Annotated in this window: 58 protein-coding genes (2 of these 58 only partly in view); 37 read left to right on the top strand and 21 right to left on the bottom strand. The window is 36.8% G+C overall.

Features of this window, described 5'->3' with window-relative positions; translation table 11 throughout:
- The 10 genes from MHH95_RS11170 to MHH95_RS11215 form a co-directional block, all read left to right on the top strand.
- Positions 1 to 706 carry the 3' portion of an enoyl-CoA hydratase/isomerase family protein gene (locus tag MHH95_RS11170; RefSeq protein WP_340727612.1) on the top strand. It extends 50 nt beyond the left edge of the window, so only the last 706 of its 756 coding nucleotides appear in the window; the start codon falls outside the window, past its left edge; the stop codon is at positions 704 to 706.
- 26 nt (positions 707 to 732) lie between these two features.
- Positions 733 to 1722: a TAXI family TRAP transporter solute-binding subunit gene (locus tag MHH95_RS11175; RefSeq protein ID WP_340727613.1), complete on the top strand. Its 990-nt coding sequence runs from the start codon at positions 733 to 735 to the stop codon at positions 1720 to 1722.
- 23 nt (positions 1723 to 1745) lie between these two features.
- The gene (locus MHH95_RS11180) at positions 1746 to 3635 is read left to right on the top strand and encodes a TRAP transporter permease (RefSeq protein ID WP_340727614.1); all 1890 of its coding nucleotides are present in this window, start codon (positions 1746 to 1748) and stop codon (positions 3633 to 3635) included.
- A gap of 61 nt (positions 3636 to 3696) precedes the next feature.
- Positions 3697 to 4845, top strand: a complete 1149-nt coding sequence (locus MHH95_RS11185; RefSeq protein WP_340727615.1) for an MFS transporter — start codon at positions 3697 to 3699, stop codon at positions 4843 to 4845.
- Positions 4842 to 6191, top strand: coding sequence for an MmgE/PrpD family protein (locus MHH95_RS11190; RefSeq protein ID WP_340727616.1), 1350 nt, complete (start codon positions 4842 to 4844; stop codon positions 6189 to 6191). Before MHH95_RS11185 ends, MHH95_RS11190 begins: the two co-directional genes overlap by 4 nt.
- A gap of 28 nt (positions 6192 to 6219) precedes the next feature.
- Positions 6220 to 6993, top strand: a complete 774-nt coding sequence (locus MHH95_RS11195; RefSeq protein WP_340727617.1) for an enoyl-CoA hydratase/isomerase family protein — start codon at positions 6220 to 6222, stop codon at positions 6991 to 6993.
- A 263-nt stretch (positions 6994 to 7256) separates the two neighbouring features.
- On the top strand, positions 7257 to 8432 hold the full coding sequence (locus MHH95_RS11200; protein WP_340727618.1) for an acyl-CoA dehydrogenase family protein: 1176 nt from the start codon (positions 7257 to 7259) through the stop codon (positions 8430 to 8432).
- Positions 8429 to 10525, top strand: coding sequence for an acetate--CoA ligase family protein (locus tag MHH95_RS11205; RefSeq protein WP_340727619.1), 2097 nt, complete (start codon positions 8429 to 8431; stop codon positions 10523 to 10525). Before MHH95_RS11200 ends, MHH95_RS11205 begins: the two co-directional genes overlap by 4 nt.
- An 11-nt stretch (positions 10526 to 10536) precedes the next feature.
- Positions 10537 to 11382 (top strand): 3-hydroxyacyl-CoA dehydrogenase family protein, encoded by an 846-nt coding sequence (locus MHH95_RS11210; RefSeq protein ID WP_340727620.1) that lies wholly within the window; start codon positions 10537 to 10539, stop codon positions 11380 to 11382.
- A gap of 13 nt (positions 11383 to 11395) precedes the next feature.
- A complete protein-coding gene (locus tag MHH95_RS11215; protein WP_340727621.1) occupies positions 11396 to 12589 on the top strand; it encodes a thiolase family protein in 1194 nt (397 codons plus the stop codon).
- Between the two features lie 76 nt (positions 12590 to 12665).
- Here MHH95_RS11215 and MHH95_RS11220 read toward each other — a convergent pair whose 3' ends face one another.
- Both MHH95_RS11220 and MHH95_RS11225 read right to left on the bottom strand, forming a co-directional pair.
- Entirely contained in the window at positions 12666 to 13541 is an 876-nt protein-coding gene (locus MHH95_RS11220; RefSeq protein WP_340727622.1) for a DUF3298 domain-containing protein, read from the bottom strand.
- Between the two features lie 4 nt (positions 13542 to 13545).
- On the bottom strand, positions 13546 to 14031 hold the full coding sequence (locus MHH95_RS11225) for an RNA polymerase sigma factor (RefSeq protein WP_340727623.1): 486 nt from the start codon (positions 14029 to 14031) through the stop codon (positions 13546 to 13548).
- A gap of 241 nt (positions 14032 to 14272) precedes the next feature.
- Here MHH95_RS11225 and MHH95_RS11230 point away from each other — a divergent pair, with 241 nt between their 5' ends.
- Entirely contained in the window at positions 14273 to 14752 is a 480-nt protein-coding gene (locus MHH95_RS11230; protein WP_340727624.1) for a DUF2243 domain-containing protein, read from the top strand.
- Positions 14745 to 15569 (top strand): cytochrome c oxidase assembly protein, encoded by an 825-nt coding sequence (locus tag MHH95_RS11235; protein WP_340727625.1) that lies wholly within the window; start codon positions 14745 to 14747, stop codon positions 15567 to 15569. The genes MHH95_RS11230 and MHH95_RS11235 overlap by 8 nt, the downstream gene beginning before the upstream one ends.
- Positions 15570 to 15635: 66 nt before the next feature.
- Here MHH95_RS11235 and MHH95_RS11240 read toward each other — a convergent pair whose 3' ends face one another.
- Positions 15636 to 17165: a glycine betaine uptake BCCT transporter gene (locus tag MHH95_RS11240; RefSeq protein WP_340727626.1), complete on the bottom strand. Its 1530-nt coding sequence runs from the start codon at positions 17163 to 17165 to the stop codon at positions 15636 to 15638.
- Between the two features lie 222 nt (positions 17166 to 17387).
- Between MHH95_RS11240 and MHH95_RS11245 the strand changes: the two genes are divergently transcribed.
- From MHH95_RS11245 to MHH95_RS11260, 4 genes are read left to right on the top strand one after another with little or no spacing between them, the layout of a single operon-like run.
- Positions 17388 to 18854 carry a spore germination protein gene (locus tag MHH95_RS11245; RefSeq protein WP_340727627.1) on the top strand — a complete coding sequence of 489 codons (1467 nt, stop codon included), beginning with the start codon at positions 17388 to 17390 and terminating at the stop codon, positions 18852 to 18854.
- Entirely contained in the window at positions 18851 to 19897 is a 1047-nt protein-coding gene (locus tag MHH95_RS11250) for a GerAB/ArcD/ProY family transporter (RefSeq protein WP_340727628.1), read from the top strand. The genes MHH95_RS11245 and MHH95_RS11250 overlap by 4 nt, the downstream gene beginning before the upstream one ends.
- Complete coding sequence (locus MHH95_RS11255; protein ID WP_340727629.1) at positions 19897 to 20937, top strand: Ger(x)C family spore germination protein; 1041 nt, start codon at positions 19897 to 19899, stop codon at positions 20935 to 20937. Before MHH95_RS11250 ends, MHH95_RS11255 begins: the two co-directional genes overlap by 1 nt.
- Before the next feature lie 21 nt (positions 20938 to 20958).
- Positions 20959 to 21816: an MBL fold metallo-hydrolase gene (locus tag MHH95_RS11260; protein WP_340727630.1), complete on the top strand. Its 858-nt coding sequence runs from the start codon at positions 20959 to 20961 to the stop codon at positions 21814 to 21816.
- Between the two features lie 47 nt (positions 21817 to 21863).
- Here MHH95_RS11260 and MHH95_RS11265 read toward each other — a convergent pair whose 3' ends face one another.
- The 6 genes from MHH95_RS11265 to MHH95_RS11290 all read right to left on the bottom strand — a co-directional run bounded on the left by MHH95_RS11265 (position 21864) and on the right by MHH95_RS11290 (position 25617).
- Entirely contained in the window at positions 21864 to 22721 is an 858-nt protein-coding gene (locus tag MHH95_RS11265; RefSeq protein ID WP_340727631.1) for a manganese catalase family protein, read from the bottom strand.
- Positions 22722 to 23001: 280 nt separating this feature from the next.
- Entirely contained in the window at positions 23002 to 23250 is a 249-nt protein-coding gene (locus tag MHH95_RS11270; protein ID WP_340727632.1) for a hypothetical protein, read from the bottom strand.
- Positions 23234 to 23773, bottom strand: coding sequence for an RNA polymerase sigma factor (locus MHH95_RS11275; protein WP_340727633.1), 540 nt, complete (start codon positions 23771 to 23773; stop codon positions 23234 to 23236). The genes MHH95_RS11270 and MHH95_RS11275 overlap by 17 nt, the downstream gene beginning before the upstream one ends.
- Entirely contained in the window at positions 23757 to 24140 is a 384-nt protein-coding gene (locus MHH95_RS11280; RefSeq protein ID WP_191699296.1) for a group-specific protein, read from the bottom strand. The genes MHH95_RS11275 and MHH95_RS11280 overlap by 17 nt, the downstream gene beginning before the upstream one ends.
- 5 nt (positions 24141 to 24145) lie before the next feature.
- A complete protein-coding gene (locus tag MHH95_RS11285) occupies positions 24146 to 24904 on the bottom strand; it encodes an ABC transporter permease (protein WP_340727634.1) in 759 nt (252 codons plus the stop codon).
- Positions 24901 to 25617 carry an ABC transporter ATP-binding protein gene (locus MHH95_RS11290; protein WP_340727635.1) on the bottom strand — a complete coding sequence of 239 codons (717 nt, stop codon included), beginning with the start codon at positions 25615 to 25617 and terminating at the stop codon, positions 24901 to 24903. The genes MHH95_RS11285 and MHH95_RS11290 overlap by 4 nt, the downstream gene beginning before the upstream one ends.
- Positions 25618 to 26291: 674 nt before the next feature.
- Between MHH95_RS11290 and MHH95_RS11295 the strand changes: the two genes are divergently transcribed.
- Positions 26292 to 28289, top strand: coding sequence for a catalase (locus MHH95_RS11295; RefSeq protein WP_340727636.1), 1998 nt, complete (start codon positions 26292 to 26294; stop codon positions 28287 to 28289).
- A gap of 516 nt (positions 28290 to 28805) precedes the next feature.
- The gene (locus MHH95_RS11300) at positions 28806 to 29861 is read left to right on the top strand and encodes a YkvI family membrane protein (protein WP_340727637.1); all 1056 of its coding nucleotides are present in this window, start codon (positions 28806 to 28808) and stop codon (positions 29859 to 29861) included.
- 81 nt (positions 29862 to 29942) lie between these two features.
- Here the strand turns inward: MHH95_RS11300 and MHH95_RS11305 are convergent, their stop codons facing one another.
- Genes MHH95_RS11305 through MHH95_RS11315 form a run of 3 tightly spaced genes read right to left on the bottom strand, consistent with a single transcriptional unit; the run spans position 29943 to position 32989 of the window.
- Positions 29943 to 31502 (bottom strand): YndJ family protein, encoded by a 1560-nt coding sequence (locus tag MHH95_RS11305; protein WP_340727638.1) that lies wholly within the window; start codon positions 31500 to 31502, stop codon positions 29943 to 29945.
- Positions 31471 to 32079 carry a DUF4166 domain-containing protein gene (locus tag MHH95_RS11310; protein ID WP_340727639.1) on the bottom strand — a complete coding sequence of 203 codons (609 nt, stop codon included), beginning with the start codon at positions 32077 to 32079 and terminating at the stop codon, positions 31471 to 31473. Before MHH95_RS11310 ends, MHH95_RS11305 begins: the two co-directional genes overlap by 32 nt.
- A 1-nt stretch (position 32080) precedes the next feature.
- On the bottom strand, positions 32081 to 32989 hold the full coding sequence (locus MHH95_RS11315) for a DoxX-like family protein (protein ID WP_340727640.1): 909 nt from the start codon (positions 32987 to 32989) through the stop codon (positions 32081 to 32083).
- Between the two features lie 392 nt (positions 32990 to 33381).
- On the opposite strand from MHH95_RS11315, the gene MHH95_RS11320 reads away from it, so the two are divergent.
- From MHH95_RS11320 to MHH95_RS11335, 4 genes are read left to right on the top strand one after another with little or no spacing between them, the layout of a single operon-like run.
- Positions 33382 to 33759, top strand: coding sequence for a GntR family transcriptional regulator (locus MHH95_RS11320; protein ID WP_340727641.1), 378 nt, complete (start codon positions 33382 to 33384; stop codon positions 33757 to 33759).
- Positions 33759 to 34637 carry an ABC transporter ATP-binding protein gene (locus MHH95_RS11325; protein ID WP_340727642.1) on the top strand — a complete coding sequence of 293 codons (879 nt, stop codon included), beginning with the start codon at positions 33759 to 33761 and terminating at the stop codon, positions 34635 to 34637. The genes MHH95_RS11320 and MHH95_RS11325 overlap by 1 nt, the downstream gene beginning before the upstream one ends.
- Positions 34621 to 35229 (top strand): ABC-2 transporter permease, encoded by a 609-nt coding sequence (locus MHH95_RS11330; RefSeq protein WP_340727643.1) that lies wholly within the window; start codon positions 34621 to 34623, stop codon positions 35227 to 35229. The genes MHH95_RS11325 and MHH95_RS11330 overlap by 17 nt, the downstream gene beginning before the upstream one ends.
- 23 nt (positions 35230 to 35252) lie before the next feature.
- Positions 35253 to 35525: a YfzA family protein gene (locus MHH95_RS11335; RefSeq protein ID WP_340727644.1), complete on the top strand. Its 273-nt coding sequence runs from the start codon at positions 35253 to 35255 to the stop codon at positions 35523 to 35525.
- A gap of 173 nt (positions 35526 to 35698) precedes the next feature.
- Here MHH95_RS11335 and MHH95_RS11340 read toward each other — a convergent pair whose 3' ends face one another.
- Complete coding sequence (locus MHH95_RS11340) at positions 35699 to 36211, bottom strand: hypothetical protein (RefSeq protein ID WP_340727645.1); 513 nt, start codon at positions 36209 to 36211, stop codon at positions 35699 to 35701.
- 172 nt (positions 36212 to 36383) lie between these two features.
- The gene (locus tag MHH95_RS11345; protein WP_340727646.1) at positions 36384 to 36722 is read right to left on the bottom strand and encodes a hypothetical protein; all 339 of its coding nucleotides are present in this window, start codon (positions 36720 to 36722) and stop codon (positions 36384 to 36386) included.
- Between the two features lie 358 nt (positions 36723 to 37080).
- Here MHH95_RS11345 and MHH95_RS11350 point away from each other — a divergent pair, with 358 nt between their 5' ends.
- Genes MHH95_RS11350 through MHH95_RS11360 form a run of 3 tightly spaced genes read left to right on the top strand, consistent with a single transcriptional unit; the run spans position 37081 to position 40551 of the window.
- Complete coding sequence (locus MHH95_RS11350) at positions 37081 to 38061, top strand: TAXI family TRAP transporter solute-binding subunit (RefSeq protein WP_191699282.1); 981 nt, start codon at positions 37081 to 37083, stop codon at positions 38059 to 38061.
- A 55-nt stretch (positions 38062 to 38116) separates the two neighbouring features.
- Positions 38117 to 38533 carry a DUF1850 domain-containing protein gene (locus MHH95_RS11355; protein WP_340727647.1) on the top strand — a complete coding sequence of 139 codons (417 nt, stop codon included), beginning with the start codon at positions 38117 to 38119 and terminating at the stop codon, positions 38531 to 38533.
- Positions 38530 to 40551 carry a TRAP transporter permease gene (locus MHH95_RS11360; protein ID WP_340727648.1) on the top strand — a complete coding sequence of 674 codons (2022 nt, stop codon included), beginning with the start codon at positions 38530 to 38532 and terminating at the stop codon, positions 40549 to 40551. The genes MHH95_RS11355 and MHH95_RS11360 overlap by 4 nt, the downstream gene beginning before the upstream one ends.
- A gap of 90 nt (positions 40552 to 40641) precedes the next feature.
- On the opposite strand, the gene MHH95_RS11365 is transcribed toward MHH95_RS11360, so the two are convergent.
- Entirely contained in the window at positions 40642 to 41103 is a 462-nt protein-coding gene (locus tag MHH95_RS11365) for a DUF2691 family protein (protein WP_340727649.1), read from the bottom strand.
- Positions 41104 to 41172: 69 nt separating this feature from the next.
- Complete coding sequence (locus MHH95_RS11370; protein WP_340727650.1) at positions 41173 to 41613, bottom strand: DUF4275 family protein; 441 nt, start codon at positions 41611 to 41613, stop codon at positions 41173 to 41175.
- Between the two features lie 470 nt (positions 41614 to 42083).
- Between MHH95_RS11370 and MHH95_RS11375 the strand changes: the two genes are divergently transcribed.
- A complete protein-coding gene (locus MHH95_RS11375) occupies positions 42084 to 42716 on the top strand; it encodes a hypothetical protein (protein WP_340727651.1) in 633 nt (210 codons plus the stop codon).
- A gap of 186 nt (positions 42717 to 42902) precedes the next feature.
- Here the strand turns inward: MHH95_RS11375 and MHH95_RS11380 are convergent, their stop codons facing one another.
- Positions 42903 to 43781: a helix-turn-helix transcriptional regulator gene (locus MHH95_RS11380; protein WP_340727652.1), complete on the bottom strand. Its 879-nt coding sequence runs from the start codon at positions 43779 to 43781 to the stop codon at positions 42903 to 42905.
- 90 nt (positions 43782 to 43871) lie between these two features.
- Positions 43872 to 44885, bottom strand: coding sequence for a DUF2332 domain-containing protein (locus tag MHH95_RS11385; RefSeq protein ID WP_340727653.1), 1014 nt, complete (start codon positions 44883 to 44885; stop codon positions 43872 to 43874).
- 112 nt (positions 44886 to 44997) lie between these two features.
- Here MHH95_RS11385 and MHH95_RS11390 point away from each other — a divergent pair, with 112 nt between their 5' ends.
- The 5 genes from MHH95_RS11390 to MHH95_RS11410 all read left to right on the top strand — a co-directional run bounded on the left by MHH95_RS11390 (position 44998) and on the right by MHH95_RS11410 (position 48063).
- Positions 44998 to 45885, top strand: a complete 888-nt coding sequence (locus MHH95_RS11390) for a LysR family transcriptional regulator (RefSeq protein WP_340727654.1) — start codon at positions 44998 to 45000, stop codon at positions 45883 to 45885.
- A 480-nt stretch (positions 45886 to 46365) separates the two neighbouring features.
- The gene (locus tag MHH95_RS11395; protein WP_191703056.1) at positions 46366 to 46782 is read left to right on the top strand and encodes a DUF6188 family protein; all 417 of its coding nucleotides are present in this window, start codon (positions 46366 to 46368) and stop codon (positions 46780 to 46782) included.
- A gap of 84 nt (positions 46783 to 46866) precedes the next feature.
- On the top strand, positions 46867 to 47364 hold the full coding sequence (locus tag MHH95_RS11400; protein ID WP_191703057.1) for a hypothetical protein: 498 nt from the start codon (positions 46867 to 46869) through the stop codon (positions 47362 to 47364).
- A gap of 67 nt (positions 47365 to 47431) precedes the next feature.
- Positions 47432 to 47611, top strand: coding sequence for a hypothetical protein (locus MHH95_RS11405; protein ID WP_191703058.1), 180 nt, complete (start codon positions 47432 to 47434; stop codon positions 47609 to 47611).
- 17 nt (positions 47612 to 47628) lie between these two features.
- Positions 47629 to 48063 carry a hypothetical protein gene (locus MHH95_RS11410; RefSeq protein ID WP_191703059.1) on the top strand — a complete coding sequence of 145 codons (435 nt, stop codon included), beginning with the start codon at positions 47629 to 47631 and terminating at the stop codon, positions 48061 to 48063.
- Between the two features lie 220 nt (positions 48064 to 48283).
- Here MHH95_RS11410 and MHH95_RS11415 read toward each other — a convergent pair whose 3' ends face one another.
- The 3 genes from MHH95_RS11415 to MHH95_RS11425 form a co-directional block, all read right to left on the bottom strand.
- Complete coding sequence (locus MHH95_RS11415; protein WP_340727655.1) at positions 48284 to 49039, bottom strand: class I SAM-dependent methyltransferase; 756 nt, start codon at positions 49037 to 49039, stop codon at positions 48284 to 48286.
- A gap of 77 nt (positions 49040 to 49116) precedes the next feature.
- A complete protein-coding gene (locus tag MHH95_RS11420; protein WP_191699264.1) occupies positions 49117 to 50400 on the bottom strand; it encodes an alkaline phosphatase family protein in 1284 nt (427 codons plus the stop codon).
- Between the two features lie 4 nt (positions 50401 to 50404).
- Complete coding sequence (locus tag MHH95_RS11425) at positions 50405 to 51652, bottom strand: MFS transporter (protein WP_191699263.1); 1248 nt, start codon at positions 51650 to 51652, stop codon at positions 50405 to 50407.
- Positions 51653 to 51807: 155 nt separating this feature from the next.
- Between MHH95_RS11425 and MHH95_RS11430 the strand changes: the two genes are divergently transcribed.
- From MHH95_RS11430 to MHH95_RS11455, 6 genes are all read left to right on the top strand, one after another.
- Positions 51808 to 52980: an MDR family MFS transporter gene (locus MHH95_RS11430; RefSeq protein WP_191699262.1), complete on the top strand. Its 1173-nt coding sequence runs from the start codon at positions 51808 to 51810 to the stop codon at positions 52978 to 52980.
- Positions 52981 to 53243: 263 nt separating this feature from the next.
- Complete coding sequence (locus tag MHH95_RS11435; protein ID WP_340727656.1) at positions 53244 to 53951, top strand: CoA transferase subunit A; 708 nt, start codon at positions 53244 to 53246, stop codon at positions 53949 to 53951.
- On the top strand, positions 53948 to 54598 hold the full coding sequence (locus MHH95_RS11440) for a CoA transferase subunit B (protein ID WP_340727657.1): 651 nt from the start codon (positions 53948 to 53950) through the stop codon (positions 54596 to 54598). The genes MHH95_RS11435 and MHH95_RS11440 overlap by 4 nt, the downstream gene beginning before the upstream one ends.
- Positions 54599 to 54762: 164 nt before the next feature.
- Positions 54763 to 55380 (top strand): TetR/AcrR family transcriptional regulator, encoded by a 618-nt coding sequence (locus MHH95_RS11445; protein WP_340727658.1) that lies wholly within the window; start codon positions 54763 to 54765, stop codon positions 55378 to 55380.
- Between the two features lie 99 nt (positions 55381 to 55479).
- Positions 55480 to 56622: an acyl-CoA dehydrogenase family protein gene (locus MHH95_RS11450; RefSeq protein WP_191699258.1), complete on the top strand. Its 1143-nt coding sequence runs from the start codon at positions 55480 to 55482 to the stop codon at positions 56620 to 56622.
- Positions 56623 to 56649: 27 nt separating this feature from the next.
- Positions 56650 to 57671, top strand: partial view of an AMP-binding protein gene (locus MHH95_RS11455; RefSeq protein WP_340727659.1) — the 5' portion only. Its footprint extends 622 nt past the window's final position; 1022 of the gene's 1644 nt are visible here — the first part of the coding sequence; its start codon is at positions 56650 to 56652; the stop codon falls past the right edge of the window.

A 57671-nucleotide genomic window follows, 5' to 3' on the forward strand; every position in this document is an offset into this window, starting at 1 on the left:
TACAAAAATGAATGCGCTCTCAATGGCGTTAAAAAGGGAATTGTTAAACACTTTATATACGATACAACAGCAAGATATAAAAATTTTGGTTATAACTGGTAATGGGAAAGGTTTTTGTGCTGGTGGTGATTTAATAGCCATGCAAGAAGTTTATGATGCACTGGCTATTAAAGAAAGCATGGAAATATCAAAGCAAATTGTACAACAGCTAAGGACTTTGCCACAATTAACAATAAGTGTTGTTAACGGTTTTGCGGCAGGGGCAGGATTCAGTTTAGCGTTATCCACAGATTTTGCTATAGCAGAGGAGCAGGCAAAGTTTGTTATTGCTTTTAAAAATGTCGGGCTTATTCCAGATTTAGGTTTGCACTATCATTTGCAAAAGGCGTTAGGAAGCCGGATCGCAAAAGAGTGGGTTTATGAGGGGAAAATATTAACCGCATTAGAAGCGCAAAATTATCAGTTTGTAAACAAGGTTGTTGCTAAGAATCATGGTTTGGAACATGCGCTAAAGCTAGCAGAGGAGCTACTAGCAGGTCCAATTGAGGCCTATAAAGCTTCTAAAAGAATCTTTAATGAGTTAGAAGATGCTCAGTTAAAACAGGTGATGGAGACAGAAAATTTAGTGCAGGTAATTTTAAGGGGTGAATCAGAACATAAAGAGTGCTTAAAACAATTTTTACAAAATAAAAAGGTGAAAACATAAGGGATAACTATTAAGGGGGCGAATATATGAAATCAAAAATTTGGTTAATCGTTGTACTGCTAGGTTGTGTCATTTTAACGGCATGTGGACCATCTGCAGCTTCTACAGAAAAAGATAAAAATGGCAATTATCAAATCATTATGACTACAGCAGGGACAAGTGGAACATTTTATGCTGTTGGTGCTGCTATAGCTCAAAATCTAAATAACAACGCTGATGGTATTGATATTACTAATCAAGCTTCAGGTGGGTCAGTTGAAAATATTCGTTTGCTTGATCGTGATGAAGTGCATTTTGCAATTGTAGGAGGGGACAGTGCAGTTGGTGCTTACAATGGGACGCATGAATTTGAAGGGAACCCTAAAAATGATATGCTTCGCGGAGTCCTTAGTATGTATTCGCAACCATTATCCCTTGTCGTGTTAGAGGGTTCAGGGATTGAATCATTTAGTGATTTGAAAGGTAAGCGTGTAGCAGTAGGTGCACCAGGAAGTGGTTCGGAGTTAAAGAGTCGCGAAGTATTGGAAGTTCTTGGTTTGCCTTACGATAAAGGAGTAAAACAACAATACCTTTCTTTTGCGGATGCTGTTGAGGGAATGAAGGATAAACAAATTGATGCAGCATTTATTTGGGCAGGAGTTCCTGCACCAGCAGTTCAAGAATTAGGAAGTGCTCGAGATATTAAGTTAATTCATTTCACGCAAGAAGAAGTGGATAAAGTAGCGGAATCGAATCCATCAATTTTTGGCCACAGTATAAAAGGTGGTGCCTACAAACAAGAACCAGAGGACTTTTTAACATTGGCAATCAATACGCAAATTGTAACGCGTGCAGATGTTCCTGATGAATTAGTTTACACATTTGTAAAAGGTTTTTTTGATAATTTAGAAGAGATACAGCTTGCGCATGAGTCGTTAAATGAAATTACGATAGAAAATGCAGACAAAGAAACTGTCGAAATTCATCCAGGGGCAAAGAAATATTATGAAGACGTCAGGGCTACTGCAGAGAAATAAAATTCGAAAAAAGGGGTGGTTTTATGGAGAAAGAAGCACGTGAACCTCAAAGCGGGATGATTAAGAAAATCATCTTTAGTTTAGCTATTTTTTTATCAATATTCCATTTATATACTGGCGGTTTTGGATTGCTAACACCAATGATTCAGCGTAGTGTTCATCTATATTTGGTACTAATTTTAGTGTTTTTGTTATATCCGTTAACTTTTAAAAAGGTAGGTCGTACTTTTGATTATATTGCTATAGCATTATCTATTGCATCCGCAATATATATTTTCAGGACATATGAAACATTATTACATCGCATTGGTGATACAAGCCTCATGGATGTATTTTTTGGAGTAGTAACAATAGTACTTGTACTTGAAGCGACACGTCGAGTAACGGGATGGATTCTAGCTTTAATTGGTGTAGTATTTATCTTTTATTCGTACTTTGGAGCATATTTCCCAGGTGTATTTGAATCATCAAACATGTCAACGAATCGATTTATTTCGCTTGTATTTTTATCCAGTGAAGGGTTGTGGGGAAGTACATTAGCAATTGCAGCAACCTTTGTTGCACTCTTTGTTATTTTTGGAGCATTTTTAAATGCAACTGGTGCAGGGAAAGTATTCATCGACTTAGCTTATTTCTTTGGTGGTCGTTACCGTGGTGGACCAGCGAAGGTAGCGGTAATATCAAGTGCATTAATGGGAACAGTATCGGGGAGTCCTGTAGCAAACGTATCATCAACTGGCCAATTTACAATCCCTTTGATGAAGAAAATTGGGTATAAACCGAAAGTTGCAGCATCGATTGAAGCGGTAGCCTCAACGGGTGGTTCTATTATGCCACCTATTATGGGGGCAGGTGCATTTGTCATGGCGGAAATGACAGGTATTTCATACGGTGAAATTATTATTGCAGCAGCAATTCCAGCTATTTTGTATTATTTATCTGTCTATTTCTATGTCGATTTAGAAGCGGCAAAAGATAATTTAAAGGGCTTATCAAAGGCAGAATTACCAGATTTCAAAAAAACTTTCATGGCCGGATTCCATTTATATATAGGCTTAGGAGTACTTATATATTTGCTAGTCATCAATCAATCATCACCTATGTACTCTGCGTTCTGGTCGATTGTTGCTCTAGTCGTTTCATATGTCGTTGTGTATTTCAAACAGATAGATTGGTCATTCCTACCTAATGCGCTTGTTGATGGTGCAAAAGGGATGTTATTAACGACTGTGGCCTGTGCAACAGCGGGAATAGTTGTAGGTGTAGTTAATTTAACTGGGATTGGTGTTACATTGACGACATTAATGGTGAATATTGGCGGCACATCACTTATATTAACTCTTATTGTCACAATGATTGCTTGTATTATTATGGGGATGGGGTTACCGCCAACAGCAGCTTATATTTTACTAGGGGTATTAACAGCACCTGCATTAGTAAAGTTAGGTATTGAACCGTTATATGCGCATATGTTTGTATTCTACTTCTCTTGTTTAGCACCAATTACACCACCTGTAGCGCTGGCTTCCTTTACAGCAGCCGGGATTGCTGACAGTGATCCTCTGAAAACTAGTATTACATCGGCAAAAATTGGTTTGGTGGCGTTTATTATTCCATATATGTTCATTTTCGGACCGGCACTGCTAGCACAAGGAACAATTCTGGAAATCGGTTGGACCTTTATTATGGCATGTCTTGGTGTATTTGTTTTGGCAATAGCTTTAACAGGTTGGTATAAACGAAATTTAATATGGTATGAGCGTCTATGGGCTTTAGTCACAGCATTATTATTAATTAGTGCAGAAGTTATTACCGATTTTATCGGAATGGGTTTATTTGCTGGATTAATCGTGTTGATTTACACAACACGTAAGCAAGAGCGTATTGTACTCCAAATGAATGTATCAGAGTAAAAAGGACGGGATGAATGCATGAGAAGTATTCATCCCGTTTCCCCATATTCGGAGGCTGTATATGAATATTAAGGTTCTTTATACAATTACAATCCTGATCTTTACCACAGTTTTCGGTGTTCGCCCAATAACTTCCTTATATGCTGACTTATTAGGAGCGACAATGTGGCAAATTAGTTTAATTACACTTGCTTATTCAATCGGTCCCCTATTAATTGCAGTACATATAGGTAGATATGTTGATAGATATGGAGAAAAGGGTCCCATATTATTTGGATCATTCGGCTTACTAGTAGCAACTTCACTTCCTTTTTTTACTGAGAGTATAGTAGGTCTGATTTGTTCACAATTTTTATTAGGCTTAAGCCAAATATTTGCCATTGTTTCATTACAAAATGGAATAGGGAAGTCTGCCGATAGTGGTGGGAGAGATAAGGCAATTGGTTTATTTAGTTTATTTTCTTCTGGGGGAATGTTATTTGGCCCTTTAATTGCGGGGAATGCAGCAGATTATTGGAGTTTTACGATAGCATTTGTTGCACTTGCTGTAGCACCTTTAATATGTGTTATCCTCAGTTTGTTCTTAAAGAAGCATCATCAGCAAATAGATTCGAAGGATAATGAGGAGAAGACTCCGTTCTTGGAGATAGTTAAACAAAAGGATATTAGGAATACTCTGTTAGCTGGAATGATTATTTTATCAGCACTGGATATATTTTATGTTTACTTCCCATTATACGCAGAGTCTATAGGGTTATCTGCTTCAAAAATTGGTTTTCTATTATCTGTGATGGCTGCGGGAAATATAATTGCTCGTTTTTATATAGGATCTGTATTGAAATTATTAGGACGGGTCAATGCATTAGCATACTGTATGTTAATTGGTGCATTTGCTTATGCCTTAGTAGGTTTCACAACAAATTTTACTGTTCTATTTATTTTCGTATTAATTATAGGTTGCTGCTTAGGTATTACACAACCGATTTCAATCATTATAACGTATAATTTAGCGCCAAAAAACCAAACGGCAGAGCTATTAGGAATTCGACTTGCTTCGAATCGTTTAGCACAAACATTGTTACCTTTTATTTTTGCAAATATGAGTACTATCTGGGGTCTTGGTACAATATTTGGCTTTAAGGCATTATTAGTAGCCATTACAGCATGGAATTCAAGGAGTATTAAGGAAAGGGAGGAAGTTACGGAATGAACAAAATAAAAATCGAGGCAACGCAAGTACTTGCTGAGTTTGTTAAGACATTTAGTGAATATCAATTGTCCCAAAAGGATTATGAAAAAGTGGGACATATTCTACTAGATTATTATTGTGCGGCAATAACAGGCGCTCAAACTGAAACAAGTAAACTAGTATATAAATATTTATTGGAAGTAGAAGGTGAAGGTAATATAAATGTCATTGGCGGTAAACAAGGGCTTTCTGTAGCAAATGCAGCATTTGTAAATGGTACGAGTGCGCACTGTTTGGATTTTGATGATGGACATACACACGGGTCTATTCATCCTGCAGCACCAATTATTCCGGCTATATTGGCGGTAGCAGAAGAAATTGATGCTACATCGGAGGATGTATTACGAGCTATTATTGTTGGATATGAAGTATGTTTACGAATTGCCTCAGCAATCCATCCTAATTCCAGAAAAAGAGGATTTCATAATACACCAATTGCCGGTATTTTCGGAGCAACAGCGGCGGTTTCTTACCTCTATAAAATGGATGAGGCAGGGATTGAAAGTGCACTTGGCGTAGCCGCAAGTTTTGCAGGAGGGTTGTTTGCATTTTTAGGTACAGGTTCGGAAGTAAAACGTATTCATCCTGGGCAAGCAGCCCGTGATGGTATTCATGCAGCAAAATTATCTATGGCTGGATTAACAGGCCCTCAACAAGTACTTGAAGGTGAAAATGGATTTTTCCAAGCATTTTCAGGTGACTATAATAGTGAACGACTTGTACAGGGATTAGGGGAACAATTGGAAATTTATAAAGTCTATTTTAAACCATATCCATGTTGCCGCCATTTACATGTGGTAATTGATATCATTTATGAAATTAAAAAAAATAACAAGATTGAACTTGATCAAATTGAAGCTATCCATATTGGAGTGAATCATATAGCGGCTATGCACAATTATACGGTTTGTAATACTTTATTAGATACGCAAATGAGCATGCCTTACGCAGTTGCTTTAGCACTTGTATATGATGGCTTGAATATTGAATTATTTAATCCGTTGAACAAAACGCCACTTATTCAAGGGCTATTGCCAAAAATCAATATTTATATTGATGAGGAAATAGATAAAATGTATCCTGCATATCGGGCTGGGAAAGTTCAAATTGTAACGAGTAATCAGGAAGTATATGAACATTTCTCAGAAAATCCATTAGGGGAACCAAGGAACCCACTAAGTGAGGAACAAATGAAACATAAATTTTTATCTAATTGTACGCCAATATTAGGAGAAAAAAGAGCACACGAAGTACTAATGGGGATTTTACAGCAACCCATTCGTTTGGAAGACCTATCAAAACTGTAATAAATTTCATTGAAAGGGTGATAATTGGATGTATGAATTCTTGGAAGTTTATAAAGATGGTGCTCTTGGAATTATAAAAGTTAATCGACCAACAGTGCATAATGCTCTTAATCGAGAAACGATAACGGAGATTCACCATGCGCTTCAAAAATGGGAGCAACATGATGGTGTTCATTTAATTGTATTTAAAGGTTCGGGCAATAAATCTTTTATCGCGGGTGCGGATATTGGTCAACTTCGACAGAAAACGCTCTATCAAGGTTTAGAGGCAGATTTATCTCAACTTTGCCAAACAATCGAGAAGTGTAATAAAGTAACAATCGCTGCAGTAAATGGATATGCGTTTGGAGGGGGATTCGAACTGGCTTTAGCATGTGATATTCGAATTGCTTCAGAAAATGCAAAATTCGGCTTACCTGAATTAAATCTTGGGATTATTCCTGGTGGAGGAGGTACACAACGTTTAGTGCGATTAATTGGAAAAGGACTTGCGCTAAACTATATATTAACGGGAGATTCTATAACAGCTAAACAAGCTCTTGCGTTAGGTATTGTATCTGATATAACTAAGCCAGAGGAATTATGGGAAACAGTTTTAGCTAAATCAAGTAAAATTTTAGCAAAAGGACCATTAGCGGTTCGCTTGGCAAAAATGGTAGTGAATGAAGGTAATGACGGATCTCTAACAGCTGCGCTTACAATGGAAAGGTTAGCACAAGCTTTGCTGTTCACAACAGAAGATAAGCGAGAAGGAACAGAGGCATTTATAGAAAAGCGTACTCCTGTATATAAAGGTATGTGATCAAACGTTAAGTATTTGAACTGATTTGTTCAAATACTTAACGTTTTTAGTTTATACAAAATAATATGTTTTAAGAAAAATATAGGTAAAGGCAAAAAATGAAGTTGAGATTGCCGTACTCTTAGGTTTTGAAGTTACAGTGAGAAAAAATTTTTAAATTTAAGGGTTGTATAAAGGACTTGGCACGTTACTTGCTTTTTATTAGATAGGAGCATATAAAAAGCTCATTTAGCAGTTAAATAAAATTGAAGGAGTGAAAGGAAATGGATTTTACATTAACAAAAGAACAACAAGATTTAAAGAAATGGGCACGTGATTTAGCAAAAGAGAAGTTTTCAGAAAAAGCATACACATGGGTGAAAAATAAAGAAGTACCGTGGGAAAATGCGCGTATTTTAGCTGAGCATGGATTAATGGGGATGACTTTACCAGAAGAAGATGGTGGTCAAGGAATGACTTTAGTAGAAGCTATTATTGTGATGGAAGAGATTGCTAAAGTTTGTCCAAGTACAGCTGATATGTTCCAAGTTGGTAACTTCGGGGCAATTCGTCAATTAGCTGCATATGGATCACCGGAATTAAAAGCGCGTGTATTACCGCAAATTTTAGCAGGAGAAAAATTAATTTCAGTAGCAATGAGTGAGCCAAATGCGGGATCTGCGACAACAGATTTGGAAACGCGTGCACGGGTTGAAGGTGACAAAGTGATTGTGAACGGTTCTAAAGTGTTCAATACTCACGGACCACATAATGAATATTATGTTGTATGGGTACGTTTTGGTGAAGATGTAAAAAGTTCAGGTGCAATTTTAATTGAACGTGGCATGCCTGGTTTTGTGTTAGGCAAAACAGAAACCCATATGTCTGGAGAAGAGCATTGTGCATTGTATTTCGAAGATTGTGAAGTACCGGTAGGAAATATTCTCGTGCCGGATAATGGGTTTAAAAAACTGTTTACAATGTTCAATATTGAACGAATGGGTAATACATCTCGTTCATTAGCATTAGCACAAGCAGCATTTGATATGGCAGTAGAACATGCGAAAGAAAGACATCAGTTTGGACGTCCGTTAGCAGAGTTTCAAGGCATTCAGTGGAAAGTAGCTGAAATGAAAATGAAGTTAGAGGCTGGTCGTTTACTATTATACAAAGCAGCAACAAATGCAGATAAAGGGGCACCGAGTCCATTAGAGGCATCAATGGCTAAATGTTATATTAACACGACAGCATTTGAAGTGGCACATGAGGCTGTTCAAATTTTTGGAGGATATGGCTACTCAACAGACTATCCATTAGAATATATTTTCCGTCGAATTCGTGGCTGGATGATTGCAGGTGGAACACCGGAAATGCTGAAAAATAAAATCGCAGAGGAAGTATTTGATATGCGCTTTAGTCAGCGTCCACCAAAACCAAAGAATAGCGAGGTTCTTTCATGAAAATAACAAAAGAACTAGGTGTTCATCGATTTTTAATGGAATATGAAGGGGCAGAAATTCTACAAAAGTTTAAATTACCGGTTATAGAATCATTTCTTGCTGAAACAGAAGAGCAAGCAGTGCTAATGGCTGAAAAAATAGGTTATCCAGTTGTTTTAAAAGGTATGTCACGTGAAATCACACATAAAACAGAAGCTGGAATTGTCAAAGTAAGTATTAGCAATGAAGTGCAGTTGAGAGAAGCATACCGTCAAATTATTCACAACACGAAAGCATACGATATACAAGCATTATTAGTCGGTGTACTCGTTCAAAAAATGGCGCCTAAAGGGATTGAGTTAATTCTTGGTGTTAAGAGAGATGATGTTTTTGGCCATCAGCTTATATTAGGATATGGGGGTACACTTGTAGAAATTATGAAAGATTTTTCTATGCGTATGCTACCTGTATCCGAACAAGAAGTAGATGAAATGATAAAGGAGCTAAAGACAGCACCAATTTTATTAGGGTATCGGGGACAGTCCGGTATCGACATAGATAAATTAAAAGATATATGCCGTAATATAAACCGCTTAGTGGAACTGCAGCCGGATATTGAGGAGCTCGATTTAAACCCTATTATTTTTGCTAATAGTGAAGCGTATATTTGTGATGTTCGTATGTTAAAAAGCAGCCTAATTAGAGACCAAAAAGAAATAAATTTATTAGATGGTCTTGATAAAATGTTAAATCCAACATCGGTAGCTATAGTAGGGGCTTCAGAAGATGCGAAAAAAACAGGCGGCCGCTTACTGAAATACTTAGTCGAAAACAATTTTGAAGGAAGTGTATATCCAGTTAACCCAAAAGCAAGTGAAATTCGTGGTTATAAGGCATATCCATCAATTAAGGAAATTCCGGATACCATTGATGTTGCTTGTATAGTTGTTGCCGCAAAGTTTGTACCGAATGTTATGCGTGACTGTGTAGAACGTGGAGTAAAAAATGTCATGATTTATTCATCAGGCTTTGTGGAAGTTGGTGAGCATGGGAAAGCATTACAAAAAGAAGTACTTACCATTGCCAAGCAGGGCAACATTCGGATTTTGGGTCCAAATACTATTGGTTTAGCTAGTCCATCTAAAAATATATATACAGCATTTGGATCGGCACTTGAAACTAAAAATAAAATTGCAGGAAGTATCGGTTTTATTTCACAAAGCGGAGCAATGGGCAGTGCGTTACTTAGTCGTGCATGGGAAGACAATATTGGATTTAGTCGTTGGATCAGTGTGGCAAATGAAGCCGATTTAACAACTTCAGATTTCATTCAAGTATTAGCACAAGATGAAATGACAAAAGTAATTTCCGTTTTTATGGAAGGGTTAAAAGATGTAGAAGCATTTGAGCGCGCAACAACAGCTGCATTTAAACAACAAAAGCCTGTACTCGTATACAAAACAGGTCGTACGGATGCAGGAAAAAAAGCAGTACAATCACATACGGGATCAATGGCAGGCGATGACGCAGTCTATGAAGCTGTTTTCAGAAAGTATAATGTTCTTAGAGTTAACCAGGTCGAAGAATTAGTTGATATTGCTGCTGCATTCGAAATTCAACCGTTACCAAAAGGCAAACGAATTGGAATTATAACAGCTTCTGGTGGAGCTTGTAGTATTTTAGCCGATTTATGTTCAAATGCAGGGTTAGAGGTAGCTGAATTTACAAATAATGCGGAATTACTTCATAAACTGGTCCCAGAATTTGGTTCACCAAAAAATCCAATAGATGTAACAGCTGAAATTATTGGGAAGCCAGAAATGTTCAAGAAGATTTTAGAAGCAGTAGTTGCTGATGAAGGGATTGATGGTGTACTAGTAATGATGACTAGTAATGCTGATCCTGGAGCTGAAGTTATTGCGGAAGCTATAACTGATGTTTTTAAACAATCAACGAAGCCTATCGTACTTGGACGGTTAGGTGCAACTGCTATTGCCCCAAAAGGAATGGAATATTATCGGAAACAAAATTTCGTCGTTTACCCAAATCCAGAAAAAATTGTTCGAGTAATGAAGTATTTAGTGGATTATAGCACTATGTTACGCAAGTCATAGGGGGAGTTGAAATGATTAAATTAGCGGTAATTGGTAGCGGTTTAATGGGACGTGGCATTGCATTAGCAGCAGCACAAAATCAAATAGAAGTGAATTTATATGATATTTCAGAAACCTCTTTACAAAATGCTAAAAGTTATATGAAGGATGAATTGGAAAAGGCTGTTGTACGGAATATCATATCATCAGAAGAAATAGCATTGATACTACAACGTGTCCAAACTTATACAAATCTCGATCAGGCAGTCGCAGAAGTTGAACTTGTTATTGAAGCGATACCGGAAATAATTGATTTGAAGATTGAACTGTTTAAACAGTTAGATACATTATGTAAACCGTCTACAGTTTTAGCTACAAACACATCAACTATGAGTCCAACTGAAATTGCTGCACAAACATCACGCGCTGATCGATGTATAGCAATGCATTTTTTCAACCCTGCTCATAAAATGAAGTTAATTGAGATTGTGCGAGGTTTAGATACAAGTGATGAAACGGTTCTTTTTGCAAAAAGAGTCGGTATGCAAATGAAGAAAGAGACAGTTGAAGTAAATGAGTTTCCGGGGTTCGTTACAAGCCGTATGAATTGTCTAATTGGTAATGAAGCAATGAACATGTTAATGGAAGGCGTTGCTTCAGCAGAAGATATTGATAAAGCATTAAAGCTTGGTTTAAATCATCCTATGGGTCCGTTAGCATTAGCGGACCTAGTAGGGCTCGATACAAGATTGAAAAATATGGAGTATTTATATAAAACATTAGGTGAGAAATATCGTCCATGTCCCTTACTAATTAAATATGTAAAAGCGGGACGTCTTGGTAAAAAATCAGGTGCAGGATTTTATGTGTATGAGTAGGAGGAGAAATTAGATGAAGAATGCTGTCATTATCGATGCAGTTCGTACACCTATTGGAACAATGGGTGGAACTTTAAAAGATGTTGAAGTAGATTTGTTAGCTGCCCATGTCATTCGGGCATTAGTAGATCGAACAGGTATTAATGCTTCGGAAATCGACGAAGTAATTTTGGGACAGGCTAAGCAAAGTACGGATACCCCCAACTTAGCACGTGTAGCGCTATTAAGGGCAGAATTGCCTGTTGAAGTTGCTGGTTACACTGTACATCGTCAATGTGGATCTGGATTACAAGCCATTTTAGATGCTGTAAAACAAATTCAATGTGGCTGGAGTGATGTCGTTATTGCAGGGGGAGCAGAAAGTATGAGTACTGCTCCATACTACATACGTAATGCTCGCTATGGCTATGGAGCAGGCAATGGGCTTTTACTAGATCCTAATACAGAAAGTCAGCCGAGATCCCAGCCGCAAGAAAAATATGGTACGTTTACAATGGGCTATACGGCAGAAAATTTAGTAGATCAATATGGAATTTCACGTGAAGAGCAAGATGAATTTGCATTAAGAAGTCAACAATTGGCAACAGATGCTATTGAGAATGGTCTATTTGAATCGCAAATTATTCCATATGAAATCAAAGCACGTAAGGGGAGTCAAATTTTCGAAAGAGATGAATATCCTCGCCAAACAACACTTGATAAGCTAGGTACATTAAAACCTGTATTTAAACAAGATGGTACTGTTACGGCAGGTAATAGTAGTGGTAGAAATGACGCAGCTTCTGCTCTAATTTTGATGTCTGAAGAAAAAGCACATGTGTTAGGTTTGAAACCACGCGCAAAAATAATTGCTCAAGCAGCTGTTGGTGTGTCCCCTGAAATTATGGGGATAGGTCCTGTTCCAGCAACAAAAAAAGCGCTTGAACAAGCTGGATTAACATTAGATGATATCGGTTTAATTGAATTAAATGAAGCTTTTGCCGGTCAGGCATTGGCAGTTTTAAAAGAATGGAATATACCGCTCGAAAAAGTTAACGTTAATGGTGGTGCTATCGCTTTAGGTCATCCCTTAGGAGCAACAGGTGCTATTTTAACAACAAAGTTAATTAATGAGCTAGAGCGTCGAAAAGAACGTTATGGTTTAGTTACATTATGTATTGGTGGTGGATTAGGTATTTCAGCTATCATTGAAAATTTAAATAGATAAAATTAGTAAACAAGCAGGTGTAACCATTAAAAAAGGATGCACCTGCTTGTTAGGATTTGGAAGTGATTTTATTTTCTTATTTAATATATTTATTACTCACCAGCACATCCTGAAGTAGTTCTGTCGGAATTTCAACAGTTACAAGGCCCATAAAGCCTGGTGCTATCTCATATACATCAAAAGACATTACAAGCTTTCCTTCTTCGGTAATATAGAAGTTTTGGTCAGGGGAAATACCTTCAAAGACACCGAATGCTTCGTCATGATACTCTGTACCACCGATCCAGTACATATCAGACCCTTCTGTTTCAATCATTCTATTACGTAGTTCATCCTCTATATAGAGACTAATAATGTCTAAGTAGCGATCATCTTTAAATAGGCTCGGTAATGTTATGACCGTTTCAGCCTTTTTATCAATCGTTGTGTACTGCATAACAGTAGAAGAAGATACGACAGTGACTTCTACATAACGACCAAATGACAATAATTCATCGGTATCCGTCTCGATAACATAGCCGCTATTTACTGCCATATTACCCGCTTCCATTTCCTCTATATCCGTCTTAAACTGCTCATACAGTGCTTTGCCTTCCTTAGCATATTTTTCGTTCAATGCTTCGATATCAGCAGATGAGCCCGAAATTTGAGGTACTTGAATTTCTGCTGTATATGCATCTTTTTCCATTTCATATTTAGTAAATGTAAGTACTTGTACGACTTGACCGATAACTGGTACATCCGCCAAAGTTTTTGCCATTGCTGGATTTGTATTCAGGCCGACTGTGAATAGTACTGCCGCCGCAGCAACTGATGTTAAAAAAATAGGCAGTTTGCGTTTTCTTTTCTTAAGTGGACGCTGTAGATTTTTATCAATGATTGTCTCTAACTCTTCGGGAATAGGTACATCCTTATATTGTGCGTGTAGCTTTTTTAACTTGTCATCATTCATTGACCTAATTCTCCTCCGTTTCTAGCTCAATTTTTAATAGCTTTAATGCTTTATAAAGCCTTGATTTCGCCGTGCTTAGATGAATCGCCAATATGTGTGCGACTTCTTCTATTTTCAAATCCTCAAAATAGCGCAGCACAATGACCTCACGTAGTTGTAGAGGTAAATGATGTAATGCCTGCTGTAAATCAAGATTTTGATATGTATCTAGTTCGGATAGTTGCAGTAGGGATTCGTCTCCAATGAGTTCGATACGCCTTTGCTTCCGAAGTAAATCAATCGCCGTACGCACTAAAATCGTATAAAACCAGCTTTTCATTTGCTCACGATTTGTTAGTTTCTTAAGCGCCAGCCAGCCTTTTTGAATACTGTCCTGCACGACATCGAGCGCATCCTGCTCGCTTTTTGTATAGCTATACGCGAGTCTATATAGCGAGTTTTGGTGTGCGCGTATAAATGTAATAAATGCATCTTCTAATTCTTCCATCATTCCTTGAAGCTCCTTTTTTCTCTGTCGACAATTATAAGACGGGTGAAGGGGTAAGGAAAGTTTAAAGAAATAAAATATTTTTAAATAAATATACATTCGTAGAGCAGGGGGTGTTGTAGGAAAATAAAACAATAAGGTTTATTCCATTGAGCAAGAGGGGAATTTCTACTATCGAATATGTTGTTATGAATTTGGAGAGATTACATGTAACGAATTATACGGAAAGGGGCTCTAAAGTGATATGAAAAATAACAACAGAAAAGGAATTTCTCGCCGGAATATGTGGTCAGGTATTTTATTTGGCGTCGGTCTCATTGCCTTTGTTGATGAAACTGTATTTCACCAGTTATTAAGATGGCATCATTTCTATGATAAATCAACTACCGATATTGGCTTAATTTCCGATGGCATTTTCCATGCTTTCAGCTGGTTTGCAACAATTGCGGGTTTATTTCTTTTTGCAGATTTACGTCGTAGAAATGGCTTGATCTTTCAACGGTGGCTAGGCGGTGTGTTATTAGGGATAGGTGTATTCCAGTTGTATGACGGCATTATTCAGCATAAATGGATGAGAATTCACCAAATCCGATATGTCGACAATGTTATCGTCTACGATATTATATGGAATGTCAGTGCGCTAATCATTTTACTAATCGGTCTTTTTCTATTATTCCGCTCATCAAAAAACAGTACTTTAAAAGAGAAGACTGCAAATGAATAGTTTATATTTGCTGCATAGTCATGGCCATGCTACACATAGTCAATCATTACCAGGAATGAATCTTCAATATTTGCTGGGCATATTTTTTGTATTATTGGGCGCGGCATATATTATTGCTGTCATCATGACAAATAAGCGCTATAAACAATGGCCAATTTCTCGTACCGCTTTTTGGGTGTTGGCGATGGTGATAGCATTCATTTCAGTTGTAGGACCGTTAGCAAACAGCGCACATAACAATTTTACGGCACATATGGTGAGTCATTTACTAATAGGCATGGTTGCACCGATTTTGATGGCGATTGCCAAACCGATGACTTTATTGCTTAGAGCAGTGAATACGTCATGGGGGCGTAAAATAACTGAAATTTTAAAAAGCCGAGTCATCCATTTTGTCTCTCACCCTATAACTGCCGCAATATTAAATGTAGGTGGTCTATGGCTTTTATATACAACAGATTTATATATGCTTATGCATGAAAATGCATTTTTTGCCTTATTTGTTCATTTGCATTTCTTTATTGCTGGCTATGTATTTACAATTTCAATTATTTATTTCGATCCTGTCCATCATCAGTATTCCTACCGATTTCGGGCAGTCGTTTTGATTGCTGCAATAGCTGGTCATGATATTTTGTCAAAATATATGTATGCGAACCCGCCAGCAGGAGTTTCTCGGCAAGAGGCAGAAATGGGTAGCATGGTGATGTATTATGCAGGGGATTGGATTGAAATAGTGCTCATTATAATATTCTGCTGGCAATGGTACAAATCAGCAAAACCACGCAGAAATTCAGGTGTTGAACTTAAGGTATAAAAATAATATAAAAATAAAGCGATGAAAATTTTAGAAAGTTAAAATTTTCATCGCTTTTTTTGCACCTTATTTCTTTTGATTTGATGGCGGTTGTTTTTTAGGTCGAATGTAAAGACCTAATTTTTGCCGTTCTTCCATTAACGATTTATATAAAGAAAGCATCATCAGTAAAATGATAAATGAGAATGGAAAAGCTACAATAATGGCGGCATTTTGAAGTGCGGCTAAGCCTCCAGAAAACAGTAAGCTAGCAGCGATAGAAGCTTGTAAAACACCCCAGATTAATTTGATTCGGAATGTTGGATTCATCGAACCGAATGATGTTTGCATACCGAGCACAAATGTGGCGGAATCTGCTGATGTAATAAAGAAAAACGCAACTAATAGTAACGCAATAATCGATAAGATAAAGCCAAGTGGCATATAGTCGAAAACTCCGAATAATAGCTGTTCAGTCGGTAAGTCAATAATGCTTTGATCTTTAGAAATATAAGTTTCAATAGCGGTTGTCCCAAAAGTGGCGAACCAGAAAAGACTGACAAGCGTTGGTGCTAAAATAACACCCATCAAAAACTCGCGAATTGTACGCCCTTTTGAAATACGCGCAATAAATATACCGACGAATGGGGACCAGGACATCCACCATGCCCAATAGAAAATTGTCCATCCATCAATCCAAGCCCGGCTATCTGCATTCCCAGGTTCAGTACGTAGGCTCATATGCACGAAATTCTGCAAATAACTGCCCAATCCAGACGTGAAATCATTCATTATTTTTACTGTTGGACCAATAAATAATGTTAATAATAACAAGGCCGCCGCTAAATAGAGATTCCAGTTACTTAACAGTTGAATCCCTTTATCAAGCCCGGTAGATGCTGAGATGATAAATAATATTGTTACGATTACAATAATGATCAACTGGACTGTAAAGCTAATCGGAATATCAAATAAAAAGGAAAGCCCACCGTTAATTTGCTGTGCACCTAAACCGAGTGTTGTCGCAACACCAATGACCGTTGCAAATACAGCGATAATATCAATTATATGACCGATTGGACCCTTTGTTTTTTCACCGAAGATGGGGAATAGTGTAGCACTAATGAGACCAGGTGCACCTTTCCGGAAATTTGAATAGGCTAGTGCTAAAGCTACTACTCCATAAATTGCCCATGCTGAAATACCCCAATGGAAGAAAGTGAAGCGAAAGGAATCTTTTAATGCTTGTTGAGAGCCTTCCGGTGCTTGTGGTGAGCTAATAGCAAAATGTGATAATGGCTCGGCAGCTCCCCAGAATACTAAACCAATGCCCATACCAGCACTAAAGAGCATCGCAAACCAAGAGGCATTACTATAATCTGGTCTATCCGTCGATTTACCAAGACGAATTGCCCCAACAGGACTTAAAATTAAAAATACGCAAAAAGCAATAATAATAGCTACAACTAACAAATAATACCAGCCAAAATTAGTAGTAAGTAAATTTTGAATGTTACTCGTTATTTCCTCCAATATATTTGGCGCTAAAATTCCTATTACTACAGCTATTAAAGTAATTGTAATTGAGCTCCAAAAAACAATTCCTCTATTGCCCATGAATTTACCCCCTTTCCTGACTAATAAATGTATTACCGTATAGTAAAAAAATAAACATTTCTATCAAAATTTTAACTGGGAAATTTCTAATAACTAAAGCACTCATTTATTTTTATCAAAATAATATTTTTCTCTCTAGTATATCCACCTTTCCTAACTTTCATAAAAATGAATAAATATTTTAAAAATGTCCCATACTTTTACAAAAAAGGGGGAGTCGTTTTGTTACAAACATTGGAAATGAAGCAAGAGATAAAACGACTTAATAAGGAATTCCTCCATTCAGCAGATTTTGTAGTGAAAGAAATAAAAATAGGTCGAGATGAGGAAGCGATCTTATGTTATTATTCTTCCCTTGTAAATAAGGTTGATGTTGAACAAAACATTTTGAATCTTAGACAGTCGAATCAACTATCCGAAGAAAATCATGACATAGAGGAAAAGGGCACTGTACAAAAACAGTTAGTTAAGGATAATTCCGTAACAATTACTACCGAAAAATATAATCAACGAAAACTAGTTGACTATGTCTGTAACGGTGAGACATTAATCATCCTATTACAATCAAACCAAATGATTCGCATTAACAATCCCGAATTTGCTCATAAAACGCCTGAAGAGCCAGAAAATGAACAAATAATACGAGGTTCCCATGAAGGGTTTACTGAAAATTTTGATACAAATGTATCGCTTATTCGAAAACGTATAAAAAATAATAAACTCGTTGTTAAAGAAGTTTTACTCGGTAAGGAGACGAAAACGACTGTTTATTATTTTTATGTAGAGAATGTAGTGGATCGTGAGGCCCTTAAGACTGTAGAAAAACGTTTAGATGAAATGGATCTGAATATGTTTTATAGTATTGGGCAGCTTAGTGACCAACTAGATGATCAAGTATGGTCTCCATTTCCGCAACTTTTAAATACAGAACGACCAGACCGTGTTGTAGCGAATATATTAGAAGGCAAAATTGCGGTTATGACGGATTTGTCTCCTACAGCACTTATTGGACCTGTAACATTTTTTTCCTTTTACCAAACACCGGATGATTTTAACGCACGCGTATTAGTCGGTACATTTTATCGGTTAATGCGAATTTTTAGCTTTGTATCTGCTATTTTCTTGCCAGCATTTTATATCGCCATTGTAAGCTTTCATTTTGAGGTACTACCACTCGAACTTGGTAATAAAGTTAAGTCAGACATTAACCAAATTCCGTATCGGCCATTGATCGAGGCAATGATCATGGAAATAACGATAGAACTAATACGAGAGGCGAGTGTACGACTTCCGAAATCTATTGGTCAGACAATCGGTATTGTCGGGGGTCTAGTAATTGGGGACGCTATTGTAAGTGCAGGGCTTGTATCAAATTTGATGGTTATTGTCGTAGCATTTACAGCAATATCAAGCTTTGTAGTGCCTTCTGTTGAGCTGAATACATCGATTCGTATGCTTCGCTTTCCATTCATGTTTTTAGCTTCACTGTTCGGATTTTTCGGTATTGTTATTGGTACTTTTTTATTGGTTATTCATTTATTGAATTTGACTTCTTTAAAACGGCCTTATTTTTCACCAATTATTCCGTTTGAACCAAAAGAATTACGAAAGGTTTTTATTAGGGGACCTTTTTACAAAGCGAATAAGCAAGCAACAAGCTTTTCACCTAAAAAGGATGATAATACATGACCATTCAATTGACGAAAGTACAATTATTTTTATTAATGTTCGTTATGCAAACGGGATTTGTATATACTTCTTTTCAAAATTTAATAATCGAACATGGGAATCGTGATGCGACCATTCAATTTATCATTATCGCGATTATTTTCTTTTTCCAATTATTATTTTTTGAAAGAACATATAAATACTTTTTGCTGAACGGATTAACAAAAATACTTTATATAATTTACTGGACACTCTATATTGTCGTGTTCGTCATTTATATTACGTATGTATTAACTTCCTGGATATTTCCCAATACACCTACTATAGTACTGATCACCATATTTCTATCAGTTTGCTTTTATGCGAGTATTAGTAGACCTGAAACTGCTGTTAATATCGGTGTAGTGCTAATACCTATGCTTTTTTTGTTTTTAGTGTTTATGTTTTTGACTATTCCAAATCTCCATGGAACAAATTTACTTCCGTTATTTTATGATCGTAAAGAAACGTGGTGGATGGGATTTGTTTTTGCTACCTATGCATTTGGTGGTGCAGAAATGTTTGTAGTACTTCGGAAATATTTAGTGAGTAAAGATAAAATCCCGAAAAAAACCCTAGCTCTTTACTTTACCTTGTTAACTAGCTTTTATTTGTTATCCATTTCCTTTACATTAATGTACTTTTCAATAGAAGAGATTAAGCTGATTCCTGAGCCTGTTTTATATATTCTGCATTCTGTAGAAGTTACATTTGCCAAGAGATTGGATATATTTTTCGTGTATATTTGGCTTTCCTGGTCATTAGTCGCCATTGTGAACTACACACTTGTTCTGCGATTAGTGTATTTTGAAAAAAAGCGACTTTCTCCTAAGCTACAGCAACTCATATTTTTTGGAATCGTCGGTTTAACGGCAAACTACCTCATACGCTTTTCAGTCTTGGAATTTTTTAAAAACTATTTAGTATACCTGAATTTAATTTTTACTTTTATTTTACCGATACTTATTATTTTTATTAATAAAATAAGGGGGAAAACAATATCCGATTCCGAAATACCATCTTAATGATTTCGCCATTAATACTGTTAGCTGGATGCTGGGATGAGCGGCTTTATAAAAATTCATCGGTTGTATCATTAACTGGTTTTGAAGGGACAATTGGTGAGTTAACTGCTTATTATGCGTATCCGGAAGCGACTACAGAAGAAATGAAAACAATCGTGATTACCGGGGATGGTTTATCTCCGAGGGATGTGCGGCAGGATGCGGAGCTTAAAGTAGAGCAGACATTAGATTTATCGGTACTGTCTACCGTACTTATTTCGGAAGAATCTGCTAAGGATGATATATATGAGTATTTGGATGGCTATTTCCGAGATCCCAACAGTCCGATTACTTCAAAAATGGCTATTGTTCAAGGTGATTTAAAACCATTTTTTGAACTGAGTGAACAAAAGCAAACAACCGCTGGCGAATATTATGAGCGCTTTATAACAAGCTTGGAAGAAAACTCGCTAGTAATACCTTATACATTGCAAACTGCTTGTGCAATATTATTTGAAAATGCGCAGGATTTAGCATTGCCCTACTTGAAAATGGGGGAGGATGGACGGCCAATTTCTGATGGAATAGCGTTGTTTTCTGGAAGGTCATTTACAGGGAAGACCTTAAATACTAATGAAAGTTTAATGTTGAATATATTAAATGAGTCAGTAGGCTTTGCAACTCGTATTAGTTATTTATACAAAGACAGTCCTGTAACTGTTCGTCTTAATAAATCAAAAAGGAATCTTGCTATTTCCGAAGATAAAATTGAAATCCAACAGAAAATGGAACTGATTATGTCGGAGTTTCCCCAAGATCATTTAAGTGACGCTACTTTAAGAAAGGATCTAGAACAATTTCTTACTGAAAAAATCGAACAGGATATGAATGATGTAATAAAAAAGTTACAAGAAGCAAAGAGTGATGCATTGGGACTTGGCCGAAATGTAAGGGCTTTTCATCCGAAGCTATTTAAGAAAAATTGGAACGAACATTTTTCAACTATGGATATATCCGTCAAATTAAGTGTAGAAATTGTAAAAACAGGTATATTAGAATAAAGGATTTTGGAGGGGATATTTATGGATAAAGATATGAGCTATGGTGATGATTATAAATTCATACCAGCGACTTCGAAACAGAGTGGCATAAGCATAGAGGTATTACCTGACTTGTATGTACACACAGTGCAGATCGTAAATATCGTCTTTTATAGCTACCCAAATAGCGATGATTTCGTGTTAATTGATGCGGGCATGCCGAGCAGTGCAGATGCCATCATCATAGCTGCTGAAAAAAAGTTTGGGGAAAATGCAAGACCGAAAGCGATCATTCTGACACACGGCCATTTCGATCATGTAGGTGCAGTCATCGAATTAGTTAGACATTGGAAAGTACCGGTTTATGCCCATTCTTTAGAATTACCTTATTTAACAGGGGAAATCGATTACCCTGAAGCAGATCCGAGTTCAGATAGTGGGCTAGTAGCGAAAATGTCGCCAATGTTTCCAAATGAGGCGGTTAATCTAACAGGTTATATCGAGGAGCTGCCACTTAATGGAACGGTTCCATATATGGAAGAGTTTCAATGGATTCATACACCGGGTCATTCTCCGGGACATGTATCGTTATTTAGGGAACGTGATGGTGCATTAATCGTAGGTGATGCCTTTGTGACGGTGAAGCAAGAATCGCTCTATAAAGTATTTACACAGGAAAAGGAAATGAATGGTCCGCCAAAGTATTTTACGACAGACTGGGCTCTTGCATTTGATTCCGTCAAAAAATTAGCAGCTTTAAAACCTGCCATTGCCATAACAGGTCACGGCTTACCGATGAGCGGTGAAGAATTAACGCAAAACTTAAAAAGGCTTGCAGATAATTTTGAAGAAATGGCAATACCGAATAAAGGGAAGTATGTCAATAAAGAAAATGAATGAAAAAGGCGTGTCCGATATTTTTCGGACACGCTGTTTATTGCAAATTATTAATTATTCAAATCATATAAACCAGGGCTATGTTCATTTGGCATATCGGGCATTTGCGGTACTGGGAATCCTTCTGGTGGTGGTGTTACTTGATATGTTCCACCATTTCGGCTCGGAGAAGTTCCTTGGAGGATTTCGCCGATTCGTGTCGGGTCCAGCCTAAAGTTGAATTGGGTATTATGATAGCCCATATCAACAAATTTACGGCACTCCGGATACTTATTGATGTCATAATTTGGTATCGGGAATAGTTTTCCCCAATCCACGCCTAAAGTTTCGAGAGCTTTTGCAAAAGCATTTTGATGTGCATTATCACGCACGATTAAAAATGCCAGAGTCTCACGGAACGTCTGGTTTGAGCTCATTTCGTAAATACGTGTTTTCTGCAGAACACCTGTTGATTCCAATACAAGGTTATTCAGTAAATCAGCTGCAAGGTTACCGTGCGAGTAAACCCAAGAGCCATTCCAAGGATTACCGGCGGCATCTACTGGTAACGATGCTTGTGCACCGATAATGTAGTGATGGGGATTTGCGTGACGGACTGCATCATCTAGAGGTGATTGGTCCATACCATTATTACCTGGGGCACTCGACTCTCCAGAACCATTCAATAATTGATTAATTGTATTTTGAACAAGTTCCACATGGGCGATTTCCTCTAAAAAAATACCGCGAAGTAAATCTCGGAACTGTGTTTCTTTTCCTCTGAAATTGGAGCTTTGGAAGAAAAATTGCATCATCGTACGCATTTCTCCGTAATGTCCGCCTAAAATCTCCTGCAATACGCGGGCAGCTTCTGGGTCTGGTTTATCGGGCTTAATAATATTGATTAATTCTTCTTTGTAGTAATACATAATTCCCCTCGATTCATTAATTTTTTCTTACTTTGCTATAAATAGTATGGTCAAATAAAATGAAGGCATGCATTGATAAAATATAATCGTCGATAGGTTGTTTTTCTAATAAAATTTCACTTGATTAATTGGTGGGCTACGGCAAGACAGCGCTAAAGCCCGTGACGTGTCTAGCATAGTGACGTGGAGCGGGAGCTTTTAAGTTTGTTATCACCACCTTATGGAGATGAACTAAAAAAACAATATTTTCAATTTATAGGGAAATTGAAAATATTGTTGCTTAGTAAAGAAATAATATTTGAACCATTGCCAGAAATATTCCACAGACTATCGGAAATAGCTTTAAAAATAGGTAACCATTGTTACTGTCTGACAACTTTTCTAAAGGATCCTTAGCAGGAGAACCTAAATAACGGATAAAACGACTGAAAGGTGATTGTTTTACAGCAAGCTTTTTTGTTGGTACATCTATTTTGTAAGTGTCCAACAAGTTTGCGAGTTCTTCTTCGTTTTTAAAATCCTCTTTCATGTTGGAACGCCTCCTTTAACTCAATTTTCAAGACTTGAATGGCTTTGTGTAAACGGGATTTAACTGTACCGGTTGGAATACTTAATATAAGTGCTATTTCTTCTAATGGTAAATCTTCATAATAGGCAAGTAAAATCACCGCCCGTTGTTTGTCCGGGAGTTTTGCAATTGCCTGCTGAATCATAAGTTTATCATCCGTTTGCAGCGCTTTTTTAGGAATAGGAACTAAAAAAGGTAACAGCGTTTGCCACCGTTTTCTTCTATTTAGCTTATTAATTAAATGACGATAGGCGATTTGAAATAAAAACGACTTCACTGTGCCGAGGGATGCATTGTACTGATGATGCTTCTTTTGCAAAATCTCAAATGCATCATGAACCGTATCGATACTAATTTGTTCTTCTTTCGTATATCGGAATAAAAAGCAGTATAGAGGTTCATGAAGTCGTTCGTATAATACACCTAATGCTTCTATATTACCCGTCTGAACCTGCTGCATCAATTCTTCATTCGTCAATGTCATGGACTTCACCAATTTGTGCTTTAATACATTTTAAAGTAGAAGAAATTCTTGTCACTAAATAGGAAATCGTTACAATGACCCAGGCTTGGGCCTGATTTGTAAAAAATTGAACGTATGGGTTTTCAATAGTTTCACCACCGAAAGTAAGCAGCATATTTAATGCTTGAACACAAAAGATAGTATAAATGGCGAGTATAAGTGTAAGTGTATCAAATACATTCCAGCGTAAATAAATTTTCGTTTTTTTGTAGTTGATTTTGCCGTTTTCTTTAATGACATATTTTTTATGGTAAGGAATCATGATACCAAGAATAATAATGATCCCTATAGCAGCCACGATAAGAGAAATAATAAATCCAATACCCATTTTGCTCAGTCCTGCCTTATATAAATTTGTTTTGCAAATATACTTAAAATCATACAAAGAATTGTTAGTATAATACTATATTGATATAGAGGTAACCATGTATGGTCAGTTAAATTTAACTGGAATTGCAATGTATCACTTAAATATAGCATCGGATTCCAAATTAAGTAAATATAATAATTCTGTGGTTGCTGCTCATTAAGTGTCAGAAATAATGATGTCATCGTAATGGAAAACATAAATACAAGCATAATTGGGATAAGCAAACTTTGTGCAACTTTCCCGTTTTTTACAATACCAGCTACGATAAAGCATAGTGGATAAATCGCGAGTAAAACAAAATTACAAATTAAAATGATGGAAATAAGAGCAGTTATGGATAGTGAAATAATGAAGGAATAGCCTGCCAATAAAAGTAATAACACGAAATTCATCATTAGAAAAACTCCTAAACCAATCCCCAGAAAATACTTTGCCGGTGAAATATTTGTTCGTTTGAGTAGATGAATTGTATTATTTGCCTTTAAATCTGCCAAATAAATCGTTGCACTTGAAAATGCAAAGGCAAACACTAAAAGCATGATGGAGATTGGGAAAAACTGACCTTTAATCATAAAGTCCAACGTTTGCGGACTACTTTTTATACTGATCGTACATATCCATGAACAAATGATAAATATAAAGGCAGGAAGTAAATTACCCAGAAATACCCCAGTGTTACGAATCGATTCCAATATAAAGCTTTTAGCTACTTGTATAATCATTTAATCCGACCTCCTAATAATTGTCCTGTCACTTCAAAATACACAGCTTCTAAACCTGAAAATGTTGGGTTTTTATATTTCTCCACAAGCTCCTCTGTTGTACCGTGTTCGATAAATTGTCCATTCTTCATTATATAAACAGCATCAAATAAAGCCTCCAGTCCGCTAATTTCATGACTAATAATAAGTAGGCATTTATTTTCGTTTTGTACTTGATTTTGCAGGAAACCGAATAATTGCTTTTTCTTTTTCAAATCCAAATCTGCAAATGGTTCATCTAAAAGGACAATTGGTTTGTTCATTAAAAATGCTAAGTACAAGGAAAGGGCTTTTCGTTGTCCGCCCGATGTATTTTTAATCAACGTTTTTTCGTATTGAGCGATATCTAAAATTTCATAAAGATCTTTCAAGTTTGAAGGCTTTGCAATCAGTTTTGTAAAAAGCTGAATCACTTCCTTTACCTTTAAAAAAGAATAACTTTCGAAAAATTGATATTGTAGTGCGACTAAATTTGAGACATCTTCATGCTCGTTTCCACGAATAGACCCATGATCAATTTTTTCATCCCCAGCAATGCACTTTAACAATGTCGATTTCCCAGCACCATTATCACCGAGTAACAAGTAGCATTGGCCATACTGAAATGTTGATGAAATTCCATTTAAAACAGAGTGGTTCTGATAGGATTTTTGAACTTTATCTAAAATTAACAAGTTGATGCCCCCTTTAAATTGCTTTTCACTAACTATACAAATGGGGAGGCGGAAAAGTTCATTTTTTATTTGAAAAATTTACAAGTTTTTTATGAACTGCCTTTATATGCTTTTGCGAGGCCAATCAATCAAATGCCTTCTAAAATAAGGGGAGATTTTACCGTTATTTGAGGGGGGGAGCTCATTTTTGTTATAAATAAGGGAACGTTTTACCGTTATTTTAAATAAAACCGTGAAATTTCATGTTTTTTAGGTCAATAACGGAAATTCCTTCCCTTATTTTTACTATTTTTTATGTTATTTTAAAAATAACGGAAATTCATTCCTCTATTTATCTCATTCCGAAATTAATCTGCCGCCTCCACTCCCAACCACCATAATTGGATTTAGAATTATCGGCTTTAATCAGGTATTTGTTAACTTAGTCATTGCTGGGTTACATTCTTATGCTTGAAAATATTATGAAGAAAAAATAGCGACCTCATAGGGGTACGCTGTTTTTTTTATATAGTTATAAGGATTTTCGAATTTGCCGCACACTTTTTACCAATATTTCAAATGTTACGTTTATATTTCATAAGATTATATTTTTATAAACAGGGTACAAAATTAGTAGAGAGGTTGAGAGTTACCTATCTTATGAAATTTGCTATTTTGTATGAGGAGGATTTTACGTGGAAAACAATAACAATAAAAAAGTCGAACAATTGCAGCAGTTTACAGCGAAAGATGAGGGTAAGCCACTAACTACGAACCATGGACTGAAGTTAACGAATGACGAGCATTCATTAACAATTGGTGAGCGCGGTCCAACAATAATGGAAGACTTTCATTTTCGTGAAAAAATGACGCATTTTGACCATGAGCGTATTCCGGAGCGTGTCGTACATGCGAGGGGCTCTGGTGCACATGGTGTATTTGAAAGCTATGGCGATGCATCAGATATAACAATGGCTCATTTCTTAGGAGAGAAGGGTCGACAAACACCTGTATTTGTACGTTTCTCGACAGTAGCAGGATCAAGGGGCTCAGCAGAAACAGTACGTGATGTACGAGGTTTTGCAACGAAATTTTATACAGAAGAAGGAAATTATGATTTAGTCGGAAATAATATTCCCGTTTTCTTCATTCAGGATGCGATTAAATTCCCTGATTTCGTCCATGCTGTCAAGCCGGAGCCACATAATGAAATTCCTCAAGCGCAAAGTGCCCATGATACGTTTTGGGATTTTGTCGTAAATAATGAAGAAACGGCGCATATGACAATGTGGCATATGTCTGACCGTGCAATACCGAAAAGCTATCGCCAAATGGAAGGCTTTGGTGTAAACACATTCCGTTTTGTTAATGCAAATGGAGAAGCCCATTTCGTGAAATTCCATTGGAAGCCTGTACAAGGTATGGAATCTTTAGTATGGGATGAAGCTCAAAAAATAGCAGGTAAAGATCCTGATTTCCATCGTCGTGACTTGTTTGACCAAATCGAAGCAGGGAACTACCCGGAATATGAGCTAGCAGTACAGTTAATTCCACAGGAAGACGAGTTCAAGTTTGATTTTGATATTTTGGATCCAACAAAAATTTGGCCAGAAGAGCTTGTTCCTCTTCGAAAGCTTGGAAAAATGACGTTAAATCGCAATGTTGATAACTTCTTTGCTGAAACTGAACAAATTGCATTCCATGTTGGTCATGTTGTTCCAGGTATTGATTTTTCAAATGACCCATTGTTACAAGGGCGTTTATTCTCATATACAGACACACAGCTTATCCGTTTAGGTGGTCCAAACTTCCATGAGCTGCCGATAAACCGTCCAGTATGCCCATTCCATAACAATCAACGTGATGGTTACGGTCGTATGACGATCAATAAAGGACGTGTTGCTTATGGAAGAAATGGTTTACAAAACGATACACCGCATGTTGTTGATCAAAAAGACGGTGGCTATGCTCATTATCAAGAAAAAATTGAAGGTCGTAAAGTACGTGCGCGAAGCCTATCATTTGAAGATCATTATTCTCAGGCACGTCAATTCTGGTTAAGCCAAACGCCTGTTGAACAGCAACATATTATTGATGCCTTCTGTTTTGAATTAGGAAAAGTAGAAACAATTGGAATTCGTAAAGCTGCAGTGGATATGTTTGCGCGAGTGGACCGTGCGATGGCTGAACAAATTGCACAGCGAATTGGTGTATCCGCACCGGATGCGTCAATCGAGCAGGTAGTGGACTTGCCACCATCAGATGCTGTAAGTATATTAAAGAATCAAGTGCCGGTTTTAAAGACAAGAAAGGTCGGTATTATTGTTGACACAAACAGTAATGTGGATGATCTTATTCAAAGTTTGGAAAATGAAGGGGTTATTGTTGAGTTAATCAGTGATAAACAAGGTATGATCAATAAACGTGAAATTGATCATACATTAGAGACGGCAGACCCTGTTCTTTACGATGGGCTATTTGTAGCAGCAAGCTTTACAGATGTAGTACAAAACCGTAAAGTGCAAAGATTTGCAGATGAAATATTCAATCATTATAAAACACTAGGCTATATTGCATTTGAAAGTATGGATAAATTGTATGCAAATGCACCGGGTGTTGTAACAGCGCCTGATGAATTTATCAATGCTTTAAAAATGGGCCGCCATTTCGACCGTACAGATGCAACGGGATGATCTTTATATAGTCAAATAAACAGCATAAAAAAGTTCAAAAAGGCATTTTTCTCATTGAGAAAAATGTCTTTTTGTTGCACATAAAATATTATTTTCAACATTTATTTTCTTTAGCCCATAATATTTGCCTTTGTAATTTGAATAAAAAAACGCTACACTACTTTTTGCTGTGAAATTGCTAGTTTACTAGGGTATGATATTATGAATGGGTATAAAAGCCAGTATGAAAGTTCCATGACAAAGAGAGTTATTGAATTATTTGGACATTAACAAGAGCTTATATGAATAAAAGGAAAGGAGGAATTTATGCAGTAACTAGAATGGAAACTATAATTGTATTAAAGCTGAGGTCATTATTACCATGGCAGAACGGTTATTAAATATTATCACAGGGTAGCATTTTAATGAATGAATCATGTTAATATGGATTCTGAAAAATCTTATGTGAGGAATAACCTAATTTATCTTTCTTATACATACTGAACCGTAGTTATACAAAAAGGGGGAGCGAGGCGTTTGAAAAATATATTAAAAATTGGAAGCGCATTTATTGGTGTGATTGTAGGTGCAGGGTTCGCTTCAGGACAAGAAATACTGCAATACTTTACGAGCTTCGGAACACTCGGGATATTCGGAGCAATTTTATCAACGGTACTGTTTACATGTATTGGTATGCTTTTAGTATGGCTAGGCAGTTATACAAAAACGAATTCACATAAGGATGTTATTTACCGGATTAGCGGGCGTTATCTAGGAACGGTGATCGATTTTATACTTATTTTTACGTTGTTTGGCGTAGGCGTCGTTATGCTTGCCGGTGCCGGTTCGAACTTAAACCAACAGTTTGGATTACCGATCTTTGTAGGTACGACTCTTATGACAATACTCGTATTATTGACAGGTTTTTTAAAGGTAAATCGAGTCGTTTCCATTATTGGAAGCATTACGCCGATTCTCATTATTTTTATTATATTTATTGCGATTTATAGTTTTCTAACGATGAATGGAACTTTTACATCGTTAAACGACATAGCACAAGCCACACCGACTACTTTGCCAAACTGGTTTATTTCCAGTATTAATTACGTTTCATTTAATATCGCTGTTGGAGCTTCGATGTCAATTGTAATGGGCGGGGCAGAAAAAAATCCAAAAACTGCAGCAATTGGTGGATTAGTTGGTGGATTTGTTTTAGGAATACTAATTCTCTTAATTCATTTAGCTATTTTCTCGAAAATCGAAGAAGTTGGAACGTTGGACATGCCAATGCTGGGGATAGTTAGTAATTTATCGCCAACACTAGGTATTCTCATGTCATTAGTTATCTTTGCAATGATTTATAATACAGCGGTAGGAATGTTCTTTTCTTTCTCAGCTCGTTTTGCAGAATCAGGAACAAAGAAATTTAAAATATTCTTTATTATTACGATGATTGTTGGCTATTTAGCAAGCTATGTAGGATTTACTGGGCTAGTTAGTTATTTTTATCCTCTAATTGGTTATTTGGGGATTATCCTAATTATTGCTTTAGTGGCTGCGCCTTTTATTATTAAGAGACAAGAAGTACGATAATTTATAAGAAGAACGAATAAAGCATTTAAATCAAAAGCTACCATTTTCTCTTTTAGGAAATGGTAGCTTTTTTTCTGTACTTCATCTATTAGTTTTTTTCTCAATTTGATAATCAATATGTAGAAACTTCATTCCAAACAGTTTCATATCATGGGTTGCGATAAGTATTCCTTTTTGTTCTTTTATAACAAAATACTCATGGAGCGGCAGTTTGATAACATAGGTACCAATCGCCAAATACGTACCGGCATCGCCTTGTCCATCACTCGTTAAGTACAGTACGCCGTCTTTTGCGGAAAGCTGTAAGATTCCGTGCATTGAAGAGAATGGCAAGGGCAGTGCGATATTCATATAGGTATTAGTTGCATCATTATGCTGCGAATAAATCGCATTAAATACGGGTTCGCCATTAATCGACCGTTGCCAAACGCGCGGTTTTTCTCGCCCATCATTTTGCGAATCGACTTCCAAAATTTCACCGTCCATCACAATCGTTTTTGAAGAGAACGGTAAATTCAGCTGTCCCATTTTCCGGCTAATAAACTGATACACAAAAGCAAAGGGTTTAAACCATGTTTCCCATTGAACAGACGCTTTTAATTCAAACTGCGTTGTTCGTTCGTAAAACTCAACGATTAAAACAGGGATTTCCATTTTATTAAGAAAAGATGCCATATCATCGACCAATCCACGCGCTGGTTTGTTTGTTGGAGAAAATCGCCCGCGAATTTTACTTACCGGAAATGAGTAATCGTTATGCTTTGTCGGAGGAGTATAAAGACTCCAAGCGAATACCACGGCAATACCAAACCCTAAACAATTTAAAAGCCCATGAAAGTCCAGCATATCGGGAATATCCACAATAATTTTTCCAGTTAAATTACTGTAAGCGTATAAAAATGACCAAATGATTGTAAAACACAATGTTATAAAGGCCAGCCGGATAAAAAGGCTTTGGATATGCGGCAACCGCCATTTCATGACATAGAAGCTAATACTGAAAATAGCAAGTACATATAAGCTGACCGAAATGATTTCAATAATTCTTGAAAAGGTAATTCCGACAGCTACTAGCATTGGTCCTGCGGCAATAACGGCACAGCAAAATTTATAGTATCGAGTCATATGAAGACGCCCAATCAATCCGACTGTAATACATAGTAAAAAGGCGGAATAATGAAAGTGAATAGCAGTTAGCCATGTAATAATCGGACTAAATCCTGTATTCAACTGTAACTGGAATGCCAAAAACCATAGTCCACCCATCACAATATAAATCAGTCCGATATCAATCATTATTTCAGCCGTGTTCGTAAATCCCCGTCTCAAAAATCGGTTGACCCCATGGGAAGCAATGACAAGTGTACTTAGCAAATAAGCCAGCACACAAAGTAGGATGAGAAAATCCTGTTGCGTGAAATACAGCATTGTTACAGCAAATTGGCCGATTACAATAATCAGCTTTTGCCAATTTTTCAGCAAAACTAACTGTTCCAGTATGACTGGTACAAAGATCAGTTGTGCCAATGTTAAGTAGTAGTACATTGATGTTGGCTCATTAAATAACAGTAGGGCAGCCATACAAGTAAGACCGATGCTTGTTAAAGGTCTACTGAGTACACGGCGTAAACTGACCAGCATACATCATCATCCTTCCAATTAAATCGTTGTAAATGGAGACATGAATCGTATACACATCCAGCACATCATCATATCCTTCTGTCACAACTACGCGACCTGTCAGCTTCCTTGGCAAGGCAAACTCTGTCTGGCCAATTACAGCACGTTGATCTGCAGAGCGTATCATTAAGGAACCATCGTTTGTAACATCCATTTTTAAATCGGAGTAGAACAGGGCCGGATCCCCTAAATAATCTTTTACGATTTGCCGCTCCAAATCGACTGTCATTGTAGCATTGAACTTGCGTGTTGTCTGATCAAAGAAAAAAGTACGTTCCCAATAGACTTCGGCTTCTTTTTCATTGTTCATTTTCGCTGTATTCTTTATTGTAAAGGGAATTTCCTTGCCATACTCAGGAAAAAGAAAATCGGTTTTCGTAAACAAATGATACATCGGACGTAAAAAACGCGGTCCGGAATGAATGACTTGCATTGTTCCTTGAGCATGAAAAGGCTGACCTAATGGAAGGCGGTATCTTTCCTGCAGTTTTGGATGAAGCCTGTTAAAGTCATTTGCCAACAATGTTACGTAAATCATATTAAGCACCTCTTTTTCGTTTGCAAAATCTTGCAGTCGGTAATTCTTTTGTCAGTAGTAAAGCAATGATGGAAGCAAACCATAATCCAATATTCAGTGTGACGACATTAAATGGAGCCGTTGCAACTGTGGGTGCCGCAATGATTGCGCTTAATGTCAGCAAAGGGAACAACACAATTTGCGCCTTTAGCAGCAGTTGTTGCAATTTGGGTACCAAAAAAAGTAACCCAATCATCATTTCCAAAACGCCAATCCAAATAATTGCCGTGGACGCTTGGCCCAATGATAGCGGTGACAGTTTCATCAGCATATCAATCTCAAGCGGATGCTTCATCAGCACTTTCGGTACGAGACCTTGGTACATCCACGTAAAACTAAATAGAAAGCAGAGCAAATAATAGCTGAAAAATCGTCGGTATTGTGTGGCCGGTTTTTCTCCAGATTCAATCCACCTTGCGAGTACATTAAAACTAAGTGCGGTAGCCCAACCGATTACAGGGCGAAACAGCTGATCGAATAATTGACCGAGTTGACCGAATCGGACGTCGTAGTCATACTGGGTGAGAAAAGTTACATGGTCACCATTCGGTATATATTGCCAATAGCCGCGACCTTCCTTAATAGGGGAGATCCGTTGCGGTGTCCCGAAATGGAGCGAAGAGGTTTTAACACCACTTGCTTTTTCGTGTGTTCCTTTACTTTCCCCCCAACCGGCTACCGACAGACCCGGCATCACTTTGGTTGTATATGTAAATGTTTGAGGAGCATCCTCATGTTGTTTTTCAATATAGGTAATCGATGTAAATCGCAAATCCCACTGTTCATGTAGGTCGGGCTGCTGTGTATAGTGCCATACTTCTTCAATCGAGCTGTCTATTACGGTTTCCACATAAATCGGCTTTTTCTTCAAGATGTTCAGCTCCTTTATTAAAAAAAAATGTATTCTTTTCATTCATCATACATTAATTTAACCATCCTGATTAGACAGAAATAATAGAAAAATTTTTTAATAGAATGAATACCGATATTTTACAATATGAAGTTTTATATGCTATGGATCGATTGAATAACCGAATTATAGGGGGAAAGCAATGGACCTTATTTTGAAACGAAACCAATTAATGTCTGATATTAACTTCCAGTAAGATAATTCCAACCGACAAGACCCGTTCATAAAATTGAGCGGGTTTTTTTATGTTTATCTTTTATGAAATATAAATTAATGATTTTATTGACAATAAATGGAGTGATTATGTATATTGTATATAAAGTATATATACAATATGAATTGAGGATACAAGCATGCAAATTTTAATCGCTCACAATTCGAAAGAACCGATTTACGAGCAAATCTTTAATCAAATAAAGAAAAGTATTTTGGCTAACGAACTTCCTTCGGGATATGCTTTACCTTCTATGCGTAATATGGCAAAAGATTTAGAGGTCAGTGTCATTACGACAAAGCGCGCATATGAGGAATTGGAAAAGGCCGGATTAATTTACTCTGTTGTCGGGAAGGGCTCCTTCGTTTCGGAGCAAAATATCGAAATGATTATCGAAAGAAAACAAAAAGTAATTGAAGAACAGTTAAGTCAGGCTATAAAAAACAGCAAGGAAATCGGTTTAAGTTTAGATGAACTAAAAGAAATTATGACATTGTTATATGAGGAGATGGATTAATGGAATCAGTAATACAATTTACAAATGTGAATAAAGCTTTTAATGATTTTGCGATTAAGAATCTTACCTTTGAAATTAAAAAAGGCTTTGTTACTGGGTTTGTTGGAGCAAATGGGACGGGGAAATCAACGGCGATTAAGCTGCTTATGAATATACTGCAGCCTGACAGTGGGGAAGTTAAAGTTTTCGGTTTAAATTATAAAACACATGAAAAAGAAATCAAACAGAGGATCGGTTTTGTCTATGATGAACATGTATTTTATGAGCATCTTTCATTGCAGGAAATGAAGAATTTAATTCAGCCAGTATATATACAATGGGATGACGAACTTTTTTATAAATATGTAGAGCAATTTCATTTGCCTTTAAAGAAGAAAATCAAAACCTTCTCTAAAGGGATGATGATGAAAGCTTCACTGGCAATCGCTCTATCCCATCATGCAGAACTGATTATTATGGATGAGCCGACAGCAGGACTGGATCCAGTGTTCAGACGTGAGTTTTTAAATTTATTGCATGAGATTGTACAGGATGGCGAAAAAACCATATTCTTTTCAACACATATAACATCCGATTTAGATCGGATTGCAGATTATATTATCTTCCTTCACAATGGAGAGCTAATATTTATGCATGAATTTTATACAATCGCAGAAAAATACGTCCTCGTTAAAGGCGGGTTGAATTTACTTGATCAAGACACCGAGAAAGAGTTTATTGCAGTTAGAAAAACAGAGCTAGGATTCGAAGGTTTGTCGTGTAATAAGGAACAGGTAATGCAATTATTTGGAGACTTAGCTATATACGAAACAGCAACGCTCGAAGATATTATGTTCTATACAAAGAAAGGTGGAGAGAAGGGTGTATCAATTAGTTAAAAAGGATTTAATCATTCATAAAAAAATGCTAATGGGAATGTTTCTTGTTTTGCTTATTTATATGTACATCGATATTCCGATTATTTTTCTAGGTCTACTATTTTCCATGACATTGACATTAAACCTATTTTCAACGGATGAAAAGCGACATGCACAAATGTTATTAAGCTCATTACCTTTTACACGTAAAGAAATTGTCAGCTCAAAATACATTTCAGCAATACTTTTTATTTTATTAATCGTATTGGCGATAACTGGTGGTAGTTTATTATTTCAACAAGTGTTACCAAACGGGTTTCATTTATTAATGATTGCAATCGGATCGTTATTTGTCGTTTCTTTTATGTACCCAGTGGCCTATAAATTTACTAGTAAATATGTGAACATCACATTTTTCACATGCTTTGGACTTTATTTGGCAATAATTATGTTTTTCATCCCTAATTTAAATGATCAGATTCGGGAAATTTTCACCAAAATAATGAATTTAGGGGAATCGCAGCTTATTTTATATGCAGGCCTTATCTTGGTGATTACGTATATTCTATCCTGGTTATTATCAATTCGAATTTATGAAAAGAAAGTGTTTTAAAAATCCCTTTAGGAGGAGTTTTTATGAAACTAATAAAAAAACAGTGGTTACTTCCTATTTTTGCTTTTTTATTATTACAAGTGGTTTTTGTATTAATGGAGTTTACAGGCTGGATTCCTCGTTTAAGAGAAATAGACGGGAATTTATTTGGTACCCTTACAGATACCCTGCTGTTTAAAGAGTGGTTTAACTTTTACGATACGCCGTTCTTTAACCTGTTCACCGTCTTTTTTGGAGTGCTCGTTATAATAAATATCATAGTCAGTTTATTATTCAAAAAAATAAAGGTTTTTTAATACAGTTAATCAAGCTTCCAAACCATTTATAAAGGAAAATGCCTGAAATAGCGCATTTTCCTTTTTCTAATTTAAAAGATTTCAATAGTAGTTCGGCTGCTGTGATATGCTCCCCATTAGCTAGACAGATTGAAAGTAGCATTTTGGGACGTTATTTTGAATTGTTATGAATACTACAAGTTTAAAATTTCATCTACAATCTGTTTCAACCCATCATTCAATCCTAATAAATAATGATACTTCTCCGTTGCAAAAACATAGCTATGATTTGTACTTTCGGGTGAAAAGATGTAGTCGAATTCTTTAATTTCCGTGGCAGATTCCTTATCAACCAATACCTCTGTACTATCTTCTACTTTGTATATATTCACTTTATATTGAATTGTATTATCATTTAAATACTCGATAACATATGTGGATTCCTTATTTAATAATTTTTTTTCAGATTTTTTTAATTCAAAAAAGGGCTGGTCATATATATTAACCATATCGTTAAAAAAATTATCGTTCTGAGTATATTCGTATATTTGTTTCTCTGTTTCGCTATCTTTTACGATGATTAAATCGACTGAGGAAATGTTATTTAATATTCCCCCTATGTAATTCACTTTGTTTTGCTCAGTCCAAATAGAAAAAATGACTCCCCCCAAAACAAAAAAGGCTATTAAGAATATCCATTTCTTCATATGACACCCCCAATAATAGTTATTTAATCTATATTCGATTTGTTATTTAAAATACCTTTAGAACATTCCCAAAGCAAATTTTGGGCGAATTTCAAAATGCTTATTGCACCTAAAGCTCGTTAGTTTAATAAGAAAAACGATGCTTATTAAAAAATCGAGCTCGATTGCTAATTTACATCTTTGATATACCATAGATAAAAATACAAAGTAATAAACTGATAATGGTTAAGCCAGCAACTGGAATAGCAAAAACTTTATTGTTTTTAAATTCATAGATTGCTGTAATTGCACCTGCGACGCATAATGCTAACCATACGGGTATAAACACAGCATCCGCTATATTTGTTGGTAAAAGGGCGTAACCACTAATTAAGTAAAATACCCAATGAAAAACCAACAGTCCTACTATTACATAAGAAAATTTTCGAGGTGGGTTTCCTTTATGAACTTTTCTAACAGCTATAAATACAGGAATGGAAAACGTTAAAAATGCAATAATGCCAACAACCATTAAAAATATTAATGAAATTCCAATGATGAACACTCCCTATCACAATACCTGATTTTGTAATCTGACTTATTTTACAATAAAAGGTTGCATCACCCGATTATTGAATACAAGTAAAACAAGTACTAAACCGACGTTTGATAACATTTGTAGTGCTCGACTTTTTAAATCCCATAATTACTGTTTTCTCCCCAATAACCAGATATCACGATGAAGAAATTAGAATTTTTAATAAACAGGAGATATGCGTGAACTTTAGCATTTATTCGTAATTTTTAGAATAAATTGCAATGTAAGGGTTTCCTTTTTTGTTCTGAATAGCTAAACTAGCAGTATAGTATAAAAAATAAGGAGGAATTTCATGAAGAAAAAATTATTTTTAGTTTCTGCTTTATCGTTATCATTGGCACTTGCTGCTTGTAATGGAAGTGATGACAAAGAAAATGGGGGAACTGACGCAACTGAAGGTTTGGAAACAAACATCGTAACAATTGCAACAGGTGGTGCGAGTGGGCCTTATAATATCATCGGTACAACGCTTGCGGATCAATACGTGAAAGAGTTTGATGTGAACTCTCGTACGCAAACAACGGGTGCATCTGTAGAAAACATTAATTTATTGGAACAAGGGAAAGCAGAAATGGCATTTGTCATGAGTGATGCTTTGTCACAGGCAATCAATGGAGAAGTGAGTTTTAATGAACCGATAAAAAATGTTTCTCAAATCGCAACATTGTATCCGAACGTTGTACAAATCATTACAAAAGAAGGATCGGGAATTAATACAATTGAAGATTTAAAAGGAAAACGCATAGCTGTTGGAGATCAAAACTCAGGTGTAGAAATTAATGCCCGCGTATTACTGAATGGGCACGGGATTACATATGAGGATGTTAAAGTGGATTACTTAGGGTATGCGGAAGCAGCGGATGGCTTAAAAGCTGGAACAATTGATGCAGCCTTTTTAACGAGTGGCTTACCAAATGCTTCTGTCATGGAGTTAGCTGAAACAACAGGTATCCAATTAGTATCCGTAAACGCTGAAAAAGTAGCAGAAATTGCAAAAGAACATCCTTACTTTATTTCGTATGATATCGCAGTAGATACGTATAAAAATGAAGAAGCGATTACAACAGCGGCCGTGCCAAACGCACTGGTTGTTCGTACAGATATGAGTGAAGATGATGTATATGATTTAACGAAGCAATTCTTTGAAAGTTTACCTACTCTTCAAAATTCACATCAAGCTGCAAATGATATTACATTAGACGCTGCACAAGAAAGCGTTGTAGCACCAATTCATCCAGGTGCACAACGTTATTATGATGAGCAAGCGAAGTAAGAGCTTTACAATCGGAGGAGCGGTAGTAATCGCCCTCCTTTTCGCTTCTTTTTTCTTGAATTTTTCAGTTGTAACTGTCGAAGCCGATGAACAGATGTATTGGACTTGGCAAGATGCATTTGAACTGGCATGGATTCATTCAGTGGAAAAAGAGGAGTGGGTGGAGTTTTATGAAATAAAAAATGATCAACTACTTTTAACACACACATCATTTAAAACGTTCGGGGCAGGGGTCCCCAGCACACCGAATGACGGGAAGAATACTGTGCTTGAAAACGGCTATGTAACAATGGACATCGACAGAATGTTTCGATCTCTGCAACTAGTTGTATCTGAGAACGTACAAAGCACACTGCTGTTAGAAGAAAAGGAAGTACCATTATATAAGCTGACAAAAAATTATGAAGTCGTTACCATTTCCGTAACGAAACTCTCTTTATGGGATATGGTATTTAAGGGGGTAAAGTTATGACAGAAGGAAAAAAAGAAACGGTGTTAGCTGAAGAAATTTCGAGTGAGAAAGTACAAGAAGTACTCGAAAAATACGATACTGATTCCAAAATACGTAAATACAGTAACAAAAGTTTAGTCATCCTGCTGAGTGTTTTAGGCATTCTGTATTCACTATTTCATTTGTATATTACGTTTAATCCAATTCCGACCCTGTTATTGCGTTCAGTTCACTTACTGTTTGCCATGGGACTTGTGTTTTTAATCTATCCAACCTTCAACAAACAACGAAGAGACAAAATTCCTTTTTATGATTGGATTTTATTTGCTCTAAGTATTGGAGCTTGTGGCTACTTATTTGTAGAATATCAGGATATTGTTTCAACACGAGGTGGTATTCCGAACACGGTAGATATCATCGTTGCCATCATGACGGTTTTATTGGTACTAGAAACCGCAAGACGTGTAACAGGATGGATTTTACCAATTTTGGCATTGATATTTTTAAGTTATCCATTCTTCAGTCACCAAGGATGGCTACCTCGAATGATGATGACGCGAGAGTTTGACTTAGGTGATATTTTCGGTCAATTGTTCTTAAAAACGGAAGGGTTATTTTCAACAGCCATTGGAGCTTCCGTGCAATTCATTTTCCTATTCATTTTGTTTGGTGCTTTTTTATCTAAATCCGGAATGGGTCAGTTCTTTAACGATTTAGCACTTGCTTTAGCAGGACATAAACAAGGGGGACCTGCCAAAGTGGCGGTTATCTCGAGTGCGTTTATGGGGAGTATTAATGGATCAGCCGTTGCGAATGTTGTCGGAACAGGAGCTTTTACTATTCCTTTAATGAAAAGAATCGGGTATAAAAAAGATTTCGCTGGTGCCGTAGAGGCAAGTGCCTCCATAGGTGGACAAATTTTGCCGCCTGTTATGGGAGCGAGTGCCTTCATTATGGCGGAAACAACAGGTATTAGTTACGGTACGATTGCACTTGCTGCTGTCATTCCCGCACTTTTATACTTTTTAGGGGTAATTATGCAAGTACATTTTCGAGCAGGGCGAGATGGATTAAAAGGGATTCCAAAACCAGACTTGCCACGTGTAAAAGAAGTGTTACTCGACAAAGGTCATTTAATAGTTCCGTTAGTGGGGCTAGTTGTCCTGCTCGGTTCAGGAATGCCTGTGGCACATGCTGCCTTTTGGACGATTGTTTTAACCGTTGTTGTAGCAGCTGTGCGAAAGCATACACGCATGTCAATTAAAGATATTTTGTTCGCATTAGAGGACGGGGCACGTCAATCTCTTTCTACCGTTATTGCCTGTGGAGTAGTTGGTATCATTATCGGTGTAGTGAATTTGACAAGTTTCGGCTCAACCTTGACTTCGGCCATTACAACACTTGGTTCAGGCAGCTTATTCTTGACGTTATTCCTGACAATGATTGCTTCGATTATTCTCGGAATGGGTCTACCAAGTATTCCAGCTTATATTATTACCGCAACGATGGTCGCACCTGCACTTGCTGAATTCGGTGTACCGCTTTTAGTAGCGCATATGTTTGTATTCTATTTTGGTATTTTTGCCAATATCACACCACCTGTCGCACTGGCTTCATTTGCGGCAGCAGGACTTTCTGGCGGCAGCCCAATGAGAACTGGTGTCGTATCCGTTCGCTTGGCACTAGCTGGATTTATTGTACCGTATTTGTTCGTATACGCTCCTGCGATGCTCTTAATTGATCCGACAGGACTACCAATGAACGCAACTGAATTCCCGTGGGCATCAATTCCTGATATTTTATCAGTAACGATTTCATCAATTTTAGGTGTAGTGGGGATTGGTGCTGCAATCGAGGGGTATTTCAAAACCTATATGAACATCTTCACCCGTATCATTTTAGCAGCAGGTGCATTATTACTTATTATCCCTGAGTTCTATACGGATGTAGCTGGTGGATTAATTGTAGTGGGCATTTTCGTATTTAATATGTTACAAAACAATAGAGAAGAAAACCTAGCAAAAGAAGTCGTTGAATAATATAAAGAAAACATAAGGTTCTCCAATTCAGTTTAAATCAATATTGAAGGAAAATGCATAATTCTAGCATTTTCCTTTTTTATTTCGAATTTAAAAGATTTCAAAAGTAGTTCGGCTGTCATTTTCATCGGTAATATAGGCTACATTTTCATATTTCGAAGCTATCGCCTGTTCGTACAATGCTGTAAGGACTTGCGTATCTTTTGCATAAATGGTTACATAGGAACAATCCACAAGTAAAAGTACAAATTCACATTGGCTGTTCAAAAACTGCTCATATGAAGTGAAATCTCTCACATGAAGAGGGTCAGGAAAAGCTTTTAAGTCCGCAAATATTACATAATAATCCGTTTCAGAAATTCTTTTATAAAAAGCGTCTCCTGTATATACATATGGTTTCGGGAATAGGGGGCTACCTAATTTATCATTTTCAATATAATAAGCCTCCTCACCACCAGTCTTCCAAAAATAATTTTTGAAATCGAAAGCATTTAAAATGTCTAGCAAGAATTGTCCATATCTGTTTGGAATCTCAAAAGATAGTCCTCTCATCTGAAATTCGATCCTCCTTCCCAATCGTCTAACATCACGGCAATGGTATGATGTATAATTTTTATCTCCTCAGTTCAAGTAGTCTGCCTCACTATAGTAAGGACCAAAGTCACTTTCATGTGTTACTACGTATGTCCATGTAAAATGCTCGTCTACAATATAGACATCTTCTTCCTGTTCAAAATGAATAGCTTTTAGTGTGTCTGCTCGTTCAATTAACAAAACTTCTGGTAATCGCTGATGAAACACGTAGCACTTTGTTTTCTTTTTCATATCAAAGGCTTTGTTTGCGGCAGCTTTTACAAAATGGGATTTTCGTTCATTGCTAAAAACATGCCATAAATAGCCACAGTAATAACGATCTCCGTAAAGATATATTTTTTCCTTTTCACTTTCATTTAAATGGTGAACAAAAGCATCTTCCCAGCGTTTACGGAAATAGGGGGCAAAGTAGAGATATTCTTTAAATTTAATTTTATTTTTTTCAAGCTGCTCGATTAATTGGTTCATATATACCTCCAATGATTTGATATGTGTTACTTCCATTAAATCTGAAAATCTACTGGCTAGCCAGGATAAAATTTGGTTGCTCCAGTAATAGGAAATGGAGAAAACCGTGATTTGAGTGAAGCACAGCATGAACAATAAAAAGAAACACTTAATTTATCACTACGGGCAATAAGTGCAATGATAAACAAGGATTATGAATATTTAGAAGCAATTCTTGCCCCTACAGTAAAACTTAATAAAGAGAATAAAACGATTTCTTATGGGGATTCAAATGAAATACCTATAAGAGACACTTTGATTATAACAATTTTGAGTTTAGAGGTTATATGGTTCAAGGAGAGATAGTGTGCATAATTTTAGGGGTTTATCATTTGTTAAGGATAAAGAGAAGACTGGGAATTATCTACTGGACTCAAGTTATACTAATTAGGGTGATTTCAAATAACCAGAAAAAGGTAACAGGAGGGAAAATGAAAAATATTAAAGGGCTTTTAATTTTAGTCATAAGTTTGCTAGTGCTTTCTGGATGTAATGAGGATGAAAAGCAACCGGTTTCTACTATTAACACTGAAGAAATTAATCCAGACAAAGAAACTGAAAAAGAATTATTAGCATTGTCAGAAGAAATATTTTCGCTGTTAAAGGAGTCTAACTACGAAAAAGTAGCTGAAAAGGTTGATCCAGAACACGGAGTTACTTTTGCATTCTATGCGGATTTTGGGAATCCCGAAGGCTATGGAGGAGAATATGTAAACTTAACAAAGCAGGAGATAAGTAAAAGTAATGATACCAAGTATTTATGGGGAGCAGATGAATCAGATAAAGAATTTAAAATGTCCCTAGATGAATATGTTCAACAGTTCCTCTTACGAAGCTGGGGGAGAAGAGAAGTAGATTATAGTATTATTACATTCAATGAACCAGCAGAGAATTTTGCAGGTGTTTTTAATACCATCCATGATTATTACCCGGATGCTAAATACGTAGAATACTATTCGCCTGGAGAAACGGAGCATTTGTTTCAATCACTGCGGTTCATCTATCAAGAAAGAGATGGAGAATGGTATCTTATCGGAATAGCTCGTGATGTAGCTACTTTATGACAAATTGAATGTAATGTTGCTTTAGTAACTTCGTTGGCAAGCATTTGGTGCTAACTCCATGTGAAGAATAACTGTATTTGAGTAATCAATAGAGGGAGTTATTAATAATAAACTGAATTCCAGATTACAAGGAGTAGGCCTTTAATCTGGAATTTAGTTTCAAGCAATTATATTGAATTGGCTTATTTAGAAATCATCAAATCCTAAATTTACCGGCTCTAACGGGAGATCTCCAACGGAACCAATCATATTTGTTGTGGCTACGGATTTCTCCACTTCTTCAAATTTAATCCCATCAATCCATGCTTCTCCTGCTCCAGAGAGTAAAAGTCCAAAATGAATAGAAGCACTATCTTCGGGTACATCCAGTACAATCGAGTAGTAATTCCAATCTGTCGTACCATGGATAGCGCGGTTGTCCATATTATCAAATTGGAGTAAATCACCGTTTTTAGAATCAATACGGCACCACGCACCACATTTCACCGCTTCCTTTGTTTTAATAAAGCAAGACATTTTGAAACGTTTGCCGACCCAATTTTTTGCCGAAAAAGATTGCATCATTGTACCAAATTGCCCCTCATCCATAGCTCCAGTGCAACCTAGATAACCGGATTTTGTTCCGGTATGAAATACTTCAGTATCTGCTTTCATTGTGTACGCTGCTGGATTTGTCCCGCTCAAAAACCAGCCTTTTACTTCGTTTGTTGTCGTCATTTCCAGTTCCTCCGTTCGCATAATTGATTTCATTAGATTGCGGTATTTTCCAGGGGGCAGATTGTATAGCTCTTTGAATGCTCTAGTAAATGCTTCTTGAGACTGGAAATGGCATTCAAGCGAAATTTCCATAATACTTAAATCGGAATGAAGAAGGAATAGAGAAGCCATTGCAAGACGCCTTTTCCGAATATACTCTCCGATCGTTAACCCCGTTTCCTTTTTAAAACTTCTTGTTAAATGAAACTTAGAATAGCCGATTTTCTTTGCATAATCTTCTAGTTGCCAATGTTCCAAAAGATGATCCTCTAGTGTAGTAATGATATCCTGCACGATTAAACTATACATTGCTGTCCACCTCTAGAATTAAGTATAACGGAGAAATGATTGATTTTTTTGATAATTATTGCGGTACGATTGTACTACCGATCCGATTAATTAACTCCAATAAAAATAAAGCCCATGCCCATCCGTATTTTTTAATACTTTTAAGTTAGTTGTCTCATTCGAATTAATATAATCCACATGTAAATGTTGATCGTACATATTATTATAAACATGGTAAATCGGTGTTTTGCTGCTTAAATTGTTGATCATTGATAATAAATCTTCCTTTAATTCTAAAGGGAACTGATTGGCAACATGCGTATGAAAAATCACAATTTGTGATTCTTCATTTAGTTCGCCAATATACTTTGGAATCAACTTTCTGAAATCACCTTCTAATAAAGTTTTCTGACAGTTTAAATGGATTTCACGCGCCTTTTTTAAATTTTCTTTTCGCTTCTGTTGTTCTGGCCAAATTAAGCATTGGAGCCAATAATAGTCGTCTTCCTCTTTTAAGTCGATAATGTTTAAGTCAATTCCTAAGCGGTTTTTAATTTCAAACGTATCTATCCCGATTAAAGTATCTCCTAAATTCTTCACGTTTATCTGAAGGGAACTTCCTTTAGCTCCATAATGAATAGGATCAGATTGTTGAATTTCGTATTGATAATAATCAAGGTTTAATAATAATCCTGCACTTGTTCCAATCTCGATAAGTGTTAATGGTTTGTTACTTCGTTTAAAAATTTCATGGAAAATGGGGTACAGGTAGGCTGCTCGTTGAACCTCATTTGTTTGCACTTTTTTCGTCTGGAATAATTGAATTAACTTGTTTTTATTTTCCTTACAGAAATTCTTTAATAAATGAAAGCTCGTTTCGAATTCGGTTTCTTCCGGGTGAAGAAAACAGTGAGCTAATGGTCGTTTTGATCTTAATGCTAAATATTGCACCGAAGCAAAAAAGAGATTTGGTTTAGGCTGTGTCTTAGGAATATGCTCGATTAAATCTAGCAGAAAATCCTCCTTAACGATGCGATGGCACCAAAATTCATATAGAGGGCTGTTATCTTTTGCTTCCATTTCTGCAAAGCGATTAAAAGTTGAGATAATTTGATTTTTTCCCATGTTCATACCTTCTTTCTTTTAAGTGACTTTATCGTATAATAAAAGTTAAATTAACTGAATTAATAAAAATTAATAAAATTGATTAATATTATTAATTAGAAGAAGGTGAATCATGGAGTTAAAATGGTTGAAAACTTTCGTGACAGTTTATGAGTGCGGCAATTTTAGGGTAGCTGCTGAAAGACTGTTTATTTCGCAACCAAGCATTTCCGTACATATAAAATTATTGGAAGAAGATTTAAAGGTACCTCTGTTTGTAAGAAATCATACTCAAATTCAACTTACAAGAGAAGGGGAATATTTTTATCCTTTAGCGAAAGAGATTTTAGAGAAGGTTAATGAAAATAAACAGTTATTGTTATCGTATTCAAATTCTGAAAAGATCCAGTTTTCCATTGCGCTGTCTCCAATATTGGTAACAACAAAACTACCAGAAATTTTGTATGAATTTATGTCCCATTTTACAAACTACGAGCTTGATATCGTAATAGAAGAATCACATGATATAGATGTTTTAATTCGCTTACAAACGGTCCACCTTGCGATAGGTACAAGCAACAGTAAGTTTAAAGATATTCATGCAGAAAAATTACAAACAAGTCCACTTGTTTTAGCTTACCCACATTCATTCAAAGATGAAGATAAAAAAATATCAATTATATTGTCAGAGCTACTTAATGATTACCCAATGTTTATAGGCTATTCCGAAGAGATTGAGCCGCTATTAACACTAATTGATCAAGAGCACAAAATCCCCCGGAAAAATACTATTAAAGAAAGTAATATCGTGAAACAATTAGTAATAGGCGGTTTAGGAATTGGATTTTTACCTAAGTTTCTCATCGAAGAAGAACTGGCAGAGGGGAGATTAAAAATTTTAGAATTAAAGCCGCATATGCATTTGTTTCCTGTAGAAATTTATATGAAGCACGTTCGAGAGAGCGAGCAATTATTGCCTTTATTAAACTTTATTAGAAAAAAATATAATTCGAATTTTTAACAGCACCAATTAAAAAGCCTTTAAAGTTTGTTTTCAGTATTTAGTGGATAAATGTTAGGTCACTGGACAGGCATGCGCCAATATCGGATTGAATACATTTATCTTGATTTGTTTAGTTTATTAAAGCATTTAAATTTTAGGGCAGCAGCGCTCGCTTAGATCATGTGCCCCCCTAATAATGCTATACTTATAAATAATTTTTATCTTTTGTAAATTGAATTGCGTAAGGAGATAAATAGCGGAAGGAATTTCCGTTATTTCGAAAATGACATAAAAAATAGTCGAAATAAGGGAAGAAAATTCCGCTATTGACCTAAAAGACGTGAAATATCGGGATTTTATTTGAAATAACGGAAAAACGTTCCCTTATTTATCCCGAAATGAGCTACATCCTTCGAATAACGGTAAAATCTTCCCTTATTTTAGGCGGGCACTATACGTTATGGTGATGAACGCATTTTGTTTTAAAGGAGACTGAACATGACGGAACATATACACATACAGCATTTAATGGAAAAATGCGTTCTACATGAAACAATCGATAGTCTTCATTTTTGGGGACCTGCCATACAGCTTTCAACAAGCAATAGTCGCTATGATGAAGTGACACTTCGAATTGAGGGAACGTTTAAGTTGACGCAAAATGGTGAGACAACCGTTGTGAAACGAGAGGCGAAAGATAAATTATTGTATTTGACTGCACTCGCTCGTCAGAAAATTTCGTTAGTTCAATTACTACTACCGAACAATCTTTGCCTTCAATTTGTATCAGGAATGCAGCTAGAAGTGATTGGAGATAATGATCAATTTGAGGGCTGGCAATTACAGGCGCAAGTGGACGATGATGTTGTATTAATCGTTGCAGGACCTGGTGAGCAATTGTCGTTATTTGAATAAAAAGCTGCCATCAAGTCGTAGCATAGAGCACGTCGGATGACCAAGTTTGCGATTGCATTCAAGTGAAAGGGAAGGGTTGCCAGTATGAAGTTTGTTCCGTATAAAAATAACGTACGATCTTTGAAATTAGACGACAGCTTTTCCGCTTACGAAATCGTGAGCGAACAGCAAACACCGATTGTTATGCAAACGTTCGCACAAAGTCGTTGGACGTTCCCGATGACGCTTTATTTTGGATCGTATTCGTTTGAAAAAGATGAGATTTTGAACGCGCCTTACCCAGTCAAAGAAATGGCAACGATTAAAAAAATTATTCGTTTCTCAACGAAAGGCTTTCACCGGGAGTACTTACCCGCATTTGTCCTGCAAATCGAAAATGAAGAAATGCTCGAGCATGCGTTGGAGGAGTTTTTCTATGTTGCCGAGCAAAATTTGTTTTTTGCGTTAACGAATGAGCCAAGTCTAACGTATAAAGGCTATCACGTCACGACGACGAGTGAAACGGTGGAAATTATATTCGCAGATTATGACGGACAGGCGGCGATTTTTTTGATTAACAGTAAGAAGGATCTTTATGAGTAAAATTATTGAACCATTTATCATAGGTCAGTCAAAACAGAACGAGCAGAAGTAGAGATACGTTAATATTATGATGCACATGGATCATGATGAAGGAAAGTTGTGTTCGGGTACGTTTTATGGTGACGTAGTCGACACGAAGAAGCTTTCATTTTTATCCAACATTGATTATCCAACCTTACCAACTGGGGCACATATTCAATTTGTCGATGCGTTTACAGGAGTGGTTTACTGGTTTGATAATCGGTAAAGGGAGGTGAGGACAAGATGGAACAATTTATTCTAAATGGACAAATTGTGAATGTGGATGTTCAGAAGACAAAAGATTTATATAAGGAACTTCCTTTAGTTTCTGAAAAAGAACATTGTGGTTGTTCAGATTGTGCTTACTATGCAAAAGCAATTGTTCATACCACTCCAGCAATCCAACAGTTTTTTGAACAATTCGGCTTAGATCCTAGGAAAGAAGCTGAAGTATGGAGAGCTTGCAAAAATGATGACGGTACCTATTATTATGTAGCAGATTATCATTTTATTGGCGAAATCCCTAATGTTAGAGAATTAGATTGGATTGACATAGATGATGCGTCATTCGGTTTAACAAATCATACTGGAAGTTTGACTTCTCCAATGATTCCCGAAACGTTTACTCCACCTATTATTGAGATGGCTGTAAAAATTAATTTGCGCTCTGATATTTAGAGAACAGCAGACGTATAGAGATTCCTAAACACGTAGAGGATGCTATTAATTGTAGAATCATCGCTTAAATAATTCCCGGGGAGATTAAAGTCAGATGCAATAGTCTTTGTGAGTCCTACTTATTAAATTTTATTTGAGAAAAATATAATTCGAATTTTTAATAGCACCAATTAAAAAGCCCCTTCTAATATAGAAGGGGGGAAATCTTAAGGCACCCGTATTAAACTTCCTTTAACTTAGCATGAATCACCATAGAAATACTATTTGCATCAAAGGCAGCTTTTGTCCATGAACCATATATGTGAACGAGTTCAAACCCATGCTGTTCTAAAAGCCGTTTCATTTCTAACGGATATGTATATCTTAAATTAATACTATCTATATATTCATTTTGTGTAGACGTATAGGTGGAAGTACAATGCAATATTTGTGTTAATGGATCATAATCTTCCTTGTTGACGACGTGGAATGTTTCACCATTTTTCTCTATAGATTCCTCATAAATTTCGTCTTTCGCAAGTTCATGGAGAATCGGATTTCGCGTATCAAATAGAAATTCGCCACCTGGGTTTAAATGCTTTTTGACTGATATAAAAAGAGCATCCTGGCTTTCATTCGTTAAGAAATGTTGAAATGAATTACCGGTCATATAAATAAAATTGGATGTAATCGGTAAGTTCAATTGTGTGCAGTCTTGTACACTCAAATGAATATCAACATCTTCGCTAAGGGCCTTTTTCCGTGCGAAATCCAGCATACCTTGATCAATATCAACACCATAAACCATATGACCTTTTTTTGCTAATGGGATGGCCAAGCGTCCTGTACCACAAGCAAGTTCAATAATGGCGCTCTTGTTTTCTCCTAAATGAGCCTTGATAAAATCTAAATCTGCTGTGTAATTTTTATAAGTCTCGTCATATTCTTCCGGTAGTTTGTATTTAGAGAGATTATCACTGAATTCATTTATTAACATATAGTTAGTTACCTCGCAATTTTGGTTAAGTTGAAAAGCCGTCTATCAGTAAAATGACAAACGGCTTAAAGAAGTCATCACTTAAATATTTCGGTTAACGCCCGGCCATCTGTATTAGGTAAATCAAGATTTAATATATGTGCAATTGTAGGACCAATGTCGACAACACTTACTTCACCAATATCAGTGCCGGCAATGACCTGATTACCTGAAATAATTAAATTACTCGTATAATTCGCTTTAGATGGTAAATAACCATGTGTTGCGTATTTTTTACCTTGTGCATGTAAATCAATAATCGCTTCCTGTAAGTGGTCATCTCCAAAAGAGTAGCCTTCCTTTGCTTCAATCATAAAACGGAATTGATTATTTACATGGAGTTCGTTCAGCTCTTGTGTACTTAAAATGGCTTCTATGCCATAGGATTCATGTTGCTTTGCATCTTGTAAAATGGAAAGAGCAATTCTTTCCGCATCGGAATCTCCTGGTTGCACATGCAAATAGGCAGCGCCACCAGCACCTTGCACATAGGCACGCCAATGCCATGCTCCATGCTGCTCATAAATTAGACCCTCTTCATAAAATAACCGATTTAAATACACTTTATATTGAACATCAAGCTGGCTATGATCCCCAACAATTATAAAAGTCGTTTCATCATAAATGCCGGCATCTTTTGTCGCCTGAACTAAATCACCGATACGCCGATCCATACGATCGATGACTTGTTCAATATGTGCCCCTTGTGTACCGTGCAAGTGCTTTGAATCATCCAAATCGATTAAATGCATAAGCAGTAAATTGGGCTTTTTCTTTTTAATTGTATCGACTGCACAAACTGTTGTGAAGTCATCCAAATTAGGTTGGTTAATTCCTTGTCTGATTTTGCCGTATTTTAATTCCATCTGGAGCGTGAATAATTTACTTCCGCTTTTCAAAATCTTTAATGCCTGGTTTTCATTTTTGACTGCTTTAATTTCAGGAATATTGTAATTGATTTGTGCTTTTCCTGTTACTGGCCATAATAATCCTGCTGTTGTAAGACCCTTTTTATGAGCGGCCTCATACACAGTTGGCGCTTGAATATCCTTCCTGAACCAATGCCAGTTTTGTTCGCTTTCAGGCACGAAAGGCTGGAACGGATTATTATGAAATACACCGTGTTTATCTGGATACATACCCGTCACATACGAACTGTGAATAACATAGGTGAGGGTCGGATACACACTTTTTACTAAATTTGTGGAAGCACCATTTTCAATTAACTTTGCCAAATTCGATTTCGACTTTGCGCTTTCCCAGTTATCGATGGAAAAAGCGTCGTACGAAACGACGATGACATATTTACTTTTTTGTGTCATATAATCACCTTACTGTTCTTGTTTGTTGACCTACATCTTTTGGAAGCATGAGGAATACGATGAGACCGATAATGAATAATGGAATAATTGATAAAATACTATATCTTGCTTCACCTGTTAATGTAGTTGTCAATGCCATTAAAAAGGGACCGATAATCGCAGCGAACTTGCCGAAAATATTATAAAAGCCGAAAAATTCGTTCGATCGTTCTTTCGGTATAATTTTTCCATAGTACGATCGGCTAAGGGCCTGAATTCCGCCTTGCGCAGAGCCAATCATAATCCCAAGCACAAAGATATGCCACATTTCAGATATGAAAAATGCCGCAATACATACAACCATATATGTCGTAATACCGGCAATAATCATCGAGCGTGTGGAATATTTTTTAGCAAGAGAACCATAGAGAAGGGCAAATGGAAAAGCAACAATTTGAATGACGAGTAAAATTCCTAATAGCATAAATGTATTTAAACTATCTGGTCCTAAAACGCTCGTTGCATAAGGTACTACCATTTTAATAATCGTATCGACTCCATCGATATAGCAGAAATAGGCGATTAAAAATAAGAATACGATTTTATAATCTTTAATGTTTAAAAACGTCTGACCTAATCGTTTAAAGCTGTTACCAACCGGATTTGGTTCTGGTTCGATATAATGACGCTGCTTCACATCACGAATCATCGGGATTGTCAGTAATCCCCACCATAATGCTGTAATACAAAAACCGATTTGATAGCCAATCGCTTCATCCATTCCCATTACGAAAATAACGGCTAAACTAATTCCAAAAGGGATGACGCTTGAAATGTAGCCGAATGCAAAACCGGATGAGGATACTTTATCCATCTTTTCATCTGTCGTAACATCAACTAAGAAAGAATCATAGAAAATATTTGCTCCGGCAAAACCAATGCAGGATAAAATGTACATGACAATTAATAGCTGCCATTGTCCACTTTCAGGTGAAATAAATGTAAAGGAAAGAGTAGAAATAATACCGACTAATGCAAAAAAGGTGAAGAAACGTTTTTTCTTATCTTTGTAATCTGCAAATGCTCCTAAAATGGGGCTAAGTACAGCAACAAATATACTGGCAAGTGAATTAAAGTACCCCAAGTCCATATTATTTACCCCATTAAACATACCAAAGACAATTGGAAACAGGGCAGTTGTAATGGCTATTGAATAAGCTGAATTCCCACAATCATACAATATCCACGATTTCTCTTCTTTCGTAAGTTTCACTTGAATTTCCCTCCTAACCTATTATTTTCTGCAATTATACCATTTTACTGGAAATGAAGAGATAAAATATTGAAAATTCACATTAGTGAAATATTATTTACGGAAGTTATGTATAATGGAAATTACATCCAATGAAAAACTAGAGGAGACAATGTATGCAAAGAATTTTTCAATATTTCCATCCACTTGTATGGATCATATTAAGCGGAACAATTTTTGTTCGAACAGCCAGTTTTATGGCTATCCCGTTTTTGGCTTTATACTTACATAATGAACTTCAGGCCTCTCCTTTGTTAATCGGTGTGACAATTGGAATAGCCCCGTTATTTTCAACGTTTGGCGGCTTAATCGGCGGGTATTTAACCGATCGTTTTGGACGAAAAGCAGTTATTATTATTACCGTCTTTATATGGAGCCTCACATTCGTTGGTTTTGCATTGGCTCCTTCTGCTGTTTATTTCGTTTTGTTGAATGCAGTTAATGGATTATGTCGCTCATTTTTTGAACCAGGTACACAAGCATTAATGATTGATTTTACGGAGGATGCTAAAAAAAGGCGCCTCTTTTCCGTACGCTATACGGCAATTAATATTGCGGCTGTTATGGGTCCACTGCTTGGAGTATGGGTCGCTAGCTTGGCAAGTCCGGCAACACCGTTTATGATTACAGGCTTTATGTATGCGTTATATGGTTTATTTTTAATCATTGTTTTAAATCGCTATGAAATGAAGCAAAAAAGACTTAGTTCAAAGCATCAAATTAGAACGATTTTGAGCGCGGTTTTTCATGATCAAAAGCTATTGCTGTTTATCGCAGGAGGCATTTTAATTACAGTTGGCTATTCCCAGTTTAACTCGACACTACCGCAATTTATTAACATGAATGTGGAAGATGGGGTGAAGCTGTTTTCTTATGTGATCGTCGCGAACTCCATAACGGTATTAGCATTTCAGCTGCCTTTAACCGTAGTAAGTGAGAGAATTTCGATTTATTCTTCGCTAAAAATAGGCGTAGTCATCTTTGCAGTCGGGTTATTTTTGTTTGGTGTTTCCGATAGTTCGTGGATGTTCATCGCGAGTATGATTGTGTTTTCGGTCGGTGAAATTTTCTGTTTTCCTATGATGAATGCAGTGATAGAAGAAATTGCACCGGAAGATCAAAAGGGAACATATCTTGGTGCTTCCCAGTTTAAAAATATTGGCGGCTTTATCGGCCCAATACTGGGAGGCTGGTTATTAACAGCTTCAATCAATTATATGTTTGCAATTATTTCCTTAATCATGTTATGTAGTATTTTTATATATAACCGTGCACAGAGGCTGACTTAAATTTAACTTCTTTAATTTAAGCTTTAAGATGTTAATTTTACATGCTGCGTAATTAATAGTATCCAACCTCGTTAATCAATGTTGATTGACGGGGTTTTTTACTGACTTAGGAGAAAAAAGTAAAATGTTATGAGCGTGCTGTCAATAAAACAGGGCTAGCTTTTAAACTAGCATTCTTCGTATTAGAAAATTCAGAATTTTAATTTGCTATTCTAAAATAACCTGTTTATAATGATGTTAATTTTACTTAAAGGAGGAATATCGTGCTTAAAGTAGAGAAAAACATACATGAAATTGTCGGAGAAGTGCAAGATGGTGCAACCATATTAGTCGGTGGATTCGGACTTTGTGGTATTCCTGAACTAGCAATCGAGGCTATTCGTCAAAAAGGCGTTAAAGATTTGACGGTTGTCAGCAATAATTGCGGTGTTGACGATTGGGGGCTTGGATTATTACTGGCGAACAAGCAAATCAAAAAAATGATTGCATCTTATGTAGGGGAAAATAAGACTTTTGAGCAACAATTTTTAAGCGGAGAGCTAGAAGTCGAACTGACTCCTCAAGGGACTTTGGCAGAGCGTATCCGGGCAGGCGGTGCTGGAATCCCGGCATTTTACACAGCTACTGGTGTGGGGACACTCATTGCAGAGGGGAAGCCGGTTAAGGAATTTGACGGTAAAGAGTATATTGAGGAACGTGCAATTGTAGGGGATTATGCCTTTGTAAAAGCATGGAAGGCTGATAAACTAGGGAATCTTGTCTATCGTAAAACGGCCCGCAATTTTAATCCAATTATTGCTACTGCAGGGAAAATTACAATTGCAGAAGTTGAGGAAATCGTCGAAGTTGGGGAACTGAATCCTGATGAAATCCATACACCAGCAGTGTTCGTTCAACATGTAATTCTAGGTGAAGTCTACGAAAAGAAAATTGAAAAACGCACATTAAAAGCAGAGGAGGCTATTGGATGACTGTAAAAGAGCGGATTGTTAAACGAGCGGTAAAGGAAATCGGAAACGGCATGAACGTCAACCTCGGTATTGGTATGCCGACTTTAGTTGCAAATGAAATTCCGAGTGATTATCAGGTGCTATTGCAATCAGAAAACGGACTATTAGGTATTGGGCCATATCCTGATGAAAGCGAGGTAGATCCTGATTTAATCAATGCAGGAAAAGAGACTGTAACAGCGGTACCAGGCGCATCCTTCTTCGATAGCGCTGAAAGTTTCGCCATGATTCGTGGTGGACATATCGACGTCGCTATCCTTGGAGGCATGGAAGTGTCTGAGAAAGGTGATTTGGCGAACTGGATGATTCCAGGCAAAATGGTCAAGGGTATGGGTGGCGCTATGGATCTTGTGCAAGGAGCGAAGCGAGTTATCGTTATCATGGAGCATGTATCGAAATACGGAGAATCAAAGATTAAGAAGGAATGTACGTTGCCACTGACTGGGAAAAAAGTTGTTCATCGTCTCATTACGGAATTGGCTGTATTTGATTTTACCGAAAAAGGAATGGTTCTGATAGAATTAGCATCCGGCGTTTCTGTAGAGGAAATAAGAGAGAAAACGGAAGCTGACTTCTTGGTTTCTGAAAATCTAATAAAATATGCTTGAAGTAGGTAAAAATTGTATTTTCGATAAAATTTTGCAAATAAATAATAGACGATGAAATCGAAGAATGCTATAATCATACAAAAATAAGACGATTAACAGAAAATATGAGTATTTTCGCAGGAAATCATCTTAATTATAACGGATGATAGATGGGAGGCGAGGAGTTGGTTGTCAAATCGCTGAAAGAACGGATTATTGAAACAGCACTTGATCTTTTTAGGAACAAGGGCTACCACGGTGTGTCAGTGGATGAAATTGTGGAAACAGCTGGGACATCCAAAGGCGGATTTTATCATAAATTTAAATCGAAGGATGCCTTGTTATATGAGATACATGATTTGTTCATCTCCCACGTATTAAAAGAAACAAAAAAAGCCTATGAAGAAAATGATACGCCAATCGATAAAGTGACTGCTCTGTTATTTGCATTTACCAATGTATTTGATGTTTATCAACGTCATATTACGGTGTTCTATAATGAAAGCGCTTATTTACCTCTAGAATATAAAAATATCATCAAAGAAAAGCGGAAGGAATACCAAAAGTTGATTGAGCAGGTGATAGAGGAGGGAAAAGAGGGTGGGCAATTTCGACCCGAGATTTCTACTACAATTACGACAATGGCAATCATAGGATTGGTGAACTGGACATATAAATGGTACCGGCAGAACGGTAGCTTAACGATGGAGCAGATTACGCAGCATTTCAATGATTTGATTCTCCGAGGTGTTCTGACAGAGCAAGGTCTTGAGGAAGCGAAAGCGAAAAAGTACATTATGTAAATCTAGTGACAGTCAGGCAATCAAAAAGTCTGGTTTTTTTAAAAAATAACACAAACCGACTAGTCGGTCTTTAATCCAAAAACTAAGGGGGCTTTAAAAATGAATTTTGAATTATCTAAAGAACAAGAAATGATTCGTGATATGGTACGTGAGTTTGCGCAAGCTGAAATTGCTCCACATGCACGTGAGCTGGATGAGAAGCATCAGTTTAGAAAAGAAAGCTTCGATAAAATGGGGGAACTTGGCTTATTCGGGATTCCATTTCCAGAGGAATATGGCGGTTCAGGTGGAGACACTATTTCCTTTGCATTAGCCGTAGAAGAAATTGGTCGTGCATGTGGAGGAACAGGCTTAAGCTATGCAGCCGCTGTCAGCTTAGGCGCAACCCCTTTTTATAACTTTGGTACAGAGGAGCAGAAGCTAGAATACCTCGTTCCAATGGCGCAAGGAAAAACGTTCGGTTCGTTTGGACTGACGGAGCCAAATGCGGGATCTGATGCAGGGGGTACTCGGACAAATGCTTATCTCGAAGGAAATGAGTGGGTCATTAACGGCGAGAAATGTTGGATTACGAATGCCAGTTATGCCCGTCAAATTGTAGTGACGGCTGTTACGGGAAAAGATGAGCGTGGGAAGAATATTATAACGGCAATCATCGTTCCAACTGACACACCAGGCGTAACGATCCGTTCTGAATATCAAAAAATGGGTGTGCGTGCATCGAATACATGTGAAATTGTTTTGGAAAACGTTCGAGTACCAAAAGAAAACGTGTTAGGAGACGAAAAAAAGGGATTTGGTCAATTTTTAAATACGCTGGATGGAGGTCGTATTTCCATCGCTGCACTATCGGTCGGCATTGCGCAGTCCGCATTTGAGAAAGCGCTTCAATATTCCAAGGAACGTGTACAATTTGGAAAATCGATCTCTAAATTACAGGCAATTCAGTTTAAATTAGCGGATATGGCGATGGAAATTGAATTGGCACGCAATATGGTAATGAAGGCAGCGTGGCTGAAAGATGAAGGAAAGCCATTTAAAAAAGAAGCCGCATTCGCAAAACTATTTGCGTCGGAAATGGGCTTCCGTACATGTAATCAGGCGATTCAAATCCATGGTGGTTACGGTTATATGGCAGAGTACGATGTAGAACGTCATTTACGTGATATTAAATTAATGGAAATAGGAGAAGGTACGTCTGAAATCCAGCGTGTGGTCATTTCACGAGTGTTAGGTTGTTAGATTTTTTGACAAAAGGGAGGAATGCGTATGGCAGAACTTGTTTATCAAACGATTGGCGAGCTATTAGAAGAAAAGGCTGCACAATACCCTCATCGGGAGGCATTAGTCTATTCAGACCGAGATTACCGCATGACATATGAACAGTTTAACAAGCACAGTGATTTAGTAGCAAAAGCGTTAATGGCAATTGAACTTGAAAAAGGCCATCATTTCTCTGTATGGACAACAAATGTTCCGCATTGGCCGGGTCTTCAGTTTGGATCAGGGAAGATGGGCGCACCGCTAGTCACTGTGAATACGAGTTACCGGACAAGCGAGTTGGAATATTTACTTAAGCAATCTGATTCAAGGGCGATTATTTTAATCGACAATTACCGGGATCATGCATTCATTGATACTTTATATGACTTATGTCCAGAGTTGAAAGAATGTGAGCCAGGTAAATTACAAAGTACCCGACTTCCACTTTTAAAAAGCGTTGTCGTAATTAGTGATAAAAAATATCCAGGGGCGTTCACCTACGAGGAATTTTTGGCGAATGGCAGCCGAATATCAGATGAACAACTAGAGCAACGCAAACAATCCTTAAATTATGATGATGTCATCAATATTCAATATACATCGGGAACGACGGGCTTTCCAAAAGGTGTGATGCTACGGCATTCCAATCTAATTAACAACGCGATCAACATTGCAGAATGCATGAAGCTGACACATGAAGATCGACTATGTATCCCCGTACCATTTTTCCATTGCTTCGGCTGTGTAATAGGTACACTAGCGATCGTTTCAGTGGGAGGAACGATGGTACCGGTGCAGGAGTTCCATCCTGAGGAAGTACTTCGTACAGTTGAAAAGGAGCAATGCACGGCGCTCCATGGCGTACCAACGATGTTTATCAGTGAGTTAAATTTACCGAATATTTCGAGTTTTGATGTCTCGTCATTGCGAACGGGCGTGATGGCAGGCTCCAATTGTCCTATCGAAGTAATGAGGGACGTGATCAATAAACTTGGTATGGAAGATGTGACGATTTGCTACGGTCAGAC

It is taken from the genome of Solibacillus sp. FSL K6-4121 (assembly GCF_038002585.1).
GTDB lineage: Bacteria > Bacillota > Bacilli > Bacillales_A > Planococcaceae > Solibacillus > Solibacillus faecavium.

What these genes read in the sequence shown, in the direction of transcription:
- MHH95_RS11175 (WP_340727613.1), top strand. Translation starts at nt 733, where the DNA reads ATGAAATCAAAAATTTGGTTAATCGTTGTACTGCTAGGTTGTGTCATT.
- MHH95_RS11180 (WP_340727614.1), top strand. Translation starts at nt 1,746, where the DNA reads ATGGAGAAAGAAGCACGTGAACCTCAAAGCGGGATGATTAAGAAAATC.
- MHH95_RS11185 (WP_340727615.1), top strand. Translation starts at nt 3,697, where the DNA reads ATGAATATTAAGGTTCTTTATACAATTACAATCCTGATCTTTACCACA.
- MHH95_RS11190 (WP_340727616.1), top strand. Translation starts at nt 4,842, where the DNA reads ATGAACAAAATAAAAATCGAGGCAACGCAAGTACTTGCTGAGTTTGTT.
- MHH95_RS11195 (WP_340727617.1), top strand. Translation starts at nt 6,220, where the DNA reads ATGTATGAATTCTTGGAAGTTTATAAAGATGGTGCTCTTGGAATTATA.
- MHH95_RS11200 (WP_340727618.1), top strand. Translation starts at nt 7,257, where the DNA reads ATGGATTTTACATTAACAAAAGAACAACAAGATTTAAAGAAATGGGCA.
- MHH95_RS11205 (WP_340727619.1), top strand. Translation starts at nt 8,429, where the DNA reads ATGAAAATAACAAAAGAACTAGGTGTTCATCGATTTTTAATGGAATAT.
- MHH95_RS11210 (WP_340727620.1), top strand. Translation starts at nt 10,537, where the DNA reads ATGATTAAATTAGCGGTAATTGGTAGCGGTTTAATGGGACGTGGCATT.
- MHH95_RS11215 (WP_340727621.1), top strand. Translation starts at nt 11,396, where the DNA reads ATGAAGAATGCTGTCATTATCGATGCAGTTCGTACACCTATTGGAACA.
- MHH95_RS11220 (WP_340727622.1), bottom strand. Translation starts at nt 13,541, where the DNA reads ATGAATGATGACAAGTTAAAAAAGCTACACGCACAATATAAGGATGTA.
- MHH95_RS11225 (WP_340727623.1), bottom strand. Translation starts at nt 14,031, where the DNA reads ATGATGGAAGAATTAGAAGATGCATTTATTACATTTATACGCGCACAC.
- MHH95_RS11230 (WP_340727624.1), top strand. Translation starts at nt 14,273, where the DNA reads ATGAAAAATAACAACAGAAAAGGAATTTCTCGCCGGAATATGTGGTCA.
- MHH95_RS11235 (WP_340727625.1), top strand. Translation starts at nt 14,745, where the DNA reads ATGAATAGTTTATATTTGCTGCATAGTCATGGCCATGCTACACATAGT.
- MHH95_RS11240 (WP_340727626.1), bottom strand. Translation starts at nt 17,165, where the DNA reads ATGGGCAATAGAGGAATTGTTTTTTGGAGCTCAATTACAATTACTTTA.
- MHH95_RS11250 (WP_340727628.1), top strand. Translation starts at nt 18,851, where the DNA reads ATGACCATTCAATTGACGAAAGTACAATTATTTTTATTAATGTTCGTT.
- MHH95_RS11255 (WP_340727629.1), top strand. Translation starts at nt 19,897, where the DNA reads ATGATTTCGCCATTAATACTGTTAGCTGGATGCTGGGATGAGCGGCTT.
- MHH95_RS11260 (WP_340727630.1), top strand. Translation starts at nt 20,959, where the DNA reads ATGGATAAAGATATGAGCTATGGTGATGATTATAAATTCATACCAGCG.
- MHH95_RS11265 (WP_340727631.1), bottom strand. Translation starts at nt 22,721, where the DNA reads ATGTATTACTACAAAGAAGAATTAATCAATATTATTAAGCCCGATAAA.
- MHH95_RS11270 (WP_340727632.1), bottom strand. Translation starts at nt 23,250, where the DNA reads ATGAAAGAGGATTTTAAAAACGAAGAAGAACTCGCAAACTTGTTGGAC.
- MHH95_RS11275 (WP_340727633.1), bottom strand. Translation starts at nt 23,773, where the DNA reads ATGACATTGACGAATGAAGAATTGATGCAGCAGGTTCAGACGGGTAAT.
- MHH95_RS11280 (WP_191699296.1), bottom strand. Translation starts at nt 24,140, where the DNA reads ATGGGTATTGGATTTATTATTTCTCTTATCGTGGCTGCTATAGGGATC.
- MHH95_RS11285 (WP_340727634.1), bottom strand. Translation starts at nt 24,904, where the DNA reads ATGATTATACAAGTAGCTAAAAGCTTTATATTGGAATCGATTCGTAAC.
- MHH95_RS11305 (WP_340727638.1), bottom strand. Translation starts at nt 31,502, where the DNA reads ATGCTGGTCAGTTTACGCCGTGTACTCAGTAGACCTTTAACAAGCATC.
- MHH95_RS11310 (WP_340727639.1), bottom strand. Translation starts at nt 32,079, where the DNA reads ATGATTTACGTAACATTGTTGGCAAATGACTTTAACAGGCTTCATCCA.
- MHH95_RS11320 (WP_340727641.1), top strand. Translation starts at nt 33,382, where the DNA reads ATGCAAATTTTAATCGCTCACAATTCGAAAGAACCGATTTACGAGCAA.
- MHH95_RS11325 (WP_340727642.1), top strand. Translation starts at nt 33,759, where the DNA reads ATGGAATCAGTAATACAATTTACAAATGTGAATAAAGCTTTTAATGAT.
- MHH95_RS11335 (WP_340727644.1), top strand. Translation starts at nt 35,253, where the DNA reads ATGAAACTAATAAAAAAACAGTGGTTACTTCCTATTTTTGCTTTTTTA.
- MHH95_RS11340 (WP_340727645.1), bottom strand. Translation starts at nt 36,211, where the DNA reads ATGAAGAAATGGATATTCTTAATAGCCTTTTTTGTTTTGGGGGGAGTC.
- MHH95_RS11345 (WP_340727646.1), bottom strand. Translation starts at nt 36,722, where the DNA reads ATGGTTGTTGGCATTATTGCATTTTTAACGTTTTCCATTCCTGTATTT.
- MHH95_RS11350 (WP_191699282.1), top strand. Translation starts at nt 37,081, where the DNA reads ATGAAGAAAAAATTATTTTTAGTTTCTGCTTTATCGTTATCATTGGCA.
- MHH95_RS11360 (WP_340727648.1), top strand. Translation starts at nt 38,530, where the DNA reads ATGACAGAAGGAAAAAAAGAAACGGTGTTAGCTGAAGAAATTTCGAGT.
- MHH95_RS11365 (WP_340727649.1), bottom strand. Translation starts at nt 41,103, where the DNA reads ATGAGAGGACTATCTTTTGAGATTCCAAACAGATATGGACAATTCTTG.
- MHH95_RS11370 (WP_340727650.1), bottom strand. Translation starts at nt 41,613, where the DNA reads ATGAACCAATTAATCGAGCAGCTTGAAAAAAATAAAATTAAATTTAAA.
- MHH95_RS11375 (WP_340727651.1), top strand. Translation starts at nt 42,084, where the DNA reads ATGAAAAATATTAAAGGGCTTTTAATTTTAGTCATAAGTTTGCTAGTG.
- MHH95_RS11380 (WP_340727652.1), bottom strand. Translation starts at nt 43,781, where the DNA reads ATGTATAGTTTAATCGTGCAGGATATCATTACTACACTAGAGGATCAT.
- MHH95_RS11385 (WP_340727653.1), bottom strand. Translation starts at nt 44,885, where the DNA reads ATGGGAAAAAATCAAATTATCTCAACTTTTAATCGCTTTGCAGAAATG.
- MHH95_RS11390 (WP_340727654.1), top strand. Translation starts at nt 44,998, where the DNA reads ATGGAGTTAAAATGGTTGAAAACTTTCGTGACAGTTTATGAGTGCGGC.
- MHH95_RS11395 (WP_191703056.1), top strand. Translation starts at nt 46,366, where the DNA reads ATGACGGAACATATACACATACAGCATTTAATGGAAAAATGCGTTCTA.
- MHH95_RS11400 (WP_191703057.1), top strand. Translation starts at nt 46,867, where the DNA reads ATGAAGTTTGTTCCGTATAAAAATAACGTACGATCTTTGAAATTAGAC.
- MHH95_RS11405 (WP_191703058.1), top strand. Translation starts at nt 47,432, where the DNA reads ATGATGCACATGGATCATGATGAAGGAAAGTTGTGTTCGGGTACGTTT.
- MHH95_RS11410 (WP_191703059.1), top strand. Translation starts at nt 47,629, where the DNA reads ATGGAACAATTTATTCTAAATGGACAAATTGTGAATGTGGATGTTCAG.
- MHH95_RS11415 (WP_340727655.1), bottom strand. Translation starts at nt 49,039, where the DNA reads ATGTTAATAAATGAATTCAGTGATAATCTCTCTAAATACAAACTACCG.
- MHH95_RS11420 (WP_191699264.1), bottom strand. Translation starts at nt 50,400, where the DNA reads ATGACACAAAAAAGTAAATATGTCATCGTCGTTTCGTACGACGCTTTT.
- MHH95_RS11430 (WP_191699262.1), top strand. Translation starts at nt 51,808, where the DNA reads ATGCAAAGAATTTTTCAATATTTCCATCCACTTGTATGGATCATATTA.
- MHH95_RS11440 (WP_340727657.1), top strand. Translation starts at nt 53,948, where the DNA reads ATGACTGTAAAAGAGCGGATTGTTAAACGAGCGGTAAAGGAAATCGGA.
- MHH95_RS11450 (WP_191699258.1), top strand. Translation starts at nt 55,480, where the DNA reads ATGAATTTTGAATTATCTAAAGAACAAGAAATGATTCGTGATATGGTA.